This is a genomic window from Stenotrophomonas sp. (assembly GCF_050737075.1).
Lineage (GTDB): Bacteria > Pseudomonadota > Gammaproteobacteria > Xanthomonadales > Xanthomonadaceae > Stenotrophomonas.
On the sequence record NZ_JBOHXV010000032.1, the window covers coordinates 1 to 45,975 of the forward strand.

Annotated in this window: 36 protein-coding genes and 1 pseudogene; 23 read left to right on the forward strand and 14 right to left on the reverse strand. The window is 68.1% G+C overall.

The window, feature by feature from the left end:
• The 6 genes from ACREPD_RS09860 to ACREPD_RS09885 all read left to right on the forward strand — a co-directional run.
• Window positions 1-2,235 (forward strand): GH92 family glycosyl hydrolase (locus tag ACREPD_RS09860; protein ID WP_431599165.1); only part of this gene is annotated, 2,235 nt, incomplete at its 5' end.
• 73 nt (window positions 2,236-2,308) lie between these two features.
• Window positions 2,309-3,379, forward strand: a complete 1,071-nt coding sequence (locus ACREPD_RS09865) for a LacI family DNA-binding transcriptional regulator (RefSeq protein WP_431599166.1) — start codon at window positions 2,309-2,311, stop codon at window positions 3,377-3,379.
• A gap of 44 nt (window positions 3,380-3,423) precedes the next feature.
• Window positions 3,424-4,734: an L-fucose:H+ symporter permease gene (gene fucP, locus ACREPD_RS09870; protein ID WP_431599167.1), complete on the forward strand. Its 1,311-nt coding sequence runs from the start codon at window positions 3,424-3,426 to the stop codon at window positions 4,732-4,734.
• Window positions 4,735-4,741: 7 nt separating this feature from the next.
• Entirely contained in the window at window positions 4,742-5,740 is a 999-nt protein-coding gene (locus ACREPD_RS09875; RefSeq protein ID WP_431599168.1) for a carbohydrate kinase family protein, read from the forward strand.
• Window positions 5,737-6,930: an AGE family epimerase/isomerase gene (locus tag ACREPD_RS09880; RefSeq protein WP_431599169.1), complete on the forward strand. Its 1,194-nt coding sequence runs from the start codon at window positions 5,737-5,739 to the stop codon at window positions 6,928-6,930. The genes ACREPD_RS09875 and ACREPD_RS09880 overlap by 4 nt, the downstream gene beginning before the upstream one ends.
• Before the next feature lie 25 nt (window positions 6,931-6,955).
• A complete protein-coding gene (locus ACREPD_RS09885) occupies window positions 6,956-9,583 on the forward strand; it encodes a beta-mannosidase (RefSeq protein ID WP_431599170.1) in 2,628 nt (875 codons plus the stop codon).
• A 220-nt stretch (window positions 9,584-9,803) separates the two neighbouring features.
• Here the strand turns inward: ACREPD_RS09885 and mtnC are convergent, their stop codons facing one another.
• From mtnC to ACREPD_RS09910, 5 genes are all read right to left on the reverse strand, one after another.
• Window positions 9,804-10,502, reverse strand: a complete 699-nt coding sequence (mtnC, locus tag ACREPD_RS09890) for an acireductone synthase (RefSeq protein ID WP_431599171.1) — start codon at window positions 10,500-10,502, stop codon at window positions 9,804-9,806.
• A gap of 3 nt (window positions 10,503-10,505) precedes the next feature.
• Entirely contained in the window at window positions 10,506-11,063 is a 558-nt protein-coding gene (locus ACREPD_RS09895; protein WP_431599172.1) for a 1,2-dihydroxy-3-keto-5-methylthiopentene dioxygenase, read from the reverse strand.
• A 91-nt stretch (window positions 11,064-11,154) separates the two neighbouring features.
• Window positions 11,155-11,793 carry a methylthioribulose 1-phosphate dehydratase gene (locus ACREPD_RS09900; protein WP_431599173.1) on the reverse strand — a complete coding sequence of 213 codons (639 nt, stop codon included), beginning with the start codon at window positions 11,791-11,793 and terminating at the stop codon, window positions 11,155-11,157.
• A 343-nt stretch (window positions 11,794-12,136) separates the two neighbouring features.
• Complete coding sequence (locus ACREPD_RS09905; RefSeq protein ID WP_431599174.1) at window positions 12,137-13,561, reverse strand: amino acid permease; 1,425 nt, start codon at window positions 13,559-13,561, stop codon at window positions 12,137-12,139.
• Between the two features lie 3 nt (window positions 13,562-13,564).
• Window positions 13,565-15,040, reverse strand: a complete 1,476-nt coding sequence (locus ACREPD_RS09910) for an amino acid permease (protein ID WP_431599175.1) — start codon at window positions 15,038-15,040, stop codon at window positions 13,565-13,567.
• Between the two features lie 209 nt (window positions 15,041-15,249).
• On the opposite strand from ACREPD_RS09910, the gene ACREPD_RS09915 reads away from it, so the two are divergent.
• Entirely contained in the window at window positions 15,250-15,834 is a 585-nt protein-coding gene (locus ACREPD_RS09915) for an NUDIX hydrolase (protein ID WP_431599176.1), read from the forward strand.
• On the opposite strand, the gene serA is transcribed toward ACREPD_RS09915, so the two are convergent.
• The gene (gene serA, locus ACREPD_RS09920; RefSeq protein ID WP_421570557.1) at window positions 15,835-17,076 is read right to left on the reverse strand and encodes a phosphoglycerate dehydrogenase; all 1,242 of its coding nucleotides are present in this window, start codon (window positions 17,074-17,076) and stop codon (window positions 15,835-15,837) included.
• Window positions 17,077-17,299: 223 nt separating this feature from the next.
• On the opposite strand from serA, the gene ACREPD_RS09925 reads away from it, so the two are divergent.
• The 4 genes from ACREPD_RS09925 (at window position 17,300) to ACREPD_RS09940 (ending at window position 21,722) form a co-directional block, all read left to right on the forward strand.
• Window positions 17,300-18,688 (forward strand): FAD-binding oxidoreductase, encoded by a 1,389-nt coding sequence (locus ACREPD_RS09925; protein ID WP_431599177.1) that lies wholly within the window; start codon window positions 17,300-17,302, stop codon window positions 18,686-18,688.
• A 62-nt stretch (window positions 18,689-18,750) separates the two neighbouring features.
• Complete coding sequence (locus ACREPD_RS09930; RefSeq protein WP_431599178.1) at window positions 18,751-19,047, forward strand: DUF2388 domain-containing protein; 297 nt, start codon at window positions 18,751-18,753, stop codon at window positions 19,045-19,047.
• Complete coding sequence (locus ACREPD_RS09935; RefSeq protein WP_431599179.1) at window positions 19,047-20,843, forward strand: DUF4105 domain-containing protein; 1,797 nt, start codon at window positions 19,047-19,049, stop codon at window positions 20,841-20,843. Before ACREPD_RS09930 ends, ACREPD_RS09935 begins: the two co-directional genes overlap by 1 nt.
• A 147-nt stretch (window positions 20,844-20,990) precedes the next feature.
• Entirely contained in the window at window positions 20,991-21,722 is a 732-nt protein-coding gene (locus ACREPD_RS09940; RefSeq protein ID WP_431599180.1) for an MliC family protein, read from the forward strand.
• Window positions 21,723-21,740: 18 nt separating this feature from the next.
• On the opposite strand, the gene ACREPD_RS09945 is transcribed toward ACREPD_RS09940, so the two are convergent.
• The 7 genes from ACREPD_RS09945 to ACREPD_RS09975 form a co-directional block, all read right to left on the reverse strand.
• Window positions 21,741-22,283, reverse strand: coding sequence for a hypothetical protein (locus ACREPD_RS09945; RefSeq protein ID WP_431599181.1), 543 nt, complete (start codon window positions 22,281-22,283; stop codon window positions 21,741-21,743).
• Window positions 22,280-22,846, reverse strand: a complete 567-nt coding sequence (yeiP, locus tag ACREPD_RS09950; protein WP_431599182.1) for an elongation factor P-like protein YeiP — start codon at window positions 22,844-22,846, stop codon at window positions 22,280-22,282. The genes ACREPD_RS09945 and yeiP overlap by 4 nt, the downstream gene beginning before the upstream one ends.
• 38 nt (window positions 22,847-22,884) lie before the next feature.
• The gene (locus ACREPD_RS09955; protein ID WP_431599183.1) at window positions 22,885-23,655 is read right to left on the reverse strand and encodes an SDR family NAD(P)-dependent oxidoreductase; all 771 of its coding nucleotides are present in this window, start codon (window positions 23,653-23,655) and stop codon (window positions 22,885-22,887) included.
• 76 nt (window positions 23,656-23,731) lie between these two features.
• Window positions 23,732-26,296, reverse strand: coding sequence for a sensor domain-containing protein (locus ACREPD_RS09960; protein ID WP_431599184.1), 2,565 nt, complete (start codon window positions 26,294-26,296; stop codon window positions 23,732-23,734).
• Window positions 26,293-27,186 carry a hydroxymethylglutaryl-CoA lyase gene (locus tag ACREPD_RS09965; protein WP_431599185.1) on the reverse strand — a complete coding sequence of 298 codons (894 nt, stop codon included), beginning with the start codon at window positions 27,184-27,186 and terminating at the stop codon, window positions 26,293-26,295. The genes ACREPD_RS09960 and ACREPD_RS09965 overlap by 4 nt, the downstream gene beginning before the upstream one ends.
• Before the next feature lie 190 nt (window positions 27,187-27,376).
• Window positions 27,377-27,763 carry a VOC family protein gene (locus tag ACREPD_RS09970; RefSeq protein WP_431599186.1) on the reverse strand — a complete coding sequence of 129 codons (387 nt, stop codon included), beginning with the start codon at window positions 27,761-27,763 and terminating at the stop codon, window positions 27,377-27,379.
• Window positions 27,764-27,777: 14 nt separating this feature from the next.
• Window positions 27,778-28,566, reverse strand: coding sequence for an enoyl-CoA hydratase-related protein (locus ACREPD_RS09975; RefSeq protein WP_431599187.1), 789 nt, complete (start codon window positions 28,564-28,566; stop codon window positions 27,778-27,780).
• 115 nt (window positions 28,567-28,681) lie between these two features.
• On the opposite strand from ACREPD_RS09975, the gene ACREPD_RS09980 reads away from it, so the two are divergent.
• The 9 genes from ACREPD_RS09980 to recJ all read left to right on the forward strand — a co-directional run bounded on the left by ACREPD_RS09980 (window position 28,682) and on the right by recJ (window position 39,988).
• Window positions 28,682-28,936, forward strand: coding sequence for a FeoA family protein (locus ACREPD_RS09980; protein ID WP_431599188.1), 255 nt, complete (start codon window positions 28,682-28,684; stop codon window positions 28,934-28,936).
• A complete protein-coding gene (gene feoB / locus ACREPD_RS09985; RefSeq protein WP_431599189.1) occupies window positions 28,933-30,786 on the forward strand; it encodes a ferrous iron transport protein B in 1,854 nt (617 codons plus the stop codon). Before ACREPD_RS09980 ends, feoB begins: the two co-directional genes overlap by 4 nt.
• Complete coding sequence (locus tag ACREPD_RS09990; protein WP_431599190.1) at window positions 30,786-31,040, forward strand: DUF6587 family protein; 255 nt, start codon at window positions 30,786-30,788, stop codon at window positions 31,038-31,040. The genes feoB and ACREPD_RS09990 overlap by 1 nt, the downstream gene beginning before the upstream one ends.
• Before the next feature lie 328 nt (window positions 31,041-31,368).
• Complete coding sequence (gene dapB, locus ACREPD_RS09995) at window positions 31,369-32,097, forward strand: 4-hydroxy-tetrahydrodipicolinate reductase (RefSeq protein ID WP_431599191.1); 729 nt, start codon at window positions 31,369-31,371, stop codon at window positions 32,095-32,097.
• Between the two features lie 226 nt (window positions 32,098-32,323).
• Window positions 32,324-33,454, forward strand: coding sequence for a glutamine-hydrolyzing carbamoyl-phosphate synthase small subunit (gene carA / locus ACREPD_RS10000; protein WP_431599192.1), 1,131 nt, complete (start codon window positions 32,324-32,326; stop codon window positions 33,452-33,454).
• A 68-nt stretch (window positions 33,455-33,522) separates the two neighbouring features.
• Window positions 33,523-36,765, forward strand: coding sequence for a carbamoyl-phosphate synthase large subunit (carB, locus tag ACREPD_RS10005; protein WP_431599193.1), 3,243 nt, complete (start codon window positions 33,523-33,525; stop codon window positions 36,763-36,765).
• 8 nt (window positions 36,766-36,773) lie between these two features.
• A complete protein-coding gene (greA, locus tag ACREPD_RS10010) occupies window positions 36,774-37,238 on the forward strand; it encodes a transcription elongation factor GreA (RefSeq protein WP_431599198.1) in 465 nt (154 codons plus the stop codon).
• Window positions 37,239-37,245: 7 nt separating this feature from the next.
• On the forward strand, window positions 37,246-38,166 hold the full coding sequence (locus ACREPD_RS10015; protein ID WP_431599194.1) for a phosphoglycerate mutase: 921 nt from the start codon (window positions 37,246-37,248) through the stop codon (window positions 38,164-38,166).
• A gap of 148 nt (window positions 38,167-38,314) precedes the next feature.
• Window positions 38,315-39,988, forward strand: coding sequence for a single-stranded-DNA-specific exonuclease RecJ (recJ, locus tag ACREPD_RS10020; protein WP_431599199.1), 1,674 nt, complete (start codon window positions 38,315-38,317; stop codon window positions 39,986-39,988).
• Window positions 39,989-40,193: 205 nt separating this feature from the next.
• Here the strand turns inward: recJ and ACREPD_RS10025 are convergent, their stop codons facing one another.
• Complete coding sequence (locus ACREPD_RS10025) at window positions 40,194-41,258, reverse strand: DUF1176 domain-containing protein (RefSeq protein ID WP_431599195.1); 1,065 nt, start codon at window positions 41,256-41,258, stop codon at window positions 40,194-40,196.
• A 149-nt stretch (window positions 41,259-41,407) separates the two neighbouring features.
• On the opposite strand from ACREPD_RS10025, the gene ACREPD_RS10030 reads away from it, so the two are divergent.
• The 3 genes and pseudogenes from ACREPD_RS10030 to ACREPD_RS10040 form a co-directional block, all read left to right on the forward strand.
• A complete protein-coding gene (locus tag ACREPD_RS10030) occupies window positions 41,408-44,344 on the forward strand; it encodes a VIT domain-containing protein (RefSeq protein ID WP_431599196.1) in 2,937 nt (978 codons plus the stop codon).
• Window positions 44,345-44,401: 57 nt separating this feature from the next.
• Window positions 44,402-45,310, forward strand: coding sequence for a LytTR family DNA-binding domain-containing protein (locus tag ACREPD_RS10035; RefSeq protein WP_431599197.1), 909 nt, complete (start codon window positions 44,402-44,404; stop codon window positions 45,308-45,310).
• Window positions 45,311-45,365: 55 nt separating this feature from the next.
• Window positions 45,366-45,975: pseudogene (locus tag ACREPD_RS10040) on the forward strand (PCRF domain-containing protein); the annotation flags it as partial.

The window sequence follows — 45,975 nt, forward strand, 5'->3', positions numbered from 1 at the left end:
GGCTGGCGCTACGACGATCCCAAGATCCGCGGGTTCGGCCATTCCTTCCTGTCCGGCGCCGGCTGCTGGGAGCAGGGCGGCCAGGTCTCGGTGCTGCCGGTGACCGGCAGCATCGGCCCGGGCGGCGACTTCGACACCGACAGTGCCAAGAGCTTCGACCACAAGACCTACGCCTCCGGCTACACCCATGAGGGCGAGGTCGGCCAGGCCGGCTACTACAAGGTGCGCCTGACCAGCTATGGCGGCATCGACGCCGAAGCCACCGCGCGCACCCGCGCCGCGGCCGAGCGCTACACCTTCCCGGCCGAGGCGGGCACCGGCCACGTGCTGGTCAACGTCGGCCAGGCCAACGAACGCCATTCGGTGATCGGCAGCGTGATCGACGTGGTGGGTGACCGCGTGGTCGAAGGCAAGCTGGTCACCAAGAGCTTCTGCGGTGGCCACCAGTACACCACCTGGTTCCGCATCGAGTTCGACCGCCCGTTCAAGGCGTTCGGCACGTGGGGTGAGGGCGGTGGGCTGCCCGGTGCGCGCCACGGCATGGAGGGCGAGCTCAAGCCGAGCGGCGCATGGCTGAGTTTCGACCTGTCCAAGGGTCGCGCGGTCACCGCCGTCAGTGCCATTTCGCACGTGGATGCCGAAGGCGCACGCGCCAACCTGCGCAGTGACGGCATGCAGGACGGCCGCCTGCTCGGCTTCGAGCGGATGCGCACGCTGTCCCAGCAGCAGTGGCGCAAGGAACTGTCCACCGTGCGCGTGGACAGCAAGCACGCCGATGACCGCACGGTGCTCTACACCGCGCTGTACCACGCGCTGCTGCAGCCGCTGACCGGCAGCGACGCCGACGGGCGCTATCGCGGCTATGACAACAACATCCATCGCGCCGACGGCTGGACCTACTACGAGTACTTCTCGCTGTGGGACACCTACCGTGCGCAGAACCAGTGGCTGGCGCTGACCCGCCCGCAGGTGACGAAGGATATCGGCCGCAGCCTGCTGGCCATCAACGAACAGGGCGGCTGGCTGCCGCGCTGGGGCTACGCCAATTTCGAAACGAACGTCATGACCGGCGACCCGGTCACCCCGTTCATGGTCGACCTGTGGCGCTTCGGCGCGCTGGCCGGGCGTGAAGCCGAGGCGTACACCGCGCTGCGCCGCAATGCATTCGAGGCACCGCCGATCAACTCGCGCCATGCGGGCCGCTCGGGCAATCCGGGCTATGTCGAGAACGGCTATGTCGCTTACGACCGCGCCTTCCCGTCCAAGGGTATGGACGTCGATCCGCACCACGGCGGCTCAGCCACGCTGGAGTACGCACTGGCCGACTGCGCGCTGTCGCAGATGGCCGACGGACTCGGCCATGCCGACGACGCGGGCATCCTGCGCGAGCGCGGCCGCAACTGGCATAAGGTGTGGGACCCCAGCGTGCGTGACGAGGAGACCGGCATGAGCGGTTTCCCGCGCCCGCGCGTGGACGGCGGCACGTGGTACGTGCCGGCCGACGGTCACTACAGCCCGCGTTCCAATCACGGCTTCCACGAAGGCACGGCGTGGCAGTACCAGTGGCTGGCCCAGCAGGACATGCCGGGCCTGGTCCAGGCGATGCACGGCCGTGAGCAGGCCGGCAAGCGCCTGGATGCGTTCTTCGCCTACGACGCGCTGCTGCAGGCGCCGTTGCAGGCGGCGCGCAAGGAATGGGTGGTCGGTCCGTACAGCTATTACAACCAGTACCGCTACAACCCCAACAACGAGCCGGACCTGCATGCCCCGTGGATGTACACGCTGATCGGCCAGCCGTGGAAGACCGCCACCGTGGTGCGCGCCGCGCAGCAGCTGTTCACCAACGCGCCCAATGGCGTCACCGGCAACGACGACCTGGGCACCATGTCGGCGTGGTACCTGTTCAGCGCGCTGGGCCTGTATCCGGCGGTGCCGGGCAGCGGCCAGTTCCTGCTGCACACCCCGCGCTTCGCCAAGGTCGAGGTCGACCTGGGTCAAGGCCGCACGCTGCACCTGCAGGCGCCCGGCGCCGACGGCCGCAAGCTTCAGTACGTGCAGGGCGTGAAGGTTGATGGCCAGGTACACGCACCGGTCTGGCTCGACTGGAACCGGCTGCAGCAGGGCGGCACCATCGCCTACACGCTGGGCGACACGGCACCTGAAGCCGGTTGGGGCACCCGGGTTGACGCCCTGCCGGTGTCGTACTGCGCCACCCCGGGGGCCACGCTGGAATGAGCCCGCGCGCCTCGATCCGTTGACCGATGTGATCGTTTAGGCTTGCAGGACTCATGAGGACGCCGACGCCACGATGAAAAAGGACACTTCCACCGCCAAGGGAACCCGCGCCAGCACGCCCCGTGCCGGCGCCGCACGCGCGGTCACCGTGACCGACATCGCCGATGCCATCGGCGTGTCGCGGGCCACGGTGTCGCTGGTGCTGCGCGGCAGTCCACTGGTCAACGTGGACACCCGCGCGCGGGTGGAGGCCGAGCTGCGCCGGCAGCGGTACGTGTACAACCGGGGGGCGGCCAACCTGCGTCGGCGCACCTCGACCAGCGTGGCGCTGGTGATCAACGATCTGTCCAACCCGTTCTTCGCCGAATTTGCCTCGGGCGTGGACGAAGCGCTGGGGGCCAAGGGTTTCGTGACCCTGCTCGGCAGTACCGGCGAGTCGCCGGTGCGGCAGCAGGCGGTGTTGACCACGCTGATGGAACACACCCCGGCGGGCCTGATCCTGTCGCCGGCCGAGGGCAGTGATGCCACGGAAGTGCGCCAGGCCGTGGGCTTCAATGCCAACGTGCTGCTGTTCAACCGCGAGCTCAAGGGCGGCGACTGGGATTTCCTCACGCTGGACAACCAGCAGGGCGCCTACCTGGCCACCCGGCATCTGATCGCGCAGGGCCACCGCCGCATCGCCTTCTTCGGCGGGCATGCCGAGTCCAGCTCCTGCCACCAGCGGCGCACCGGCTATGCGCAGGCGTTGGCCGAGGCCGGGCTGTCCGTGCAGACCGACTGGCTGATCGAATCGGCGCCCAACCGGCTTGAAGCCGCGGCACGGTCGGGCGAGCTGTTTGCCGGCGAGGTGCCCACTGCGGCGGTCTGCTACAACGACACCGTGGCGCTGGGGCTGATGCTGGGGCTGGCCTCGCGCGGCGTGCAGCCGGGCCGCGATTTCGCGGTGACCGGGTTCGATGATATTTCCGAAGCGGCCGTGGCGTTGCCACCGCTGACCACCCTGACCGTCAATCCGCGCGAGCGCGGCCGCCAGGCGGCCGAGCTGCTGCTGCAGCGGCTGGACGATCCCACTGCGGCACCGCGCCATACCGTGGCGCCGGTGCAACTCGTTGTTCGTGACAGCAGCGGCCCCGCCGTCGGCTGATCGCGCTTTCCCTCCACCCGCCCGCGCAATGAGGCGCGTTACGCATGCCCATTTCTCCAACGCCCCGACTGCCCACCTCGTCATCCTCCGCACCCGTGGTCAACACGCGCATGGCGTTGGCGGTGGCCACCACGATCTTCTTCATGTGGGGCTTCCTGACCTGCCTCAACGACATCCTGATTCCGCACCTGAAGGCGGTGTTCGAACTGAACTATGCCAAGGCGATGCTGGTGCAGTTCACCTTCTTCGGCGCGTACTTCCTGATGTCGCTGCCGGCCGGGCGGCTGGTGGCGCACCTGGGCTACAAGAAGGGCATCGTGGCCGGCCTGGCCATCGCCGCCGTGGGCGCGCTGGGCTTCTGGCCGGCGGCCGAACTGCGGGTGTATGAAGCCTTCCTCGGCGCGCTGTTCGTGCTGGCCACGGGCATCACCGTGCTGCAGGTGGCGGCCAACCCGTACGTGGCGCTGCTGGGTCCGGAGCAGACCGCGTCGAGCCGGCTCACCCTGGCGCAGGCGTTGAATTCGCTCGGCACCGCGATTGCGCCGATCTTCGGCGGCCTGCTCATCCTCGGCAACACGGTCAAGAGCGCCGACGAACTGAACGCGCTGGGCGCCGCCGAACAGCTGGCCTACCGCACCCAGGAAGCGCAGGCAGTGCAGGGGCCGTATGTGGGCCTGGCGATCGCGCTGGCGCTGCTGGCGGTGTTCGTCTACCTGTTCCGCCTGCCGGCGTTGAATGAAACCACCGAACAGGCCGACCCGGCCAAGCACACCCTGATGGATGCGCTGCGCCATCGCCATGTGCTGTTCGGCGTGCTGGGCATCTTCTTCTACGTCGGTGCGGAAGTGTCCATCGGCAGCTTCATGGTCAACTACCTGTCCATGCCGAACATCGGCGGCTTCACCGAACAGCAGGCCACCGGGTTCGTGTCGGCCTACTGGACGATGGCGATGATCGGGCGCTTCGCCGGGTCGGCGATCATGATGCGTTTCTCGCCGCGTTCGCTGCTCACCCTGTTCGCCATGGCTAACGTGGCGCTGCTTGCGCTGACCATGAGCACCGAAGGGCATGTGGCGGTGTATTCGCTGGTGGCCATCGGTCTGTTCAACTCGATCATGTTCCCGACCATCTTCGCGCTCAGCATCGAGCGCCTGGGCGCGCTGACCAACAAGGCCTCCAGCCTGCTGATCATGGCGATCGTGGGCGGCGCGATCGTTCCCTTCCTGCAGGGCGTGCTGGCCGACCGCATCGGGCTGCACCTGTCCTTCATCCTGCCGTTGCTGTGCTACGGCTACATCCTCTTCTACGGCGTGTGGGGCTCTCGCCCGCGCGCCGGTTTCAGCCAGGGGGGCTGAGCGCGACATGACCAAGATTGTTTGTTTCGGTGAAATTTTGATCGATCTACTAGCGCAGCCGCCGGCCACGCCGGACACGCCGCGCGCGTTCCTGCAGTACGCCGGGGGGGCCCCGGCCAACGTCGCCGTTGCCGCCGCGCGGCTGGGTGCGGACACCCATTTCGCCGGCATGCTGGGCCAGGACATGTTCGGCGACTTCCTCGCCGACAGCCTGGCCAGTGCGGGCGTGGCGACCGATTGCATCGTGCGTACCGACGCGGCCAAGACCGCGCTGGCGTTCGTGGCGCTCGACGCGCACGGTGAGCGTAGTTTCAGCTTCTACCGGCCGCCGGCCGCGGACCTGCTGTTCCGTGCCGAGCACTTCACGCCGGCGTGTTTCGAGGGCACCCGCAGCTTCCACGTCTGCTCCAACAGCCTGACCGAAGCGGCCATCGCCCAGGCCACGCTGGACGGCATGCAGCGCGCCCGCGCCGCGGGGGCGATGGTGAGCCTGGACCTCAACCTGCGCCCGGCGCTGTGGCCGGCCGATGTCGACCCGACGGCGCAGCTGTGGGAAGCGCTGGTGCTGGCCGACCTGGTCAAGCTCTCGCGCGAGGAACTCGAGTATCTCGCCGCGCCACTGGGCGCCGACGGCAATGCCGTGGTCATCCAGCGCCTGCTGGCCGCCCATGCGCAGGCCGTAGTGGTCACCGATGGTGCCGCGCCGATGCGCTGGCATACCCGCCACGGCAGCGGCGTGGTCACCGGCTTCCAGGTGCCCACCGTGGACACCACCGCGGCAGGCGACGCGTTCGTGGGCGGGCTGCTGTTCGCACTCGGTGAGCGCGGCGCCGATGGCGCGGCGTTCGTGGAGTTCTGCCGCGACCCTGCCGGCCTGCAGGACGCCATTCGTTTCGGTGCCGCCGTCGGCGCGCTGGCCGTGACCCGCAAGGGCGCGTTCGCCGCGATGCCGAGCCTGGCCGATGTCCAGCAACTGCTGCAGCAACAACAGGAAACCGCCGCATGACCACCGCCATTCCCGCCCAGCCCGATTTCCGTTCGCCGGACTTCCTGCGCGCACACATCGCGCAGAGCATGGCGTTCTACCAGCCGCACGAGATCGATCCCAATGGCGGCTTCTTCCACTACTACCTGGACGATGGCACGGTCTACGACGCCGGCCACCGCCACCTGGTGAGCAGCACCCGGTTCGTGTTCAACCACGCCATGGCGTACCGCGAATTCGGCAAGCCGGAAGACCTCGCGGCGGTCAAGCATGGCATCCGCTACCTGCGCGAGGTGCACCGCAATCCGGCCACCGGCGGTTACGCGTGGACCCTGCGTGACGGCGTGGTGGAAGATGCCACCAACCACTGCTACGGCGTGGCCTTCGTGCTGCTGGCCTACAGCTGTGCGCTGAAGGCGGGCATCGAGGACGCACGTGCGTGGATGGACGAGACCTGGCAGCTGCTGGAAACGCGCTTCTGGGAGCCGGCGTTCGGTCTGTACAGGGACGAAGCGGACGCGGACTGGAACTTCAGCGATTACCGCGGCCAGAACGCCAACATGCACATGTGCGAGGCGATGCTGGCCGCGTTCGAGGCCAGTGGTGACGCCCGCTACCGCGACCGCGCCCTGCTGCTGGCCGACCACATGACCCGCCGCCAGGCGGCGCAGGGCGAGGGGCTGGTGTGGGAGCACTACGACCCGCAGTGGCAGATCGATTGGGACTACAACCGCGACAACCCCAAGCACCTGTTCCGCCCGTGGGGCTTCCAGCCCGGCCACCAGACCGAGTGGGCCAAGCTGCTGCTGATCCTGGACCGCCACGTGCAGGCCGACTGGCTGGTGCCGACCGCGCGCCACCTGTTCGACACCGCCGTGGCCCACAGCTGGGACGACGCGCGCGGCGGGCTGTACTACGGCTTCGCCCCGGACGGCAGCGTGTGCGACGACGACAAGTACTTCTGGGTGCAGGCGGAATCGCTGGCCACCGCCGCGCTGTTGGCCGCGCGCACCGGCGAAGCGGCGTACTGGGAGTGGTACGACAAGCTCTGGGCGTATGCCTGGCAGCACATGATCGACCACCAGTACGGCGCGTGGTACCGCATCCTGGATGCGGACAACCGCAAGTACAGCAACGAGAAGAGCCCGGCCGGCAAGACCGATTACCACACCATGGGCGCGTGCTACGAAGTGCTCAACGTGGTGCGTTGAGTTCGACCCTACAGTGAGGCGATGCATGAAGCGTTGGGCGTGGCGTAGTGGTCTGGTTCTCCTGCTTGCGCTTCATGCGCTGTCCGCCGGCGCGGCGCAGCTGCAGGCGCAGTGGTCGTTCCGGCTGCTGCCGGGCAATGCGCAGCTGCAGGCGCATCCTGAGGCGGGCCAATGGCGGCCGGCCTCCGTGCCCGGGTCGGTGCATACCGACCTGCTCGCCAGCAAGCTGATTCCAGACCCCTATGCGGGCGCTGCGGAAGCCGGGCTGCAGTGGATTGGACTGGCGGACTGGGAGTACCAGGGCCGTTTCGACGTCGATGCCGCGACGCTGGCCGATGCCCACGCCGAGCTGAGTTTTGAAGGCCTGGACACGTTCGCCGAGGTCAGCCTCAACGACCGTGCGCTGCTGCGCGCCGACAACAGCCACCGCACCTGGCGGGCGCGGGTGGATGGGCAGTTGCGCGCCACCGGCAATGTGGTGCGGATCGTGTTCCGCTCGCCCATCACCACATTGCTGCCCGGTGTGCAGGCGATGCCGCACAAGATCGCCGGCAATTACCCGTCACCGTATGGCGACGAGCCGCGCGATGCGATGGTCGGCAACTTCGTGCGCAAGCCCGGCTATCACTTCGGTTGGGACTGGGGCCCGCGCTATGTGACGGCCGGGATCTGGCGCCCGGTGCAGCTGGAGAGCTGGAACGCGCAGCGGATCACCGATGTTGCCGTGCAGACGCTGGCGCTGGATGCACGCCGTGCGGATCTGAAGGTGGAGGTGGCGTTGGAAAGTGCCGCCGTGCGCAATGTGCCGCTCCGCGTGTCGCTGATCGATCCCGATGGGCGCGTGGCGGCGACGGTCGAACAGGCGGCGGTGCTGCGTGCCGGTCAGCAGGTGGTGTCGGTGCCGGTCACGCTGGACCGGCCGCGTCGCTGGTGGCCGGTGGGCCACGGCGAGCAGGCGCGCTACACGGTGCAGGTGGTGGTCGATGCCGGCACGGCAGAGGCGTCCGAGTACCGCATGCGCACGGGGCTGCGCACGGTGGAACTGCGGCGCGAGAACGACGCCAAGGGCGGGCAGGGCTTCGCCTTTGTCATCAATGGCGTGCCGATCTTCGCCAAGGGCGCCAACGTTATTCCCTTCGACATGTTCCCGGCGCGGGTGGATCCGGCGCGCATCCGCCGCGAGCTGACCGCCGCGCGCGACGCCAATATGAACATGCTGCGCAACTGGGGCGGCGGGTATTACGAGGACCACGTGTTCTACGACATCGCCGACGAACTGGGCCTGCTGGTCTGGCAGGACTTCATGTTCGGTGGCGGCATGCAGCCGGGCTACGATCCGGCGTTCCGCGCGAATGTGGTGGCCGAAGCGCGCGACAACGTGCGCCGGCTGCGCGCACATCCCAGCGTGGTGCTGTGGTGTGGCAACAATGAGGAAGAGACCGCCTGGAAGGACTGGGGCCACGGCCGCGACCTGAAGGCCGCCGATCCTGCCTTCGCTGCGCGGGTCTGGCAGGGCTACGTGGACCTGTTCGGCAATGATCTGCGCAAGGTCGTGGCCGAGGAGGGGCTGGGCGTGCCGTACTGGTCGAGCTCGCCGAGCAACGATCTGGACACGGTGGCCAACGATTCCACGCGGGGCGACAAGCACTACTGGCAGGTGTGGGGCAATCCCGCGCTGCCGGTGCAGGCCTACCTGCGCGAGACGCCGCGCTTTATGTCCGAGTACGGCCTTCAGGCCTGGCCGGTGCTGCGCACGCTGGAAGGCATCATTCCCGCTGACGAGCTGCGGGTGGACAGCGACACCGTGCGCGCGCACCAGAAGTTCATGGCGGGCGAGGGCAACCAGCGCCTGTTGCAGTACGTTGAGCGTGAGTTCGGCACGCCGCGCGACTTCCCCGATTTCGTCTATCTGAGTCAGGTGATGCAGGCCGAGGGCATCGCGCTGGCGGCGCTGCACCACCGTGCGTCGCGGCCGTACACGATGGGCTCGCTGTACTGGCAGCTCAATGACGTGTGGCCGGGGGCGTCGTGGTCGAGCATCGATTACGACGGCCGTTGGAAAGCGCTGCATTTCCATGCAAAGCGCTTCTTTGCCGATCATGCAGTGGCGGCATTGCGTGACGAGGGCACAACCCGGGTCAGCCTGTTGAACGACCTGCAGCAGCCGCTCAAGGCGGAGTGGCGGTTGCGGGTGATGGATGTGGATGGCCGCGTTGTGTCGACGCAGCAGCATGCGGCAACGGTGCCCGCGCTGTCGGCACTGGACGTCGGGCGTTTCGCCGACGCGCAGCTGCTGGGCAACGCCGATCCGGCGCGCACGGTCGCGGTGGTGGAGCTGCTCGATGGGGCGCGGGTGCTGTCGCGGCAGGTGGTCTACTTCGCGGCGGCCAAGGACATGCAGCTGCCGAAGGTGCAGGTCGTCAGCCGGTGGGTGAAGGACGGCGACAACACCGTGCTGGAGCTGCGGGCGGCGCAGCTGGCGCGCGGCGTCTGGGTGGAGTTCGATGGGATGGATGCCGCGCTGGACGACAACGCCATCGATCTGGTGCCGGGTGAAGCGGTGCGGATCAAGGTGAAGGCAGATGCCGATCTCGAGGCATTGCGCGAGGCGCTGCGGATCCGCTCGGTAGTGGATGCGATGCCCAGTCGGTAAAAACCGGCGCCGTGGATGGGCGGCATGGGGCCGGTAGGGTTGGTTCCCAAACAACTGCACGTTGCGCCGATCGGCGCTGGGACGCATGACCTCAACCGGAGAAACATCTCCGACGAAGGTCATGCGTTAAAGAGGTCACTACCCTTATCGGCAGTTGTTTGGGAACCAACCCTACCAATGTTGTTCCTGCGTGGCGCGGATATCGATCGCGCGCGCCCGCTTACAGCGTGATCTGCTGGAAATTTTCCACACGGTCATGGCCATGCGTGGCCTCGCCGGTGCGCGGCAGCGGGTAGTCGTCCAGCCGATCCAGCAGGCGGGTCTGCAAGCCGGCCTCACGCGCGGCATCCAGCTCCTCGACCACATCGGACAGGAACACGATCTGCCCGGCCGGCACGCCGATGGCGGTGACGATGTTGCGGTAGCTGTCGGCCTCGCGCTTGCCGCCGATCTCGGTATCGAACCAGCCCGACACCAGTCCGGTCAGGTCGCCGGCCTCGCTGAAGCCGAAGAACTGCTTCTGCGCCGGCACCGAACCGGACGAATACACGTACAGCGGCTTGCCTTCGGCATGCCAGCCGCTCAGCACGGCGGCCACGTCCGGGTAGAAGTGCGCCTTGTACTCGCCGTTGCGGTAGCCGTCTTCCCAGATCATGCCCTGCAGCGCCTTCAGCGCGGTGTGCTTGCGATCCTGGTCGATCCAGCCCTGCAGGGTTTCGACGATCAGGCTGTCCTGGCAGGCGCCACCGATCTCCACCGCCACGGCATCCAACCAGCGACGCACCTCCGGCTGCTGGCCATGCGCGGCGACGAACGCCGGCAGCGCCTTGCGCGCATACGGGAACAGCACGTTCTTGACGAACGAGATGCTGCTGGTGGTGCCTTCGATGTCGGTGAGGATGACGGTGGGGTGGGGCATGGATCAGGACGCCTTGGTCGGAATGTAGCGGGGGAATTTCTGCGCGATGTCGGTGCCGGTGAAGTGGCCGACCCAGCCATCCGGCTCGGTGAAGAAGCGGATGGCGACGAAGCTGGGTTCATCGCCCATGTCGAACCAATGGGTGGTGCCGTCCGGCACGGCGATCAGGTCGTTCTTGACGCACTCGATCTCGTAGACCTTGTCGTCCACGTGCAGGGTGAACAGGCCGGAGCCGGCGACGAAGAAGCGGACTTCGTCTTCCTTGTGGAAGTGTTCGTCGAGGAATTTCTTGCGCAGCTCGGCGCGGTTGGGGTTGTCCGGGGCGATCGAGGCCACGTCCACGCTCTTGAAGCCGTGCTGGGCGACCAGGCGGTCGATGTCGCTGCGGTAGGCGGCGAAGACCTCGTCCTGGCTGGCGCCCGGGGCAACCTCATGGGCGGCCTGCCAGCGTTCGAAGGTCACGCCGATCTTCTGCAGTTCATCGGCAATCCGCGCGCCGTCCTGGGTATCCAGCAGCGGGGCGTCGGGAAGATGGTGGTCGTAAATGCGCAGTCGGCTCATGGCGGCAGCTTGAACGGCGAGGGGGGATAACAGTGTGTAGTGCCGGGCTCTGCCCGGCAACCCAGGCAGCACCTGGGCGACCCGTAACGGCTCAGGGACCGCGCAGCTTGCGCAGCTCCAGCTCGCAGTGGAACAGGAACTCGAACGCCTCGAGATGGCGGCGTGCCTCGGCCATGTCGCGGCCCCAGGCGTACAGGCCGTGGCCGTCGATGAGATAGCCCCACATGCAGCCTTCGTCGAGCTTGGCCTCGACCTTGGCGGCCAGTTCGTCCATGTCCTGGGTGTTGGCGAAGACGGGGACGTCGACGGCGGTTTCGTGGGTGCTGTTGCCGTGGAAGGCCTTGAGCAGTTCGTAGCCTTCGAGACGGATGTGGCCGTTGGCGGCGAACAGGCGCGAGGCGATGGTCTGCACCGGCGAATGGGTATGCAGGACGCAGCCGATCTCGGGGAACCGGCGGTACAGCTGGGTATGCAGCAGGGTCTCGGCGGACGGGCGCAGCGGGCGGCCGACGGCCTTGCCGTCGAAGTCGACGACCATGATGTCGTCTTCGATGAGGCGCCCCTTGTCCTTGCCGGACACGGTGATCGCCGCATGCTGGTCATCCAGCCGGTGCGAGAAGTTGCTGCTGGTCGCCGGCGTCCACCCGGCCTGGGCCAGTTCGCGGATGTTGTCGATCAGCACCTGGGCCAGTTCGCTCAGACGAGCGGTGTCGTATGGGGGGTTGTTCATGGCTGGCATTTTAGCTTTGTGAAGCGTTAAAAGCAGGTTCCCGAGGCTGGGCCGGGCGGGGTGGGGCTTGTGGGGGACGCCGCAAGTACGTCCGTGTAGGCTTAGTCGCCGCTTGCACGTGTGCGCTGTCCTGCGCACACGGCAAGACCGGGGTTGGGCTCCTGCCCAACCCGTCGGGCGTATACGCCCGACCCATGCGGCTCATACCCCCACGAGCCCCACCCCGCCCGGCCCTCGACACATTGAGGCGAGTGCCAGCATTTTGGGGTGGAGGTGGAAAAGACAGAGCCGGCCATAGGCCGGCTCTCGAGCGTGATGACCAACGGTCATCACCTACCAGGTGTCAGCCGCGGAGGCGGCTGTGCTTGTAGCTGTAGCCGAAGTAGATGGCGAAGCCGACTACGGTCCATACGCCCATCAGCATCCAGTTGTGCAGGGTCATGGCCGACAGCAGGGCCAGGCAGCTCAGGACGCCCAGGCTGCAGATGAGCCAGGCGGCCGGGATGCGGAACGGGCGGGGCAGGTCGGGCTGGGTGCGGCGCAGGATGAGTACGCCGGCGCAGACCGCCGCGAAGGCGATGAGGGTGCCCATCGAGGTCAGCTCGCCCAGCACGTCCAGCGGGAACAACGCCGCCAGCAGCGCGATGCCGATGCCGGTGATGACGGTGTTGATGTGCGGGGTGCGGTACTTCGGGTGGATCCGGGTGAAGACCGGCGGCAGCAGGCCGTCGCGGGCCATGATCATGAAGATGCGCGGCTGCGCGATGACCATTACCAGCACCACGGAGGACAGGCCGATCAAGGCGCCGATCTCCACCACGACCCGCAGCCAGCCGAGGCTGGGATGCGCGGCCACGGCCGTGACCACCGGCTCGTCGGTGCCCAGCATGGTGTACGGGACCAGGCCCGTCATGACCGCCGCCATGGCGATGTACAGCACGGTGCAGACCACCAGCGACAAAAGCATGCCGATCGGCATGTCGCGCTGCGGGCGGTGCGATTCCTGGGCGGCCACCGAGACCGCCTCGAAGCCGATGTAGGCGAAGAACACCATCGCCGCGCCGCGCAGGACGCCTTCGAAACCGAACTTGCCCGGGCCTTCGTTGGCCGGAATGAACGGGCTCCAGTTGGCCGGGTCCACGTACTTCCAGCCGACCGCGATCACCAGCACGATCAGGCCGGTTTTCAGGATCACCATCGCCATGTTCATCGCCGACGACTTGCTGATGCCCACGTAGCAGAGCCAGGTGAGCAGCAGCACCAGGATCGCCGCCGGCAGGTTGGCGATGGCGCCGGTGGGCCGCAGCTGTCCATCCAACGGGGCGCTGACCAGTGCCGATGGCAGGTAGATGTCGAAGTGGCTTAACAGGCTGAGGAAATAGCCGGTCCAGCTGACCGCCACCGCCGAGGCCGATACGCCATATTCCAGCACCAGCATCCAGCCGATGAACCACGCCGCCAACTCGCCGAAGGTGGCGTAGGTGTAGGTGTAGGCGCTGCCGGAGACCGGCACCATGGCGGCGAATTCGGCATACGCCATGGCGCAGAACGCGCAGCAGATGGCCGCCAGCACGAACGACAGCATGATGGCCGGGCCGGCGTGATTGGCCGCGGCCTGCCCGGTGATGACGAAGATGCCGCCACCGATGACCGCGCCGATGCCCAGTGCGGTCAGGCCCCACGGACCCAGGGTGCGGCGCAGGCTCAGCCCGTTGGCGTCTTCATGGGCGGCGTGCGGGTGCTTGGTGGCCCACAGTTGTTTCAGCATGGATCACGAAGCCTTGTTGAGCTTGCTGTGGCGGATGCCATAGCCGAAGTAGATCAGCAGGCCCAGCACGGTCCAGCCGACGAACAGGTGCCAATGCACGACGAACGCCTGCCAGAACAGGAACAGGCACGACAGCGCGCCCAGCGGGCAGATCACCCACACCAGCGGCACGCGGAACGGACGGGTCAGTTCGGGGCGCGTGTAGCGCAGGACCAGCACGCCCACGCAGACGGTGGCGAAGGCCAGCAGGGTGCCCATCGAGACCAGCTCGCCCAGCACGTTCAGCGGCATCAGGCCGGCCAGCGCGGCGGCGAGGACGCCGACGACGATGGTGGCCCAGTACGGGGTGCGGAAACGCTTGTGCACCTTGCCGAACAGCTTCGGCAGCAGGCCGTCGCGCGAGATCGTGTAGGCGATGCGGGTCTGGCCCATCATCATCACCAGCACCACCGAGGACAGGCCGGCGATGGCGCCGATCTCCACGGCGGTCTTCAGCCAGGACAGGCTGGCATACGGTTCCAGCGCGGTGGCCACCGGCTTGTCGGTGCCCAGCAGGTGGTACGGCATCATGCCGGTCAGCACCGCGCACACGATGATGTAGACGATGGTGCAGACCGCGAGCGAGCCCAGCAGGCCGATCGGCATGTTGCGCTGGGGATCCTTGGTTTCGCCGGCGGCGGTGGAGACCGCGTCGAAGCCGATGTAGGCGAAGAACACGATGGTGGCCGCACGGAACACGCCGCTCCAGCCGAACTCGCCCGAGACGCCGGTGTTTTCCGGGATGAAGGGGGTCCAGTTGGCGACGTCGATGTGCTGGGCGCCAAAGCCGATGAACAGGCAGATCACGGTGACCTTGATCGCCACGATGATCGCGTTGATGAAGGCCGACTGGGTCACGCCCACGTACAGCAGGCCGGACACCGCCGCCACGATCAGCACGGCCGGAAGGTTGAACAGCTTGCCCGAGGAGATGAACTCATGGCCGGTCCAGGCGATCGGCGCCGAACTGAGTGCGTCGGGGAAGGGCATATGCAGCGTGGTGGTGATGAAGCTGATCAGGTACGCCGACCAGCCGACCGCGACCGAGGCCGAGGCGAACAGGTATTCCAGCACCAGGCACCAGCCGATGAACCAGGCCATCCCTTCGCCCAGGGTGGCGTAGGAATAGGAATAGGCGCTGCCGGAGACCGGCATCATCGCGGCGAACTCGGCGTAGCACAGGCCCGCCAGGGCGCAGGCGAAGCCGGCGATCACGAACGACAGCATCACGGCGGGGCCGGCATGGTTGGCGGCCGCCTGGCCGGTCAGCACGAAGATACCGGCGCCGATGACCGCGCCGATGCCGAGCATGATGAGGTGTTTCGCCGTGAGGGTCCGTTTCAGTGTGGCTTCGCCGTCCAGGCTGCCCTCGACCGGTTCACCGGCATCCACGTGTCCGGCAGGTTCGACCGGTTTGACCCTCAACAGAGACTTCAGCATGCAATGCTTCCCGTAGAGCGGGGCTCGGCCCCGCTGAAAATGGTGAAAAGGTAGGTGAACGATGCGTCGCCGCGCACCTTGATGAACCGTCGTGCCGCCCCCAATGGGACGACCCGCTGTACCTTAGCCAAAGCTTAAGCCCGCGCACAAGCGCAAATGCAGCATCGGCCAGCGATAATCGACAAATCCCGCCTTCTGTCACGCCTACCATGTCCCCAAACCCTGAATCCGTTGTAGGGCTTGACGCCGAGCTGCGCGCCCAGCTGGCCGATTACGCCGCCCGCCACCCGCACGACGCCGCGTTGGCTGACGAATTCGGCACACTGCTGGACGATCCCGAGAACCCCTTCCTGCGCAGCCGCCTGGCCGGCCACTTCACGGGCAGCGCGTGGCTGGTCAGCGCCGACGGCGCCCGGGTCCTGCTGACCCACCACCGCAAGTTGAACCGCTGGCTGCAGCTGGGCGGGCATGCCGATGGCGAGCGCGACCTGGCCCGGGTGGCGCTGAACGAGGCCGAGGAGGAGTCTGGGCTGACCGGACTGGTGCTGGAGGACGGGGCGGTCCTGTTCGACATCGACAAGCACTGGATTCCCGAGCGCCATGACGTGCCGGGCCACTGGCACTACGACGCCCGCTATGTGGTGCGGGCGCTGGGCAGCGAGGCATTCGCCATCAGCGAGGAGTCGCTGGCGCTGGCCTGGCGCGAGGTGACCGATGTGGCCAACGCCGCCATCGAGACCCCGGACGGCGACGATTCGCTGCCGCGCATGGCCAAGCGCTGGCTGGCGCGCTGATCAGTACAGCACGCGGGTCCGGAGCGTTCCCGGAATGGCCGCCAGTTCTTCGCGGACGGCGGCGGCCTGTTCCTCGCTGGCGGTGATGTCGATCACCACGTAGCCCACCTTCGGGTCGGTGCGCAGGAACTGGCCGTCGATGTTGACGTTGTGGCGCGAGAAGGTCTCGTTGACCCGCGATAGCACGCCCGGCACGTTCTGGTGGATGTGCAGCAGGCGCAGGCTGTCTTCGTGCTCGGGCAGGGTCACTTCCGGGAAATTGACCGCCGACAGGGTGCTGCCGTTGTCGCTGTAGCGCACCAGCTTGGCCGCCACTTCAATGCCGATGTTGTCCTGCGCTTCGAGCGTGCTGCCGCCGACGTGCGGGGTGAGAATGACATTGTCGTGCGCGGTCAGCGGGGACACGAAGGCGTCGCCGTTGCCCTTGGGCTCGACCGGGAACACGTCCAGCGCGGCGCCGCCGATGTGGCCCGAACGCAGTGCCGCATCCAGCGCATCGATGTCGACCACGGTGCCGCGTGCGGCGTTGATGAGGTGCGCGCCGGCGCGCATGCGGGCCAACTGCGGTGCCCCGATCAGCCACTGCGTGGCCGGCGTTTCCGGGACGTGCACGGTGACGATGTCGGCGCGGGCCAGCAGGTCGTCCAGGTCGATGGCGGCGCGCGCGTTGCCCAGCGACAGCTTGGTTTCGATGTCGTGGAAGATCACCTGCATGCCCATCGCCTCGGCCATCACGCCGACCTGGGTGCCGATGTGGCCATAGCCGATGATGCCCAGCGTCTTGCCGCGCACTTCATGGCTGCCGGCAGCGGATTTGGACCAGCCGCCGCGATGGCATTCGGCATTCTTCTGCGGAATGCCGCGGGTCAGCATGATCGCTTCGGCGATCACCAGCTCGGCCACGCTGCGGGTATTGGAGTAGGGCGCATTGAAGACCGGGATGCCGGCCAGCTCGGCCGCCTCCAGGTCCACCTGGTTGGTGCCGATGCAGAAGCAGCCGACCGCCATCAGGCGCTTGGCATGGGCCAGGACCTCGGCGCTGAGCTGGGTGCGCGAGCGGATGCCCACGATGTGCGCCTCGGCGATGCGGGCCTTCAGCTCGTCCTCGGGCAGCGCCTTGCTGTGCAGTTCGATCTGGGAGTAGCCGGCCGCGCTGAATACATCGATCGCAGACTGGCTCACCCCCTCCAGCAACAGCACACGGATATCCTGCTTGGGGAACGAGGTCTTCTTCGGCGACATGGGCGAGCGGCAGCATGTTGGACGGGAGCTGCCCACTATGCCAGATCGGGCCCGGGATGGTGCGGTGCGCCATGGGGATGAGGACGGTTTCAGATGGTACTAACGCCGCACCGCTAACAACGTCGCACCACTAACAGTGGCGCGCTACCAGTGGCGCGCTACCCGGTCGCACGACGAACAGGCGTGCGCTACCCTTGGCGATTACCCCGCCGCCTTTGCTCACATGACCGACCCGCGCCTTGAATTGCTCCTGCAGGACTGCCCCGGGCTGCGGCTCACCACCGAGCCGGCCGAGCTGGAACACTACGGCCGCGACTGGACCCGGCGCTGGACGCCGGCGCCGCTGGCGATCGCGCTGCCCAACCGCGTCGAGGAGGTGCAGGCCATCCTGCGCTGGGCCAGCGCGCAGGGCGTGGCGGTGGTGCCCTCGGGCGGCCGCACCGGCCTGAGTGGCGGTGCGGTGGCGGCACACGGCGAACTGGTGTTGAGCCTGGAGCGGATGAACAAGCCGCTTGCATTCGATGCAGTGGACCGCACGCTCACCGTGCAGGCCGGCATGGCGCTGGAGGCAGTGCACAACGCGGCGCGCGAGCACGGGCTGATCTACCCGGTCGACTTCGCGGCACGGGGTTCGTGCTCCATCGGCGGCAACATCGCCACCAATGCCGGCGGCATCCGCGTGATCCGCTACGGCAATACCCGCGAATGGATCGCCGGTCTGAAGGTGGTTACCGCCAGCGGCGAGCTGCTCGAACTGAACAAGGGGCTGATCAAGAACTCCAGCGGCTACGATTTCCGCCAGCTGTTGATCGCCTCGGAGGGCACGCTCGGCGTGATCGTCGAGGCGACGCTGAAGCTCACCGATCCGCCGCCGGCCAGCAACGTGATGCTGCTGGCGCTGCCCTCGTTCGAGGTGCTGATGCAGGTGTTCGCCGCGTTCCGCGAGCGCATGCAGCTGCAGGCTTTCGAGTTCTTCACCGACCGGGCGCTGGAACACGTGCTGGCGCATGGCGCGCAGGCCCCGTTCGCCGAGGTCCACCCGTTCTACGTGGTGACCGAGTTTGCCGCCGGCGACGAAGCGCAGGAAGCGGCCGCGATGGCTGCCTTCGAGGCCTGCCTGGAGCAGGGTTGGGTCAGCGATGGCGTGGTCAGCCAGAGTGACGCACAGGCCGCGCAGCTGTCGCGCCTGCGCGAGGGCATCACCGAGGCCGTGGCGCGCTACAAGCCGTACAAGAACGACGTGTCGGTGCGGATCTCGGCCATGCCCGCGTTCATGGCGCGCACCCAGGCGCTGATCGGCGAGGCCTACCCGCACTTCGACGTGGTCTGGTTCGGCCACATCGGTGACGGCAACCTGCACATCAATGTGCTCAAGCCCGACGCGACCGATGACGCGCAGTTCCTGCAGCAGTGCGAGCACGTGACCAAGCTGCTGGCGCAGGTGCTGAAGGACTTCGATGGCAGCATCTCCGCCGAACATGGCATCGGGCTGGTCAAGAAGGGCTACCTGGACAGCACCCGTGGCGAAGCGGAAATCGCGCTGATGAAGGCGGTCAAACGTGCGTTTGACCCCCAAGGGCTGCTGAATCCCGGCAAGGTATTCGACCTGTAGCAGGCGACAGAAATTCACGCAGCCGATACCCTCTGCGCTTTCCTGTCTTGAATGACCCGAACATGACGCGATCGATCCTGCTCCTTGCCGTGCTTGCACTGCCGCTGTCGGCCTTCGCCTCCAGCTTCGCCGGTTCTTCGGCCGGTTCCGCCTCCGGCGCGTCGTCGGCCGGCTCGTCCAGCTCGGACGACGACAAGGTCGTGGTCGACGCCCGCGAAGATGCGGCCGCGTTCGTCGCCACCGACGGTGCCATCCGCGGTGCGCGCCTGGAGGCGGCCCTGCTGCACCTGCGTGAGACGGGCGCCGCCCAGCGCGAAGCCAGCGACATGCAGCTGGCCCAGGCCCTGCTGGCCCGCTGATGCGACCCCGCCGCCGGGCCCTGCGCCGATGCGCGGCGGTCCTGGCGGCGTTGCTGACCGCCCCGGCCGCGCATGCCGCCCTGCAGCTGCACTTGCAGGCGGAGGGTCTTGGCCCCGAGCAGGTCGCGAAAGCGAACGCCGTGCTGGACGCGGCGCCCGCGCTGTTGCCTGCGTCCTGGCAGGCACGCTTCGCCGCTCCCGTAACGCTGTCATGGTCGGATCGGCTGCCCGATGCCGTGCACGGACGTGCCCGGCAGGGTGCCATCACCCTGCGCCGCAGCCTGCTTGACGAGGTCCAGCCCGGCCAGCCGCTGCCGCGTGCGGTGCAGGCCGCGCTGATCCATGAGCTGACCCATGTGCTGGATCGCGCCCCCGGCGGCCGCTGGTCGTACAGCGCACGCTGGCGCGACCTGGCCGGCTGGCAGCAGCGCCCGTGGCGGCTGGGCCGGGGCGCGAATGCCTTCACCGAACGCAGCCCCGATCCCTACGAACGGCACAGCCCGGCCGAGTACCTGGCGGTGAATGCCGAGCATTACCTGCTCGACGCCGACTATGCCTGCCGGCGCCCGGCGCTGGCGGCGTGGTTCGCCGATCACATCGGCGCCGGACCGCAGGCGGCGTGCGACCCGCGCGTGGCGCTGGTGCAGGCCGGCGATGTCACCGGCGAGGCCTCCTTGCTGGAACTGGATCCGCAGCGGGTGTACGCGGTGGATTACCTGCTGGCCGAGGGCAACGACCAGCTGATGAGCCGTTGGGGCCACAGCATGCTGCGGTTGGTGATCTGCGCGCCCGGGCGGCCGCGCGGTCCGGACTGCCGGCTGGATCTGGCCCAGCACCGGGTGTTGTCGTTCCGTGCCTTCGTCGGCGACGTGCAGATCTCCAGTTGGCGCGGGCTGACGGGCGCGTATCCGTCGCGGCTCTTCGTGCTGCCGCTCAACCAGGTCATCAACGAATACACCCAGCTGGAGCTGCGCGGCCTGGTGTCGGTGCCGCTGGCATTGCAACCGGACGACATCGCCACGCTGCTGGAACGGGTAGGGCAGGTGCATTGGAGCTATGACGGGCGGTACCGGTTTGTCAGCAACAACTGCGCGGTGGAAACCGGCAAGCTGCTGCAGGAAGGCGTGCCGCGTTGGGCCGACCCTGGGCTGAACCGGCTCAGCCCGACGGGCCTGCTGCGTCGGCTGGAGCGGCAGGGGCGTGCGGATGGCGCGGTGCTGGAGGATCGGCGCGAGGCGATGCGGCTGGGGTACTACTTCCCGTCGGCGCAGGCCCACTATCAGCAGTTGTTCGATGTGGCGCGCGCGGAACTGGCGCTGCCGACCGCGCAGGTGACCGCGTGGTTGCAGCTGCCTGCCGCGCAGCGCGCGGCATGGGCCGAGCGCGGCGGCTTGCGCGCTACGTCGGCGCTGCTGCTGCTGGAACAGGCGGCGCGCAACCGGGAAGAACTGCGGGCGCGCGACGGGTTGAAGCGGGCGTTGGACGATCCACGCGGTGACGGCGATGCCGCGCACGCCGCATTGCTGGCCTTGCTTGATGACGCTGGCCAGCTGGTCAATCCGGCCGGATTGGTCGGCGGCGATGGATATGGCTTACCCGCGGCGGAAGAACGGGTCGTTGCCGCCGACGCCGCACGCCAGATCAGCGCGCGCGGCATCCCGGCGTGGACGGCATTGCAGGCGCAGCTGCGCGCGCAACTGCCGGCACAGCAACAGCAGGAACTGACGACCATCGATGACACGCTGACGCGCTTGGGCAACCAGATGCGTGATCTGGCGCGCGACGAGGCCTTGTAGGGACACGCCATGCGTGTCTGCGCGGTGCCCGGCGAAGAGCAGACACGCATGGCGTGTCCCTACGCGGCGCCGCGGGCGTTTCACCCCCGCTAACACGGCGGGCGCTAGCATCTCCGGTTGAACCAGAACATCGGCAAGGAGTCGAACATGCGTGCATCTCCCTTGATTCTCAGCGTCGCCATCGTCATCGGCCTGGCGGCGTGCCAACCGGCGCAGCAGGCCGAAGGCGCGGCCCCCGGCGCCTCGCCCGCTGGCGACGAAGCCCCGCCGCCCGCGGCCGCCCCCACCTCCGACGAACGCGTCTATGCCTTCCAGTGCGGCGATCTGGCGGTGCGGGCGACGTATCGCGGGCAGGACTCCGCCACCGTGGTGGTGGGCGACCGCACCTTCGTGATGGCCAATGAAACCGCCGCCTCGGGTGCGAAGTACGGGGACGGGCAGGGCAACACGTTCTGGACCAAGGGCACTACCGAAGGCACGCTGACGCTCAAGGGCGAGCCTGACCGCGCCTGCACCGGTTCTGGCAAGGAGGGCGAGGTGGCTGCTGCCACTGCCGATACTGCGCCGGCATTCCGTGCGACCGGCAATGAGCCCGGCTGGCTGGCCCAGGTCAGTGCCGGCCCCCACCCGCAGCTGCGCGTGGAGACCGGCTACGGCGAGCAGAAATTCGAGGTCACCGCGCCTACACAGGGCAAGGATGGCTGGTCGGGCAAGGCCGCCGATGGGACGGACATCAACGTCAGCTTCCAACGCACGGTATGCGAGGACAACATGAGTGGGCAGAAATTCGGCGCCACCGTAATGCTCACCGTGGGCACCCGTCAGTATCACGGCTGCGGCGATTTTGCCGGTGCCCCATCGCTGGCGGCGAGGCCGTAATACCTCGCCGGCGCAGGCTCAGTCCTGCGCGCGGCACGGATCCGGCGCGACCAGGGTGAACAGGTCGTAGCGGTTGCCGATATCGATCAGCGCGCCGCGGATCGAGCAGTCGTCACGGTGTTGTTCAAACAGATCGGCAAAGCGCTGCTCGCGGCCGTCGCAGTAGTCGGCGCTGGCCTGTTCCAGTTCTGCACGGCGTGCATCGTCGTAGGGCTCTTCACCGGCGAAATGCTGGCAGGTGTTCTCGCGCGCCAGGAAGGTGCGGACGTCGGCGGGCAGGGTGCAGTAGAGGCGGATGTCGTCGAGATCGTAGACGTCGTCCGGTATCTCACAGCCGGCGTCGGCGCGGGCGCGCTGCAGTTCTTCGAACGGGTCGGGTGTCTCTGCGACTGCTGCGGTGGCGGCGGCTTCCGGCGCTGCCGAAGGTTGCGTCACTGCAGCAGGTTCAGGCGCTGGTGCCACCGTATCGGCGGCAGCAGCGTCTACCTGCTGCTCGGCTGCGCGCGGCGAACACGCCGCGAGCAGGACGAGCAGGACGGGCAGCGTCAGGCGCAGGTTCAATCCGCGCGGCCGGCGAATTCGCCGGTGGCGGTGTTGACCAGCACGCGTTCGCCGTTGGAGATGTACTCCGGCACCATGATCTCGATACCGGTGCTGAGCTTGGCCGGTTTCGGACGCTTGGTGGCGGTGCCGCCCTTCAGTTCCGGCGGGGTCTCGATCACTTCCAGCACCACGCTGCTCGGCAGCTGCACGGCGACCGGCTGGTCGTCGATGACCTGCACGTAGATGCCGGTCAGGCCGTCGGTGATGTAACCGGCGTCGTCGCCGATGACGTCCGCGTCCAGGGTGTACGGGGTGTAGTCCTCATCGTCCATGAAGACGAACGCATCGCCATCCTTGTACGAATAGGTGGACTGGCGGCGCAGCAGTTCGACTTCCGGCAGGTTGTCGTCGGCGTCGAAGCTGGCGTCGAGCTTGTTGCCACCCGGCACGCTGTACATGATGAAACGGAAGCGGACGTTGCCGCTGCGGCCCTGCGGCGAGCTGCGTTCGATGTCGCGGATCTGGTAAACGCCGCCGTTGTATTCGACGACGTTGCCTTTCTTGATGTCGTTGGCTTTCATGGGAATGAAGGTCGGTTCGTGGGAAGTGGGGTACGTGCTTACTTGGGTGCCAGGCGCACCGCACCGTCCAGGCGGATGGTTTCGCCGTTCAGGTAGGTGTTGCCGAGGATGTGTGCGACCAGGCTGGCGAAGTCGTCCGGTTTGCCGAGGCGCGGCGGGAACGGAATCGAGGCGGCCAGCGACTCCTGCACGGCCGGCGGCATGCCGTCGACCATCGGGGTCCAGAAGATGCCCGGCGCGATGGTCATCACGCGGATGCCGAAGCGCGACAGCTCGCGCGCCATCGGAAGGGTCATGCTGACCACGCCGCCCTTGGAGGCGGAGTACGCGGCCTGGCCGATCTGGCCTTCGTAGGCGGCCACGCTGGCGGTATTGATGATCACGCCACGCTCGCCGTCTTCGCCCGGCGTGTTGTGCTGCATGCGGTTGGCCGCGGCCTTGGCGACGTTGAAGCTGCCGACCAGGTTGACCATGATGGTGTTCTGGAACGTGGCCAGCGGCATCGGTGCCTCTTTGCCCAGCACGCGGCCGGCGCCGAGGATGCCGGCGCAGCTGATCACGGCGTTGAGGCCGCCCAGGAAGTCGTGTGCGGCATCGATCTGCGCGGTCACGGCGGCTTCGTCGCTGACGTTGGTGCTGAAGTAGCGGGCATTGGCCTCACCCAGTTCGGCCACCGCGGCCGCGCCCTTGTCGTCGTTGAGGTCGAACAGGGCCACCCGTGCGCCCTGGGAGACCAGGTGCTGGGCGACCGAAAGCCCAAGGCCGGAAACGCCACCGGTAACGACGGCGCGGACAGAAGACAGCTGCATTGCACGATCCCGCTGGTTCAAGAGCCGCCGATTCTAGCGGATGCGGGCCGTTTCGCCGTTGTGCAGCGCGTGCGGCTCATTGCCGCTGGGCCAGGCGCCGGGCGAAGTCGTCTGCGGCCAGCCCGGGGGCGAACAGGAAGCCCTGGCCGACGGTGACCCCCAGGGTATGCAGGAAGCGGCGCTGTTCCTCCGATTCGATGCCCTCGGCGACCAGGCCCAGCCCGAGGCTGCGCGCGATGCCGCAGACGGCCTCGCAGACCGCCACGTCCGAACGGTTGCCGGGCACGCCCTCGACGAACAGCTGGCTGAGCTTGAGCCCGTGGATCGGCAGCCGGCGCAGGTAGTTCAGGGCGCTGTAGCCCTCGCCGAAGTCGTCGATGGTCAGCAGAACGCCCATATCGCGCAGCCGCGCGAAGGTCTGCAGCGTGTCGGGGGCGTCTTCGATCAGGACCCGTTCGGTGAACTCCAGCTCCAGCGCGCTGCCCGGCAGCCCGTACTGGTCCAGGATCTGGCGCACATTGCGCGCCAGGTCCTCGCCGACGAACTGGCGGTAGGAGACGTTGACCGCCACGCGCACGATGCCGAGTCCTTCATCCTGCCACTGGCGGATCTGCCGGCAGGCCTCGTTCAATACCCACAGCCCGATCCGCACGATGTCGCCGGTGCTCTCGGCATGGCCGATGAAGATGTCCGGCCGCAGCTCGCCCAACTGCGAGTTGCGCCAGCGGATCAGCGCCTCGGCGGCGACCAGCTGGCCGGTGCGCAGGTCGACCTGCGGCTGGTACACCAGGTGGAACTCGTCGTCGTCCAACGCGCGGTGCAGCTTGCTTTCGATCTGCAGGCGGTCGTGCTGGCGCTGGGCCAGTTCCGGCGAGAACACCTGCCAGCCGTTGCGCGTGCGGCGCTTGCAGTCGTACATGGCGATGTCGGCGTTCTGGATCAGCTGCTGAGGGCGCAGCCCGTCCTGCGGCGCGCGGGCGATGCCGATGCTGGTGGTCACCGCGAACTCGTCGCTGCCGAAGCGGAACGGGGCGGAGAAGGCGCGGGTGATGGCCTCGGCCAGGCGCTCGGGCTGGTCCGGCAGGTCGCGGGTATCGCAGACCACCAGGAATTCGTCGCCGCCGAAACGGGCGACCAGCCCCTCGGTGCCGATCGCAGTGGAAATGCGCCGCGTCGCATCGATCAGCAGTTCGTCGCCGGCATTGTGGCCGAGCAGGTCGTTGACCGTCTTGAACCGGTCCAGGTCGATGTACAGCACCGCCACCCGGCAGTGGGTGGGGCTGGCCATGCGCGTGGCCAGGTCGGTCAGCACCGCGTCGCGGTTCATGATCCCGGTCAGCGGGTCGGTGCGGGCCTGGATGCGCAGGGTTTCCTCGGCGTGCTTGCGCGAGGTGATGTCCTGCACGGTGCCGGCGATGCGCGCGGCGTCCACGTCGCCGGCCTCGGCCTCGCCGATCATGCGCACCCAGAACGAATGGCCGTCGCTGCGCTGCCCCTGCAGTTCGAGCTCGAACGGCACCTGGCGGTCGATGACGTCCAGCAGCGCCTGCTGCAGCTGCGAGCGGTCGTCCAGGCGCAGGCAGTCCATCAGGTGCGCCATGTCCTGCAGCGGCACCTCCTGGCCGAGGATGCGCGCCGCCTCATCGGTCAGGTACAGGCGCTGGAGGCCGCGGTCCCACTCCCAGCCGCCGATGTGGGCCAGCGACTGCGCGCGGTCGAACAGGGTGTTGTTGCGCTTGAGTTCGGTGATGTCGCTGAACAGCCCGAACACGTGGTCGGGGGTGTCGCGGCCGGTGCCGTAGACCGGCACGTTGGTGGTGGAGATCCAGATCATGCGCCCGCGCGGGCGGTGGTACAGGCCCACGATGGTGCTGCGGGTCATGCGCCCACGCTGCAGCGCTTCGGCGGCGGGCCACTGTTCGCGGGTCAGCGGGTGGCCGTGTTCGTCCACGCTGATCCAGTCGTCCGGGGCCAGCAGCTTGTGCAGGCTGCCGCCGTTGGACTGGCTGCCCAGGATGCGGTGCGCCGCCGGATTGGCCGACACCACCCGCAGCTCGCGATCGAACAGGATCACGCCCTTGTCGATGGATTCCATCAGCAGGCGGTAGCGCGACTCGGCCTGCCAGCGGCTGCTCAGGTCGCGCGCCACGGCGACGATGCAGTGCTCGCCCTGGTGCTCGAAGCCGGCCGAATGCACCTCCACTGGGAAGCGGCTGCCGTCGCCGCGCATGTTGGTGACTTCGATGACGTAGGTCTCGCCACGCCGCAGCGCCTCCCAGACCGGGTCGAGGTGGTCGCTGGGCAGGTCCGGGTTCAACAGCTCGATGGGCTGGCCGATGATGTCTTCGCGGGCACGGCCGTAGGCCCGTATGCCCGCCTTGTTGAGGTCGAGTACCACGCCGGTTTCGCTGAGGATGCTGACCGGGTCGGGCACCGCATCGAACAGCGCGGCGTAGCGGCGCAGCGCCAGCTGGCGTTCGTCCATTGCCTCCTGCAGGGCCTGCTGCACATCGCGCAGCAGGGCGTGCACGTCTTCGCCGGGCGGCTGCGCCAGCGCCTGTTGCAGGGCCGCCAGCGCATGCAGATGCGCGGCGAGGTGGTCACCGACCGCGGCATCCTTGCGCGGGCGGCGTCGACTCATGTGGCGGCCAGTGCCTTGCCGGCCTTGCTGCCGGTTTCACGCCCGAGCCTTGCCGCCAGCCAGCGGCCGGTGGCGGCCAGCGCCGGCAGGTCGATGCCGGTGCGCATGCCGATGCCATGCAGCAGGTACACCACGTCTTCGCTGGCCACATTGCCACTGGCGCCCTTGGCATACGGGCAGCCGCCAGCGCCGGACACGGCCGAATCGACCACGCGCACGCCTTCGTCCAGGCAGGCGTCGATATTGGCCAGGGCCTGGCCATAGGTGTCATGGAAGTGCACCGCGAGCGCACTCATCGGCAGCTCGGCGGCCACGGCACGCAGCATCGCGCGCGCCTTGCGTGGCGTGCCGACCCCGATGGTGTCGCCCAGCGAGATTTCGTAACACCCCATCTCGTGCAGCGCGCGGGCCACGCGGATCACCTCGCTGACCGCCACCTCGCCCTGGTAGGGGCAGCCCAGCACGGTGGACACATAGCCACGCACCCTGACCCCGTCGGCGCGGGCGCGTTCGAGGATCGGCGCGAAACGCGCCAGCGACTCGTCGATGCCGGCGTTGGTATTGGTGCGGTTGAAGGTTTCCGAGGCGGCGGTGAACACCGCCACCTCCTCCACGCCCACGGCACGGGCGCGGTCGTAGCCCTGCTCGTTGGGCACCAGCACCGGGTAGGCGATGCCGGGGCGGCGTTCGATGCCGGCATAGACCTCGGCGGCGTCGGCCAACTGCGGCACCCAGCGCGGGCTGACGAAACTGGTGGCTTCGATGGTGCGCAGACCGGTGAGCGACAGCTGGCGGATCAGCTCGATCTTGTCGGCGGTGGCGACCGGTTGGGCTTCGTTCTGCAGCCCGTCGCGCGGGCCGACCTCGACGATGCGGACGAAATCATCCATGGCCATGCTCCCCGGGGACGGGAAGACGCACGGCCAGCAGCGGACGGGTGGGGGATGGAATCACGGACGTTCCTGGGGGAAAAGGGTGGCCCACGATCCCCGGCGGGCCACGAAAGGGGGATACGCGGGTTCGGCGGCAAAGCGGCCAGCCCGCTGTGGTGCAGCGGCGCCCGGGGACGGGCGCTGGCGATCATGCCGGGCGGTGGCAGACCGCTTCGATGTTGTTGCCGTCCGGGTCCAGTACGAAGGCCCCGTAATAGTCGGGGTGGTAGTACTCACGGATGCCGGGCGGCCCGTTGTCGCGACCGCCGGCCGCCAGCGCGGCGCTGTGGAACGCGTCCACCTCCGCGCGGCTGCCCGCACTGAAGGCCACATGCACCCCGCCATGGGCGCCGGGCGTGCTGCCGATCCAGAAGTCCGGCTTGCCGGTGCGTCCGAATCCGGCGTGGTCGCCGGCGCCGGTCTGCGCGGCGCTGACCTGCATCACCACCTGGATGCCGAGCGGCGCCAGCGCCTGCTGGTAGAAGGCGAGGCTGCGCGCGAAGTCCGCGCAGCGGATACCGATATGGTCGAGCATGGGGAGATTCCTTCTCAGTCCTGGGTAACCCAATGGGGCGCGCGCTTGTCCAGGAAGGCGCCGAGTCCTTCCTGGCCTTCGGCGGAGACCCGCAGCCGCGCGATCAGCGTGGCGTTGTCGCGATCCAGTGCGTCGCGGTCGCGGCCCACCGTGACCCGGCGGACCAGCTCCTTGGCCGACGCCGAGGCGATCGGGCCGGCCTTGTCGAGCAGGCCCAACTGGCGCTGGACGGCTTCGTCGATCCGTTCAGGTTCGATCAGCTGGTGGACCAGCCCGATCCGCAGCGCGGTCTCGGCGTCGAAGTGCTCGCCGGTCGCGAACCAGCGGCGGGCCTGGCGCGGGCCGATCGCATCGATGACATAGGGCGAGATCACCGCCGGCAGCAGGCCCAGCCGGCTCTCGGTCAGGCCGAAGCGGGCGCTGGTGCTGGCGATGGCGATGTCGCAGCAGGCGACCAGGCCGACCCCGCCGCCGAAGGCCGCGCCGTGCACGCGGGCCACGGTCGGCTTGGGCAGTTCATCCAGGGTGCGCATCAGCCGGGCCAGGGCGAGGGCGTCCTGGCGGTTGTCTTCCTCGCTGGCCGCGGCCATGCCGCGCATCCACTGCATGTCCGCGCCGGCCGAGAACGAGGCGCCTTGCCCGGCCAGCACGACCGCGCGCACCTGGTCGTCGCGCCCGGCGGCCTCCAGCGCGGCGGTCAGCTGCGCGATCAGCCCCGCGTCGAAGGCGTTGTGCAGGGTGGGGCGGTTCAGCCACAGGGTCAGCACCGAAGCGCTGCGTTCAATCCTCAAAGCGTCACTCATGGGGGGCCTGCGGTTGCTTACATGTATGGATCATAGCGGGCCGTGGCGCGCGGGCCATGACGCGGCGCGGCGATGCTAGAATTGATAACCATTCTTATCGACACGAAGGCGACCCGTGACGTTGTCCGATCTGCCGCTGCACGGTTCCGCCCTGGTGGAGGGCGTGCAGGAACTCCATGCAAACGATGCCATCGCCCGCCGGCTCAAGGAGCTGGGCTTCGTGAAGGGTGAGGATGTGCGTCTGGTAGCCCGTGGTCCCATCGGCGGCGAACCGCTGCTGGTGCAGGTCGGGTTCACCCGTTTCGCGCTGCGTCGTACCGAAGCGGCACGCATCCTGATCAGCGCACACGCCGCCGGAGCAGGCGCATGAGCGCCGCCAGCCTGCGCATTGCCCTGGTGGGCAACCCCAACAGCGGCAAGACCGCGCTGTTCAACCAGCTCACCGGCAGCCGCCAGAAGGTGGCCAACTACACCGGCGTGACCGTGGAACGCAAGGAAGGGCGCCTGCGCGCGCCGTCCGGCCGCGAATTCGCCGTGCTCGACCTGCCGGGCGCCTACAGCCTGCAGCCGGCCAGCCTGGACGAGGCGATCACCCGCGACCTGTGCCGGGGCTTCTACCCGGGCGAGGCCGCGCCGGACGTGCTGCTGTGCGTGATCGATGCGACCAACCTGCGCCTGCACCTGCGCTTCGCGCTGGAGCTGCGCGAGCTGGGCAAGCCGATGATCGTGGCGCTGAACATGGTGGATGCGGCCGAGCGTCGCGGCATCAAGATCGACGTGCGCGCCCTCGAACAGGCGCTGGGCGTGCCGGTGGTGGAAACCGTGGCCGTGCGCCGCAACGGGGCCAAGGCGCTGGTGGACCGGCTGGATGCCATGGTGCCGCACCTGGACGCGCCGGTCGCGGCCGTGGCAGGCGAGGCGGACTACCACGCCCAGGTGCGCGACATCCTCGCCGCCGCGGTGAGCATGCCGACCCGCACCGCGAAGATCGACGACGCGCTGGACCGCTGGCTGCTGCATCCCGTGTTCGGGCTGCTGACCCTGGTGGTGGTGATGTTCCTCATCTTCCAGGCCGTGTTCGCCTGGGCCACGCCGATGATGGACGGCATCGAAGCCGGCTTCGGCTGGCTGGGCGAAACCGTCGCCGCCACGCTGCCCGCGGGCCCGCTGACCAGCCTGCTGACCGACGGCATCATCGCCGGCGTGGGCGGGGTCGTGGTGTTCCTGCCGCAGATCCTGATCCTGTTCGCCTTCATCCTGGCGCTGGAAGAGTCCGGCTACCTGCCGCGCGCCGCGTTCCTGCTCGACCGCATGATGGCCTCGGCCGGCCTGTCGGGGCGTTCGTTCATCCCGCTGCTGTCCAGCTTCGCCTGCGCCGTGCCGGGTATCATGGCCACCCGCAGCATCCAGGACCCGCGCGACCGCCTGGCCACCATCCTGGTCGCCCCGCTGATGACGTGTTCGGCGCGCCTGCCGGTCTATGCGCTGCTGATCGGCGCCTTCATCCCGCAGAAGACCCTGTGGGGCTTCGTCAGCCAGCAGGGCCTCGTGCTGTTCGGCCTGTACGCGGCCGGCATCTTCAGTGCGCTGGCCATGTCCTGGGTCATGAAGAAGTGGCGCCGCGACAAGAGCGAGCACCCGCTCATGCTGGAACTGCCGTCCTACCGCATCCCGCACCCGCGTGATCTGGCCGTGGGCCTGTACGAGCGCGGCATGATCTTCCTCAAGCGCGTGGGCGGCATCATCCTCTCGCTGACCATCCTGCTGTGGGTGCTGCTGTCGTTCCCGGGCGCCCCGGAAAACGCCACCAATCCGGCCATCGACTACAGCTTTGCCGGCCAGATCGGCCACGCCATGGCGATCATCTTCGCCCCGCTGGGCTTCAACTGGCAGATATGCATCGCCCTCATCCCCGGCATGGGCGCCCGCGAAGTCGCCGTCTCCTCGCTGGCCACCATCTACGCCCTCTCGGCCGCCGATGACGACGCCGCCATCCAGGCCCTTACCCCGGTCGTCGCCAACGGCTGGTCGCTGGCCACCGGCCTCTCCCTGCTCGTGTGGTTCATCTACGCGCCCATGTGCATCTCCACCCTGGCCACCATCAAGCGCGAGACCAACTCCTGGAAGCAGGTCGGCTTCGCCACCTTCTACCTCTTCGCCGCCGCCTACATCGCGGCGCTGGTCACCTACCAGGTGACCGTGGCCCTGGGCGGCGGCTGATGACCACCGGCCTGCTCCTGCAGTACATCGTCGTCGCGCTGATCGTCCTGCTCAGCGCCTGGGTAGTGCTCAAAAAGCAGTTCCCCGGCACCGTGCGGAAGGCACGCGGCGCACTCGCGCTGGGGCTGGTGAAACCGCAGCGCGCGAACTGGATGCAGGCGCTCGGCCGAAAGATCGCACCACCGGCCACCGGCGGTGGCGGTGCATGTGGTGGTTGCGACAGTTGCGGGCCGACCACGCCGAAGCAGCATTGACCACGCGATGCGACGCGACCCGGTTTTCGGTTCCGTCATAGAGAAACTGTCGAGGGTGGGGGCGGGGTAGGTTTGCGGGGGTATGAGCCGCATGGGTCGGGCGTATACGCCCGACGGGTTGGGCAGGAGCCCAACCCCGGTCTTGCCGTGTGCGCAGGACAGCGCACACGCGCAAGCGGCGACTAAGCCCCCATGGATGGGTTTACGGCGTCCCCCGCAGACCTGCCCCGGCTCCGCCCAGCCAGGAATTAGCGCAGAGCCGATGCTTTTGACGTTGATGTCGATGTTGACGTTGCCCAATCGAAGCCCTTTCCGCTAGCCTGCGGACATGACTACTCCCCCCATTCGTTTGCTCATCCACGGTGCGTCCGGGCGCATGGGCCAGGCCCTGCTGCGGCTGGCTGCCGAGCGCGACGACCTGCAGGTCGTTGCCGCCGTCACCCGCCGTTCTCCCGCCCAGCGCGTCGTCGAGGGCGTCCCGCATTTCGCCGCCAGCGAACTGCACGGCGCGCCGCAGTTCGACGTCGCCATCGACTTCAGCCTGCCCGAGGGCTTCGATCCTGTTCTGGCCCTGTGCGTCGAGCGCGGGGCAGGGCTGGTCTCGGGCACCACCGGCATCAGCGAAACCCAGCGGCAGGCCTTGATCCAGGCCGCCACCCGGATCCCGCTCGTCTGGGCATCCAACTTCAGCCTGGGCGTCGCCGTTCTCGACGAACTGGTCGAGCGCGCCGCCGCCGCCCTCGCGGGCTGGGACTGCGACATCGTCGAATCCCACCACGTCCACAAACAGGACGCCCCGTCCGGCACCGCCCTCACCCTGGGCGCCGCCGCCCAGAAGGGTGGGGCGCAGCCGCATTACGCCAGCCTGCGTGCCGGCGACATCGTCGGCGAGCACCTCGTCCAGTTCACCGGCCTGGGCGAGCGCATCGAACTGACCCACCGGGCCACCAACCGCGACATCTTCGCGCGGGGCGCCCTGTTCGCCGCCACACAGCTGAACGGGCGTGCGCCCGGCAGCTACCGGGTCCGCGACCTCCTGGCCGGCAGCGCTACCTGAACAGGCGTGTCGGTCACGCCTGAACCCAGGCGTGACCGGACGCTGCCGTACGCCGGCGATTGCATGTAAACGCTGGCGTTGGAGGGGGCTTGCCTTTACAATTCCCGCTCGCCGAATCACGACAGCCGGACCGGTCCCGCACCGCAGTCCGCGCTTTTTTGCAACCGCTTTTCCGTGAAGCGTGGCGTGACTTCGGTGACCCCTCGGTAGCCAAAGTGAGATTCCCGTGACCCAAGCCGCAATCCTCGTCCTCGAAGACGGCACCGTATTCGAGGGCGAATCCGTAGGCGCGCCCGGCCTGTCCGTCGGTGAGGTGGTGTTCAACACCGCCATGACCGGTTACCAGGAAGTGCTGACTGATCCCTCCTACGCCCGGCAGATGGTCACGCTGACCTACCCGCATATCGGCAACACCGGCATGACCGACCAGGACGACGAGGCCCACAAAGTGTGGTCGGCCGGCCTGATCGTGCGCGACGTGCCGCGCCGTCCCAGCAACTGGCGCAGCCAGGTGTCGCTGCAGGACTGGCTGCTGCAGCGTGGCGTCGTCGCCATCTCCGGCATCGACACCCGCAAGCTGACCCGCATCCTGCGTGAGCGCGGCGCCCAGAATGGCGCCCTGATGGCCGGCGACGACATCAACGTCGACGTCGCCCTGGAAGCCGCCCGCAAGTTCCCGGGCCTCAAGGGCATGGACCTGGCCAAAGTCACGAGCACCGAGAAGTCCTACAGCTGGAACGAGGGCCAGCTCGACCTGGATTCCAACACGTTCGCCAGCGCCGCCCCGCAGTACAACGTGGTGGCCTATGACTTCGGCGCCAAGCTCAACATCCTGCGCATGCTGGCCGAACGCGGCTGCGACATCACCGTCGTGCCGGCGCAGACCCCGGCCGCCGACGTGCTGGCGATGAATCCGGACGGCGTGTTCCTGTCCAACGGCCCGGGCGACCCGGAACCGTGCGACTACGCCATCGAAGCGATCAAAGTGTTCCTGGACAAGAAGCTGCCGGTCTTCGGCATCTGTCTGGGCCACCAGCTGCTCGCGCTGGCCTCCGGCGCCAAGACCGTCAAGATGGGCCACGGCCACCACGGCGCCAACCACCCGGTGCAGGACCTGGACGACGGCCGCGTGATGATCACCTCGCAGAACCACGGTTTCGCGGTGGATGAAGCCACCCTGCCGGCCACCCTGCGCGTCACCCACCGCTCGCTGTTCGACGGCACCAACCAGGGCATCGCCCGTACCGACGTGCCGGCGTTCTCCTTCCAGGGCCACCCCGAAGCCTCGCCGGGCCCGCACGACGTCAGCCCGCTGTTCGACCGCTTCATCACCCTGATGGCGCAGGCCAAGGCCTGATTCGAGACGCCGCTGCCTTCGGCGCGGCGCTGCGACCCCCGACACGCTGTACTGACTTAGAGAAGACAATGCCCAAGCGCACTGACCTAAAGACCATCCTCATCATCGGCGCCGGCCCGATCGTCATCGGCCAGGCCTGTGAGTTCGACTACTCCGGCGCCCAGGCCTGCAAGGCCCTGCGTGACGAGGGGTACCGCGTGGTGCTGGTCAACAGCAATCCGGCCACCATCATGACCGACCCGGAGATGGCCGACGCCGTCTACATCGAGCCGATCAACTGGCAGACCGTCGAAAAGATCATCGCCAAGGAAAAGCCCGACGCGCTGCTGCCGACCATGGGTGGCCAGACCGCGCTGAACTGCGCGCTGGACCTGGCCGACCACGGCGTGCTGGAGAAGTACAACGTCGAACTGATCGGCGCCAAGCGCGATGCGATCCGCATGGCCGAAGACCGCGAGCTGTTCCGCGTGGCCATGGGCGAGATCGGTCTGGAGTGCCCGAGCGCCGCGGTTGCGCACACGCTCGAAGAAGCGATCGACATCCAGACCCGCGTCGGCTACCCGACCATCATCCGCCCCAGCTTCACCCTGGGTGGCAGCGGTGGCGGCATTGCCTACAACCGCGAAGAGCTGATCGATATCGTGACCCGCGGCCTCGAGCTGTCGCCGACCACCGAAGTGCTGGTGGAAGAGTCGGTGCTGGGCTGGAAGGAATTCGAGATGGAGGTGGTGCGCGACACCGCCGACAACTGCATCATCGTCTGCTCCATCGAAAACCTGGACCCGATGGGCGTGCACACCGGTGACTCGATCACCGTCGCGCCGGCGCAGACCCTGACCGACAAGGAATACCAGCGCCTGCGCGATGCCTCCATCGCCGTGCTGCGCAAGATCGGCGTGGATACCGGCGGCTCCAACGTGCAGTTCGGCATCAGCCCGACCACCGGCCGCGTGGTCGTGATCGAAATGAATCCGCGCGTGTCGCGTTCCTCGGCGCTGGCCTCCAAGGCCACCGGCTTCCCGATCGCCAAGGTCGCCGCCAAGCTGGCCGTCGGTTACACCCTGGACGAATTGAAGAACGAGATCACCGGCGGCCTGACCCCGGCTTCGTTCGAGCCGTCGATCGACTATGTCGTCACCAAGATCCCGCGCTTCGCCTTCGAGAAGTTCCCGGCCGCCGATGCCCGCCTGACCACCCAGATGAAGTCGGTGGGCGAGGTGATGGCGATGGGCCGCACCTTCCAGGAATCGCTGCAGAAGGCGCTGCGTGGCCTGGAAACGGGCAAGATCGGCCTCGACCCGACCGGCCTGGACCTGACCAGCGAAGACGACATCACCACCCTGAAGCGCGAACTCAAGGCCCCGGGCCCGGAGCGCCTGTTCTTCGTGGGCGATGCGTTCCGCGCCGGCTTCAGCGTGGAAGAAGTCTTCGCGCTGTCGCACATCGACCCGTGGTTCCTGGACCAGATCGAAGAGATCATCCAGGCCGAAACCCAGCTGGCCGCCGACGGCCTGGACGCACTGGACGCCGCCCGCCTGCGCAAGCTCAAGCGCGCCGGCTTCTCCGATGCGCGCCTGGCCGAGCTGACCGGCACCAACGAAGCGGGCGTGCGCGCGCTGCGCCGTGCGCTCAAGGTGCGCCCGGTGTACAAGCGCGTGGATTCCTGCGCGGCCGAGTTCGCCACCAGCACCGCCTACCTGTATTCGACCTACGAGGACGAATGCGAAGCGGCGCCGAGCAACCGCGACAAGATCATGATCCTGGGCGGCGGTCCGAACCGCATCGGCCAGGGCATCGAGTTCGACTACTGCTGCGTGCACGCCGCCCTGGCGCTGCGCGAAGACGGGTTCGAGACCATCATGGTCAACTGCAACCCCGAGACCGTCTCCACCGACTACGACACCTCCGACCGCCTGTACTTCGAGCCGCTGACGCTGGAAGACGTGCTGGAAATCGTCGAGCTGGAACAGCCGAAGGGCGTGATCGTGCAGTACGGCGGCCAGACCCCGCTGAAGCTGGCGCGCGCGCTGGAAGCCAATGGCGTGCCGGTGATCGGCACCTCGCCGGACTCCATCGACCTGGCCGAAGACCGCGAGCGCTTCCAGCAGCTGGTGGACAAGCTGGGCCTGAAGCAGCCGCCGAACCGCATTGCCCGCAACGACCAGGAAGCGCTGCTGCTGGCCCGCGAGATCGGCTATCCGCTGGTGGTGCGCCCGAGCTACGTGCTGGGCGGCCGCGCGATGGAAATCGTCTACGGCGAATCCGACCTGGCGCGCTATGTGCGCGATGCGGTCAAGGTTTCCAACGATTCGCCGGTGCTGCTCGACCGCTTCCTGGACAACGCCGTGGAAGTGGACGTGGACATCATTGCCGACAAGGACGGCAACGTGCTGATCGGCGGCGTGATGGAACACATCGAAGAGGCCGGCGTGCATTCGGGCGATTCGTCCTGCTCGCTGCCGCCGTACTCGCTGTCGGCCGAGACCCAGGCCGAGCTGCGCCGCCAGGTGGTGGAGCTGGCCAAGGCCCTGAACGTGGTCGGCCTGATGAACACCCAGTTCGCGATCCAGGCCGGCGAGAACGGCGAGGACATCGTGTACCTGCTGGAAGTGAACCCGCGTGCCTCGCGCACCGTGCCGTTCGTGTCCAAGGCCACCGGCATGGCGCTGGCCAAGATCGCCGCGCGCTGCATGGCCGGCAAGACCCTGGCCGAGCAGGGCGCCACCAAGGAGATCGTGCCGGAGTACTTCTCGGTCAAGGAAGCGATCTTCCCGTTCGCCAAGTTCCAGGGCGTGGACCCGATCCTCGGGCCGGAGATGCGCTCCACCGGTGAGGTGATGGGCGTGGGCCGCAGCTTCAGCGCCGCGTTCGCACGTGCCCAGGAAGCCGGTGGCATCAAGGCACCGCCGCTGGGCAAGGCCTTCGTGTCGGTGCGTGACCCGGACAAGCAGCGCGTGCTGCCGGTGGCCAAGCTGCTGCTGGAGCGCGGCTATACGCTGGTGGCCACCCGTGGCACCGGCGCGTGGCTGCAGCAGCACGGCATGGACTGCGAGATCGTCAACAAGGTGGTCGAAGGCCGTCCGCACATCGTCGACTCGATCAAGAACGGCGAAATCGTGTATATCGTCAACACGACCGAAGGTCGCGCGGCGATCAACGACTCGTTCTCGATCCGTCGCGAGGCGCTGCAGCACCGCGTCACCTATTCGACCACCATTGCCGGCGCCAAGGCGCTGGTGCAATCGCTTGAGTTCCGCGGTACCGGCCCGGTCTGGTCGCTGCAGGAACTGCACAAGGAGTTGAACGCATGAGAGCACCGATCACCCTGAAGGGCGCGCAGCGTCTGCGCGAAGAGCTTGACCACCTGAAGTCGGTCAAGCGCCCCAAGGTCATCGCGGCGATCGCCGAGGCGCGTGAGCACGGCGATCTCAAGGAGAACGCCGAGTACCACGCCGCGCGCGAAGAGCAGGGCTTCATCGAAGGCCGCATCAAGCAGCTGGAAGGCGAGCTCTCGCATGCCGAGATCATCGACATCACCAAGCTCAACGCGGGCAGCAAGGTCGTGTTCGGCGCCACCGTCGAACTGGCCGATGTGGAAAGCGACGAAGAGAAGCGCTACCAGATCGTGGGTGACCTGGAGGCCGACATCAAACTTGGCCTGGTCGCGATCTCTTCGCCGGTCGCGCGCGCGATGATCGGCAAGAACGAGGGCGACAGCATCGTGATCGACGCCCCGGCCGGGCAGCGCGAGTACGAAATCATCAGCGTCCAGTACCTGGACTGAGCTGAACATGGCCACGGCAACCTTGTTGCTGCCGGCACGCAGCCGCTTCCCGGCGGCTGCGTTGCCCGATGACGTGGCCAAGGCGCTCGGCCGTGCCGAGCGCAGCCGGGTCGATGCCGGCGAGCGCGCCCAGCTGCAGCGGCATTTCCAGCTGCAGCCGGCCGATTGGCCGGTGGGTGCGTTGACCCGGCAGCTGGACGTGGGCGATGCGCACGATGGGGTGTGGCTGCGTGCCGATCCCGCCAACGTGGTGCCGGACATGCACGGCGCGCGGATGATGGGCCACGGTGACACGCTGCGGCTCGAACCGGCCGACGTGGCCGCATTGCTGCCGGCATTGCAGCCGTTGTTTGCGGGGTATGGCTTCACGCTGGATGCCCCCACGCCATCGCGCTGGTACCTGCGGTTGCCACCGGGCACCACGCTGCCGGTGTTTGCCGCGCCGGATGACGTGCTCGGCGATGATCTGTTCGCCCACCTGCCCGAAGGCGATGCCGGGCGGCGCTGGCGTGCATTGCTGACCGAAGCCCAGGTGGTGCTGCACCAGCACGAGTGGAATGTGCAGCGCCTCGCAACGGGCAAGCGTGCGGTCAATTCACTGTGGTTCTGGGGCGGGGGCGAGTTGCCCCACGCCGTGCAGACCGCCCACGCGCAGGTGCGGAGCCGTGATGCCCTGCTGCAGGCCCTGGCGAAGGCGGCGGGCGTGCAGGCCGACGATGAACAGCAGGTCGACGCGCTCGTGGACCTGCGCCAGCTGCGGTCGCTGGAGCAGCTGGGCAACGATGCGATCCGGCCGTTGCTGTCGGCGTTGCAGCGCGGTGAACTGCGGCGGCTGGTGCTGGATTTCGAAGACGGTGCCCGGTTTGAGCTGGACAAGGGCCAGCGCTGGCGGTTCTGGAAGAAGCCGGTGCAGTTGCACGAAGATTGACGGGCGCGCGATCTGCGGTCTCGATTGACGCCGGGTATCATGACGACCACCGGCGTTCGCGCTGTTTACCGAGCCCGCCTTGACCGCTTCTGATTCCCTCCAGATCCAACGCCGTCCCGCCGCCGCCCTTGGCGAATGGCCGGGTGACATGTTGCCGTTGCTGCAGCGCCTGTACGCCGCACGCGGCGTGATCGACGCGGCCCAGGCCCAGCCGAAGCTTGCGCAGCTGCATGCGCCGGAGCTGATGGGCAGCATGCAGGCCGCGGTGGACCTGCTGGCGGCGGCCATCGCCGCCGGCGAACGCATTCTGGTGGTAGGCGATTTCGACTGCGATGGCGCTACCGCCTGCGCAGTCGGCGTGCGCGGTCTGCGCATGCTGGGTGCGCGTGACGTCGTGCATGCCGTGCCCAACCGCATGCTGCACGGCTACGGCCTGTCTCCCTCGCTGGTGGCCGAGCTGGCGCCGTTGCAGCCCGGGCTGCTGGTTACCGTCGATCACGGCATTGCCTGCCATGCCGGCGTGACCGCGGCCAAGGCGCTGGGCTGGAAGGTGCTGGTCACCGACCACCACCTGCCGGGCGAGCAGTTGCCGCCGGCCGACGCCATCGTCGACCCCAACATCAACGGCGACGCATTCCCGAGCAAGGCGCTGGCCGGGGTCGGGGTGATCTTCTATGTATTGATGGCCCTGCGCCGGCACCTGCGCGTGCAGGGCGCCTTTGCCGCCGGTGCGGAACCGGACCTGCTGACCCTTCTGGATCTGGTGGCTGTAGGCACCGTCGCCGATCTGGTCGCACTGGATGCCAACAACCGGGCGCTGGTCTCGGCCGGCCTGCGCCGGCTGCGCGCCGGTCAGGGTTGCGTGGGCCTGCAGGCGCTGATCGAGGCCAGTGGCCGCGACGCGGCGCGGCTCAGCGCCACCGACATCGGCTTCGCCCTCGGCCCGCGGTTGAACGCGGCCGGCCGGCTGGAAGACATGGCGCTGGGCATCGAGCTGCTACTGACCGAGGACCGCGGCCAGGCGCGCGAGATCGCCCAGACGCTGGAGCAGATCAACGCCGAACGCCGTGCCGTGCAGCAGTTGATGACCGACGACGCCGAGCTGGCGGTTGCGCGAGCGCTGCTGAGCACCGAGGGCGAACGCCCGATCGCGGCGTGCCTGTTCGACGCCGAATGGCATCCCGGCGTGGTGGGGTTGGTCGCCTCGAAAATGAAGGACCGCCTGCACCGGCCGGTGATCGCGTTCGCCCCGGCCGAACCGGGCAGCGATTCGCTGCGCGGCTCGGCGCGCTCCATCGCCGGTTTCCATATCCGTGACGCGCTGGCGCTGGTCAATGCCGCACATCCGGGGCTGATCGACAAGTTCGGTGGCCACGCGATGGCCGCCGGTCTCAGCCTGCCGCATGCGCGGCTGGAGGCGTTCCAGCAGGCGTTCGTGGCCGTGGTCGAGGCCAGCATGGATCCGGCGGCGCTGCAGGAACTGCTGATGAGCGATGGCGAACTCGCTCCCGCCGAGCTGGACTTCCAGCATGCCGAAGCCCTGCGTCTGGCCGGGCCGTGGGGGCAGGGCTTCCCGGAGCCGCTGTTCGACGGCCACTTCCAGGTGGCGCGCTGGCAGGTGCTGAAGGAAAAGCACCTCAAGCTCAGCCTGCGCGTGCCTGGCCGCGCCGAGCCGATCAACGCGATTCATTTCAGTGGCTGGCGCGGCAATGCGCCCGCCAACCACGTGCATATCGCCTACCGTCTGGTCAGCGATGATTACCGTGGCGGCGGCGCGATCCAGTTGATCATCGAGCATTGCAGCGACGTGTCGGGTTCATGAACCCTGATACATGCTTCGATTGGGTCCAAACGTCGGGTCCAGGACAAACGCCGCGTTTATACGGGTCAGGACGCTTGTGCCGCGCTGCGCGCGGTGGACACGCATGGCGTGTCTCTACGAACCGTTACGTGCACAGGACGATTGCGCTGTAACAGCGTAGAGCCACGCCATGCGTGGCTGCTTCGTGTGGCGCGGGGTTCAAGGATCAATGCGGTTCTTGAACCTTCGTGACTACCGTCGGCATCTCCCATGCGCCGCCGGCGGCGACCAGGCGGCACAGGCCGGAGCGGGACTCGGCGGTCTTGACGAAGCGGGTGCCGGTCCAGCCCCAGCTGGCGCTGTACCAGCAGTCACCGAGCCCGCGGCCCTTCTGTGCTTCCTGGATCGTGCGCAGCTCGTCGTCCACGGCCGATGCAGTGACGAGCGTCGGCGCGTAAGGCGGGCGGTCGTTGACCACCCAATAGCCATCGCCGGTGTTGTACGCGCCACGCCAGCAGCCCTGCGAGACCAGCAGCTTGTCCGCCGACAGGCGCTGCACGGTGATTGCCTGCGGACCTTCGTCGCCGAACATCGTGCCGTCGGGATGTAGTGCTTCGCACTCGTCGGCCGAGGTGGCTGCCACCAGCGCCGCACGCAGGGCAGGCGAATCCGCTAGCGCCTGGTCTGCGGGACGGGTCGCCACGGTTCTACCCAGCACGATCACCGGAACGGGCAGCGCAGGCAGTACCGAGGCTTCGGCGCGTGTGCCCTTGCGCACCAGCGCGCCGGGCGTGCCGAGGCGCCCCTGGAATTCGTCCATCTTCAGCAGTACGGCCGACGCGCCGCGATCAGACACGGTCCAGCGCTTTCCGTCGTCGCCCACCACGACGACACGGCTGCTGCGACTCAGCGACGCCAGCAGTGCGGCCACCTGTGCGGCCGAGAAGTCCGCCGTGCCGGCGCCAGCGTCGTACGCCAGCTTCCCCAGCGCGGTGTCGTTGATCTGCAGCCGCAGCTGTCGGGGCAGGGTGGTTTCATCGTACTGGCCGAGCATGAGCTCGGCCGTGACTGGCTGGTCGGGACCGCCCAGCCGGGTGAGCAGGATCGAGACCGGTTCGCTGTCGCCGTCATCGCGCTGGTAGCCCGCCGCGCGGCAGGTGCGGGTGTTGTCGCAGGCCAGGGTCCAGTCCTCGTGGCTGAAGTCGATGCCGGGCGTGACGGTGGCCGGGGGCGCGGCGGACGCGGCCGGCAGCAGGCCGGCAAGCAGCAGGAGGGGCAGGGGCGTGCGCATGGGGGTTCCTTGTGGGACAACAATCCGTGGGGCTGGGATCGTGCCCCTCGGGGCCGCCGTTGTCCATGACCGCAACAGGTCGATGCTGGCGCAACCCCGTTTGCGGCGGTGGTGCGTTCAACCGTATGTCATCGGATCAGGAGCGTCACATGGACAACGTGCTGCGTGGTATCGGGCTGGGGGTGTTGCTGTGGGTAGGTGGGGGCGTGGGCATGCAGACCGCAGCCGCGCAGCGCGTGGCCGAGCCGGTGCTGAAAGTGGCCGGGGCGGAACAGCCGGTGCAGCTGGAGCAGGCGCGCACCGACAGCCATGTGGCGGCCGGCCTGGCCGAGACCCGTATCGAACTGGTGTTCCGCAACCCGAACCGGCGCGTGCTGGAAGGTGCGCTGGAGTTCCCGCTGGCCGAGGGCCAGCAGGTGACGGCGTTCGCGTTGGATATCGATGGCGTCATGCGCGATGCGGTGCCTGTGCCGAAGGCGCAGGGACGCCAGGTGTTCGAGGCGATCGAACGGCGCCGGGTCGATCCGGGCCTGTTGGAGCAGACCGCGGGCAACCAGTTCCGCCTGCGCATCTATCCCATTCCTGCGCTGGGCACGCGTCGGGTCGCGCTGACCGTCCGTGAGGCCCTGGCGGTGAGCAGGGAGGGACTGCGCTGGACGCTGCCGTTGCAGTTCGTGGGGCAGGCGAAGTCGGTACAACTGCGGCTGGATGCGGTGGCGACCGGCGTGCCGGTGACTCACGGTCCGCCAACGTTGGCCCTGGCGCTGCGCGATGGGGCGTGGCGTGCCGACTGGCAGGGCAGCGGTGACCAGCTGCCGGCGCAGCTGGGTTGGACGCTGCCGCTGCCGCGCGGCGTGGACGCCGTACGCGGCGCGTTCGACGGCGGACAGTATCTGATGGTGCAGGTGCCCGTGCCAGTGCAGACCCGCCAGCGCACCTTGCCCCATCGCGTGGGGCTGTTGTGGGATGCGTCCGGCTCGGCACGCCAGCGCGACACCGCCGCGGAACTGGCCGTGCTGGAGCGCTACTTCAGCGCCATGGGCAACGGCGAGGTGCAGCTGACCGTACTGCGCGACCGCGCCGAACCGACGCGACGCTTCGCCATCCGCAGCGGCGACTGGAGCGCGTTGCGCCGGCATCTGGAGGGATTGTCCTACGACGGTGCAAGTGCGCTGGGCGACTGGACCGCGCAACCCGACGTGGACGAATACCTGCTGGTCAGCGACGGGCTGGCCAACTATGGCAAGCGCGAGCGCCCGGCACTGCGGGCGAACCAGCGCCTGTATGCGCTGAGTGGTGCCGGTGCGCGCACCGACAGTGACCGGCTGCGTGCGTGGGCACGCGCAGGGCAGGGGCAGCTGCTGGTGTTGAACGGCAGCCATGACGTGGAATCGATGGCGACACGCCTGCTGCGGGATAATCCGGGCAACGTGCAGGCCGAAGGCGATGGGCTGACCGACCTGATCGTGGATGCCGAACGCGCCGACCAGGGTTGGGTGCGCGTGCTGGCCCGCATGCAGCAAGCGAACGGCATGCTTCGGCTGCAGGTTCCGGCGGCGGACGGTGCTCGCCAGACATTGACGGTTCCGGTGGCGCAGGCGCGCGATACCGGCGGTGCGCTGGTCGCCCACGCCTGGGCCGAAGCCCGGCGCCGGGAGCTGGCCGCAGACCCCGTGGCCAACCGTGGCGCGATCCAGGCGCTGTCGCAGCGCTTCGGGCTGGTCGGTGCAGACACCTCGCTGCTGGTGCTGGAAACGCTGGAGGACTACCTGCAATACGGCATCCGCCCGGCCGCGCCGCTGCAGCGGGACTACGACCGGCTGCACGCGGTGAAGGCGGAGGACGAAGCCAGCGCGCGCCGCGCGCGCCTGGACAAGTTGGCGGTGCAGTTCGCCGAGCGCGAGCAGTGGTGGAACCGGACCTGGCCGAAAGGCTCGCCGCCTTCGGCCGCTGTCAGCAAGCAGCGGGCGACACCGATGGGCGCCGTGGCGCCTGCACCTGCTCCTGCATCTGCGCCACCGGCGCCCATGATGCTGGCCGCCGAGAGCGCGCAGCGTGAGCGGGCAGACACAGCATCCGTCGCCCTGGACAGGGTGGAGGTGACCGGCGCGATGCGTGCGCAGGCCCCTGCGGCGGCCGATGCGACGGTTGTAGCCACTGCCGATGCGCGGGCCAACCAGGGCGCGCTGCGCATCACTGTTGCCGCATGGGCGCCGGACTCGGCCTACGCACGCCGGCTGCGCGCGGCCCGCCCGGAGGCGGTGTACGCGCTGTACCTGCAGGAGCGCGACCAGCACGCCGACAGCAGCGCCTTCTACCTGGACGTCGCCGACATCCTGTTCGCGCATGGCCAGCGCGACCTGGCCCTGCGGGTGCTGTCGAACCTGGCCGAGATGCAGCTGGAAAACCGCCACGTGCTGCGCGTGCTGGGCTACCGGCTGATGCAGGCCAAGGCGCCGGCACTGGCCGTGCCGGTGTTCCGTGACGTGCTGGCGCTGGGCGAGGAAGAGCCGCAGAGCTTCCGTGACCTGGCGCTGGCGTTGGAGGCCGACAACCAGCCGCAGGCGGCGCTGGCGGCGTTCAACGAGGTGGTGGTGCGGCCGTGGGACGACCGCTTCGACGGCATCTCGCTGATCGCGCTGGACGAGCTGACCACGCTGGTGGCGCGCACCGGGGTGGACGCACGTGCGGTCGACCCGCGCCTGCGCCGGGCGATGCCGCTGGACCTGCGCGTGGTGCTCAGCTGGGACAGCGACAACAGCGACATGGACCTGTGGGTCACCGACCCCAACGGCGAGCGTGCGTACTACGGCAACCGCCTGACCTACCAGGGCGGGCAGATGTCGCGTGACTTCACCGGCGGCTACGGTCCGGAACAGTTCTCGCTGCGCCAGGCCAAGCCGGGCCGCTACAAGGTGGAGGCGAACTACTTCGGCAGCCGCGAGCAGCTGGTCACCGGGGCTACCACGCTGACCCTGCGCCTGAGCACGCACTGGGGCAGCCGCCGCCAGCAGGACCAGCAGGTGACGATGCGCCTGAAGGACAGCGCCGACACGGTCCTGGTGGGCGAGTTCGACGTGCGCTGACCCGCAGCCCGTAGAATCGGGCGCTGATTCCCCAGCGCCCGATGCATGGACCCGAACGTGCCCCCCCGTAGTTCCCCGCGCTGGCGGCCGGCCAGCCGCCTGCTGGTCTGGGCGGCCATCCTGCTCGGCAGCGCCGCGGCCAATGCCGTGGTCGAGGTGATGGACGCCCAGCGCCGTGGCGAGGCGCTGGCGCTGTGGGAGCCGATGACCTGGGAGCTGAGCAGTGCCGGCATGATCCTGCTGACCCTGCCGCTGCTGTGGTGGGGCTGCCAGCGTTGGCCGCTGCATGCCGACACCTGGCGGCGGCGCCTGCCGCTGTACCTGGCGGCCAGCGTGGCCTGGTCGCTGCTGCACGTGGTCGGCATGATGCTGCTGCGCCACCTGGCCTATGCCAGTGTCGGCGAGCACTACGTCGACGGGTCGAGCTGGCCCACGCGGCTGCTCTATGAATACCTGAAGGACGTGCGGGCGTTCTTCAGCTTCGTGGCCATCGAGCACTTCTTCAGCTGGTTCGGTCGCCGCCGGCAGGGCGAGGCGCATCTGCTGGCCGCGCCGGAGGACGCGCCGCCGGTGGAGCCGGTGGACCGTCCCGAGCGCTTCCTGGTGCGCAAGCTGGGCCGTGACTTCCTGGTGGCCACCAACGACATCGAATATGCCCAGGCCGCCGGCAACTACATGAACCTGCGCGTGCGCGGCCATGATTACCCGCTGCGCAGCACGCTGGCCACGCTGGAGGCGCGGCTGGACCCGGCGCGGTTCGTGCGCATCCACCGCAGTTACCTGCTCAACCTGGCCGTGCTGGTGTCGATCGAGCCGCTGGACAGCGGCGAGGCCCGGGTTCACCTGGCCGACGGCACGGTGCTGCCGTGCAGCCGCCGCCAGCTGCCCGGGCTGCGCGCGGCGCTGGGGCAGGGGACCACGGCGGACCCGCTGCCGAGCGCCGCCCCGGCAGGTGCATCTACATGAACGGGCGCGCTGAGCTACAATTCGCGTCTTGTCCCAAGCCTTCATTACCGCCGATATGATCGAGCTCAATCCCGTGCGCCAGCGAATCACCGATCTCACCGATCGCGTGCTCTCGCTCAGGGGGTATCTTTGACTACGACGCCAAGAAAGAGCGTCTGGAAGAAGTAACCCGGGAACTGGAAAATCCCGATATCTGGAACAACGCCGAATACGCCCAGACCCTGGGTCGCGAGCGTTCCAGCCTGGAGAAGACGGTCGGCGGCATCGCCACCATCCTCGATGGGCTGACCGAATCCAGCGAACTGCTGGAACTGGCTGAAAGCGAACAGGACGAAGACACCGCCCTGGCCGTGGTCGCCGACCTGGACAAGTACCAGAAGCACGTGGAACAGCTGGAATTCCAGCGCATGTTCTCCGGCAAGATGGACAACGCCCCGGCCTTCGTCGACATCCAGGCCGGTGCCGGTGGCACCGAAGCCCAGGACTGGGCCGAAATCCTGCTGCGCATGTACCTGCGCTGGTGCGAATCGCGTGGCTGGAAGACCGAGCTGATGGAAGTCTCCGGTGGCGATGTCGCCGGCATCAAGTCGGCCACGCTGCGCGTGGAAGGCGACTATGCCTATGGCTGGCTGAAGACCGAACCCGGCGTGCACCGCCTGGTGCGC

What these genes read in the sequence shown, in the direction of transcription:
- ACREPD_RS09990 (WP_431599190.1), top strand. Translation starts at nt 30,786, where the DNA reads ATGACCACCGGCCTGCTCCTGCAGTACATCGTCGTCGCGCTGATCGTC.
- ACREPD_RS09970 (WP_431599186.1), bottom strand. Translation starts at nt 27,763, where the DNA reads ATGCTCGACCATATCGGTATCCGCTGCGCGGACTTCGCGCGCAGCCTC.
- ACREPD_RS09880 (WP_431599169.1), top strand. Translation starts at nt 5,737, where the DNA reads ATGACCACCGCCATTCCCGCCCAGCCCGATTTCCGTTCGCCGGACTTC.
- ACREPD_RS09910 (WP_431599175.1), bottom strand. Translation starts at nt 15,040, where the DNA reads ATGCTGAAGTCTCTGTTGAGGGTCAAACCGGTCGAACCTGCCGGACAC.
- ACREPD_RS09875 (WP_431599168.1), top strand. Translation starts at nt 4,742, where the DNA reads ATGACCAAGATTGTTTGTTTCGGTGAAATTTTGATCGATCTACTAGCG.
- ACREPD_RS09930 (WP_431599178.1), top strand. Translation starts at nt 18,751, where the DNA reads ATGACGCGATCGATCCTGCTCCTTGCCGTGCTTGCACTGCCGCTGTCG.
- ACREPD_RS09925 (WP_431599177.1), top strand. Translation starts at nt 17,300, where the DNA reads ATGACCGACCCGCGCCTTGAATTGCTCCTGCAGGACTGCCCCGGGCTG.
- ACREPD_RS09905 (WP_431599174.1), bottom strand. Translation starts at nt 13,561, where the DNA reads ATGCTGAAACAACTGTGGGCCACCAAGCACCCGCACGCCGCCCATGAA.
- yeiP (WP_431599182.1), bottom strand. Translation starts at nt 22,846, where the DNA reads ATGAAAGCCAACGACATCAAGAAAGGCAACGTCGTCGAATACAACGGC.
- carB (WP_431599193.1), top strand. Translation starts at nt 33,523, where the DNA reads ATGCCCAAGCGCACTGACCTAAAGACCATCCTCATCATCGGCGCCGGC.
- ACREPD_RS09885 (WP_431599170.1), top strand. Translation starts at nt 6,956, where the DNA reads ATGAAGCGTTGGGCGTGGCGTAGTGGTCTGGTTCTCCTGCTTGCGCTT.
- ACREPD_RS09915 (WP_431599176.1), top strand. Translation starts at nt 15,250, where the DNA reads ATGTCCCCAAACCCTGAATCCGTTGTAGGGCTTGACGCCGAGCTGCGC.
- ACREPD_RS09865 (WP_431599166.1), top strand. Translation starts at nt 2,309, where the DNA reads ATGAAAAAGGACACTTCCACCGCCAAGGGAACCCGCGCCAGCACGCCC.
- ACREPD_RS09940 (WP_431599180.1), top strand. Translation starts at nt 20,991, where the DNA reads ATGCGTGCATCTCCCTTGATTCTCAGCGTCGCCATCGTCATCGGCCTG.
- mtnC (WP_431599171.1), bottom strand. Translation starts at nt 10,502, where the DNA reads ATGCCCCACCCCACCGTCATCCTCACCGACATCGAAGGCACCACCAGC.
- ACREPD_RS09965 (WP_431599185.1), bottom strand. Translation starts at nt 27,186, where the DNA reads ATGGATGATTTCGTCCGCATCGTCGAGGTCGGCCCGCGCGACGGGCTG.
- fucP (WP_431599167.1), top strand. Translation starts at nt 3,424, where the DNA reads ATGCCCATTTCTCCAACGCCCCGACTGCCCACCTCGTCATCCTCCGCA.
- feoB (WP_431599189.1), top strand. Translation starts at nt 28,933, where the DNA reads ATGAGCGCCGCCAGCCTGCGCATTGCCCTGGTGGGCAACCCCAACAGC.
- ACREPD_RS09900 (WP_431599173.1), bottom strand. Translation starts at nt 11,793, where the DNA reads ATGAACAACCCCCCATACGACACCGCTCGTCTGAGCGAACTGGCCCAG.
- ACREPD_RS10015 (WP_431599194.1), top strand. Translation starts at nt 37,246, where the DNA reads ATGGCCACGGCAACCTTGTTGCTGCCGGCACGCAGCCGCTTCCCGGCG.
- recJ (WP_431599199.1), top strand. Translation starts at nt 38,315, where the DNA reads ATGTTGCCGTTGCTGCAGCGCCTGTACGCCGCACGCGGCGTGATCGAC.
- ACREPD_RS10030 (WP_431599196.1), top strand. Translation starts at nt 41,408, where the DNA reads ATGGACAACGTGCTGCGTGGTATCGGGCTGGGGGTGTTGCTGTGGGTA.
- ACREPD_RS09960 (WP_431599184.1), bottom strand. Translation starts at nt 26,296, where the DNA reads ATGAGTCGACGCCGCCCGCGCAAGGATGCCGCGGTCGGTGACCACCTC.
- dapB (WP_431599191.1), top strand. Translation starts at nt 31,369, where the DNA reads ATGACTACTCCCCCCATTCGTTTGCTCATCCACGGTGCGTCCGGGCGC.
- ACREPD_RS09955 (WP_431599183.1), bottom strand. Translation starts at nt 23,655, where the DNA reads ATGCAGCTGTCTTCTGTCCGCGCCGTCGTTACCGGTGGCGTTTCCGGC.
- serA (WP_421570557.1), bottom strand. Translation starts at nt 17,076, where the DNA reads ATGTCGCCGAAGAAGACCTCGTTCCCCAAGCAGGATATCCGTGTGCTG.
- ACREPD_RS09895 (WP_431599172.1), bottom strand. Translation starts at nt 11,063, where the DNA reads ATGAGCCGACTGCGCATTTACGACCACCATCTTCCCGACGCCCCGCTG.
- ACREPD_RS10025 (WP_431599195.1), bottom strand. Translation starts at nt 41,258, where the DNA reads ATGCGCACGCCCCTGCCCCTCCTGCTGCTTGCCGGCCTGCTGCCGGCC.
- ACREPD_RS09935 (WP_431599179.1), top strand. Translation starts at nt 19,047, where the DNA reads ATGCGACCCCGCCGCCGGGCCCTGCGCCGATGCGCGGCGGTCCTGGCG.
- ACREPD_RS09975 (WP_431599187.1), bottom strand. Translation starts at nt 28,566, where the DNA reads ATGAGTGACGCTTTGAGGATTGAACGCAGCGCTTCGGTGCTGACCCTG.